The organism is Pseudomonas vlassakiae (assembly GCF_014269035.2).
In the GTDB taxonomy this organism is placed as follows: domain Bacteria; phylum Pseudomonadota; class Gammaproteobacteria; order Pseudomonadales; family Pseudomonadaceae; genus Aquipseudomonas; species Aquipseudomonas vlassakiae.
On record NZ_JABWRP020000007.1, the window covers coordinates 112805 to 167570 of the forward strand.

Genomic DNA, 54766 nt, shown 5'->3' on the forward strand with positions numbered 1-54766 from the left:
CTCCTTGCCCAGCCCTTGCGGGTGGGCGTGCAGCAGGCGGGTGAGAATTTCGCTTCGCAATGCATCGTTAGTCATGTGTGGCCTCGTGTCGTCGGGCGGTCACTTGCCGTGAGTGGCCTGAAGGGCCTTGGCCTGCTCCAGATGGTGTTCAAGCTTTGGCAGGGTTTCGCTGGCGAAGGCTTTCAGCTCGGGCTTGTCGGAAGACGCCGCTTCCTTCTTGAACAGCTCCACGGCTTTTTCGTGGGCGTCGACCTGGTTGTTGACATAGGACTTGTCGAACGACTCGTCGCGCCATTCGAGGATCATCTTCTTCACTTTATCGGTCAGCGCCGCTTCGTCCGGCACGCTGATGTCCAGCTTGCGGGCGATGTCGCCGAGCTTCTGGTTAGTCGCGGTGTGGTCGGTGACCATCTGCTGGGCAAACTTCTTGATTTCAGCGTTCTGGCTTTTTTCCAGGGCCAGGTTCCCGGTGACCACCTCGGCAATGCCGGATTCGGTGGCGGCCTCGACAAAGTCGTCGGAAGTGGCGGCCAGTGCCTGCAGCGATGCCATGCCCAGTACCAGCGACAGCCCAGCGCGTTTGATGAACAGATTGCTCATGCCTGACTCCTCATAACCGTTGGCGCGACCTCAGTGTCGCGTACGGTTGAGCAGCGATGACGGGCAAAGGTTTCGTTTTTCTCGGCGCCGGTCGACCATCGAAAGGCACCTGGGCGCTGAACTATAGTCATAACGGGCATACGCTTGAGGACAAGGACTTCCATGAGGGCGGCCAAAAAGCAGGACGAGGACGGGCTGATCACCGCCAGCGGCGAGGGACGTGCCTTGGCGTTGTTCCGCCTGGTGCTGTCGTTCATGGCGGTGATGATGCTGGCATTCGTGGTGGTCGAGGGCTGGCGTACCTGGCGCGACTACCGTCACGCATTCAGCAATGCCGAGAACATGGTCACCAACCTCGCCAGGGCCACCAGCCAGCACGCCGAGGATGCTATTCGCCAGGTGGATGCGATCACCGCAGCACTGGCCGAGCGCATCGAAGGGGACGGTTTGGCCCACCTGGACCGCCCTCGGCTGCATGCACTACTGGCTCAGCAAATGGCGATCATGCCGCAGCTGCATGGCTTGTTCGTCTTTGCTCCGGACGGTAGCTGGGTGGTGACTGATCGCGCCGCGATACCGCCCAAGGCGAACAATGGCGACCGCGACTACTTCATCTATCACCGCCTGCATACCGACCGCAGCGTGCAGATCGGCTCGGTTGTGCGCAGCCGTACCACGGGCGACCTGGTCATCCCCATCTCGCGCCGGTTGGATTACCCCGACGGCAGCTTCGCCGGAGTATTGCTCGGTACCATCAAGGTGGACTGGTTCGTGCGCTATTACGGTGATTTCAAGATCGATGAACGAGGCGCGCTGGTACTGGCCAAGCGCGATGGCACCATCCTGGTTCGCCGACCGTTCGTGGAGCAGGTGGTGGGGCGCAGCCTGGCCAACAGTGAAGTGTTCCGCAATTATCTGCCCTATGCCAACGAAGGCCTGGCCGAGGCGGTGGCTGTGATTGACGGCACCCCGCGGCTCTATGCCTACCGGGCATTGTCGAGCTACCCGCTGGTGGTCGAGGCCGGCTTGTCACGGGAGTCGATCATCGCGCCCTGGCGGTACGATGTCATCAAGTCGGTTGCGGTACTGCTACTATTGCTGGTCGGCCTGGCGGCGTTCGGCTGGGTCGTGCTGCGCCAGCTGCGCGAGCGCATTGCCATCGAACGGGCGCTGCACCAGGCGCACCAGACCCTCAAATCACTGGCCCTGACCGACAGCCTGACCGGGCTCGGCAATCGCCGGCGGCTGGATGCGGTGTTCGAGGCCGAGCTCAAGCGGGCTCACCGCCAGGGTTACCCGGTAGCGCTGGTGATGCTCGATCTGGATTACTTCAAACTGTACAACGACCGCTATGGTCACCCCGCCGGCGATCAATGCCTGCGGCGCTTTGCCGAGTTGTTGCAGCAAGTGTTGAAGCGGCCGGCAGATTTGGCGGTGCGCTATGGCGGTGAGGAATTCACCCTGTTGCTGCCCGACACTGATGCAGCAGGCGCCGAGCTGGTCGTCGATGAGGTCATGCAGTTGCTGCGCCGCCACGCAATCCCCCACGCCGGCAGCCCCTTGGGGGTGGTATCGGCCAGTGCCGGGATCGCGGTTGGCCATCCGGCACAAGACGGGTGTACGCCGGAAAGCCTGATGGCGGCGGCCGATGCGGCCTTGTACCAGGCCAAGCGGCAGGGGCGCGATGGTTATACGGTGGCAGCGGCGTTGGCCGAGAGCGGCAGATGACCGCTCAGGCCAGCGCCAGACGCATCACACATCGCCCTGACAAGCCATGCGCGCGCTCGGTTGCGAGAATGCCCTGCAGCCTCGGTTCCAGGTGCTTTTCGTCGAGCACCTCGAACCCGTACCGCGCATAGAAAGGGCCATTCCAGGCGACTTGCGCAAACGTGGACAAGGTCAGCTCCCGGGCTCCCCGATGCCGCGCCACGGCACAGGCATGGTCGAGCAACTGCCTGCCAATACCTCGCCCTTGCGCCTGCAAGCGTACCGAAAGCTCATGTATGTGCAGCGCGTGGCCCTCCAGGCTCAGGCATACGAAACCCAGGGCGATGCCCTGATCATCCTCCGCCAACCAACTGCCCTGGTGGCCAATGAAGGCCTTGTGCGCTTCTTCGTCCAGCCCCTCGGCACGGGCCAGCCAGGCCAGCTCGGGCAGCTGCAAGAACGCTTGTGCGGCTGATTGTTCGATGGCGATCAACTGGCGGGTGTCTGAGAGCAGGGCAGGGCGTATGTGCATGAAAAGTTCTCTGAGGGCTGGCACTAGTCTGCGATGAGTTGACCATGGCTTGCAATGACAGTGTTATAACGTAACATTCACCCTTTCCCAGCGACCCGAGACTGCCGTGATGACCGAAGAGGAACGGCTGCGCCAGGCGCCCGCAGCCTACATGAACGAAGTCCAACAGCAATTTTTCCGCAACCTGCTGCTTGGCCAGCGCGCCGACCTGCAAGCGCGTATCGACGAGGAATTCCAAGCCTTGCGTGAGCAGGAAGTGCTCAGCGACCCGGCCGATATCGGCAGTGCCGAGGAGGAACGGCAATGGCGGCTGCGCTCGCTGGAGCGGGAAAAGAAGCTGCTGGATAAAATCGACCAGGCCCTGGAGCGGCTGGCGCGAGGTGAATATGGCTGGTGCGAGGAAACCGGTGAGCCGATCGGCCTGCGTCGCTTGCTGCTGCGCCCCACGGCAACGCTGTGCATCGAAGCCAAGGAGCGCCAGGAACAGAAGGAGCGTCACCTGCGCGAAGAGCGTTAGTCTGTCGCCAGTGCCTGTGGCTGCAATTGCCAGCGCACCGAGCTGACGCCCTTTTCCAGGCTCACCCGACCCACCAGCCGCTCCAGTTGTGCCGGGGCCTGCGGGTTGCCGAGCAGTTCGGCACGCACTTCAAGGCGGGCAGGGTTGGCCAAGTCTTCACTGTGCAGCGATTGCAGGCGCAACTGTGGATCGCCCAGGCTGTGCAGCATCAGGCTCCGCACCTGGATCTCGTCTTCGGCGCGGCAGACGATGCGCACCTCGAAACGTTGTTCGACCTCGTTGGCTGGCAGCACCTCCTGGCGGTCCAGCCGCTGGGCGATATCGCGCAGCAGGATGTTGGCACACAGCACCATCAGGCTGCCAAGCGTTGCTTCAAGCAACAGCCCGAGGCTGCACAACACACCGACCGCGGCGGTGCACCAGAGCGTGGCGGCGGTGTTCAGGCCACGCACGTTGAAGCCGTCACGCATGATGACGCCGCCACCGAGGAACCCGATGCCCGACACCACGTAGGCGGCCACCCGCGAGGCGTCGTTGGGGGCCATGCCCGGCACCGCCTGGGTCATCAGCACGAACAGGCAGGCACCGGTGCTGACCAGCGCGTTGGTACGCAGCCCGGTCAGGCGTTGGCGCAGTTGGCGTTCGGCACCGATCAGGGCGCCGAGCAGCAGGGCAATGCTGACGCGCAGCAGAAAGACTTTCCAATCCATAGCAAACCTCTTCCACGGGCACACGCCCGCACGGTTGAATAACCAGAAAATGCGCAGGACCACGAAAGGGAAGAGGGGAAAGCCGTCAAAGGCTGGAGATTTCCACCGCCTGGCCAATGGCGAGACAGTGGCAGGAAGCTGCCGGACTAGCTCGCCGTGTGGGCCTGTCGCAAGCGACTGGGGCTACTGTCCAAAGCAGGACTCCTGTTCAGGGATGCGAAATTGCGTCGCGGACCTTACGCCGCCGCCAGCACTGGGTCAAGGGTAAAAACATGACAAGAAATCCATTCGGAAATGCCCTACAGCCGGTCACGCCTGCGTGGAAATAAACCTGGGTAATCGGTACCCTAGCGCTATTTTCCGCCATACCCCGGACCGTTACATGCTGTTCAATCTCACCGTGCTGTTCGGCACCCTGGTGGCCATGGAAGGTGTCGGCACGCTGGCTCACAAGTACATCATGCATGGCTGGGGCTGGTGGCTGCACCGTTCGCACCACGAGCCGCAGCTGGGCATGCTGGAAACCAACGACCTGTACCTGGTGGCGCTGGGCCTGATCGCCACGGCGCTGATCGCCCTGGGCAAGGCCGGCCATGCGCCATTGCAGTGGGTGGGCGCTGGCGTGGCCGGGTATGGGGTGCTGTACGTGCTTGCCCATGATGGCTTCTTTCACCGCCACTGGCCGCGCAAGCCACGGCCAGTCAACCGCTACCTCAAGCGGCTGCACCGCGCCCATCAGTTGCACCATGCCGTCAAGGGGCGCACGGGCAGCGTGTCGTTCGGTTTTTTCTATGCGCCGCCATTGAAGGTGCTCAAGCGCCAGTTGCAGGCGCGGGTGCCACGCGACCGCGGCTGACCCACCAGCCAAACCCAGCTGCGGTAAAGAACATGATCAGGCTATAGAGCGCGGCTGGCACGGCCATGGTGGCGTTGTTCAGCAACGATGGGCTCAGTGCCAGGGCGATGGCCAGGGTGCCGTTGTGGATGCCGATTTCCATGCCGATGGCAATGGCCTGGCGCTTGGGGATGCTCAGCAGCCGTGGTACCCAGTAGCCGAGCGTCAGGCTGATCAGGTTGAACAGCAGGGCCGCCAGGCCCACCACCGGGGCGTAGGCGACGACGGTCTGCCAATCCTTGGCCAACGCCAGCACGATGGTGAATGCCAGGAACAGCGCGGCCACCAGTTTCATCGGTTTTTCCATGCCTGCAGCAAAGCGCGGTGCCCAATGGCGGATCAGCATGCCCAGGGCCACCGGCAGCAGGACAATGGCAAACACCTGCATGACCTTGGCAAATTGCAACGGGATCGCTTGGTCCGATGCCATGAACCACCCCAGCGACAGGTTCACCAGCAGTGGCATGGTCAGGATCGCGATCAGTGAATTGACCGCTGTCAGGGTGATGTTCAGCGCTACGTCGCCGTGGGCCAGGTGGCTGAACAGGTTGGCAGTGGTGCCACCCGGGGAGGCTGCCAGCAGCATCAGGCCGACCGCCAGCGCCGGCTCCAGGGCAAAGCCATTGGCGATCAGGAAGCACACCAGCGGCAACAGCAGGATCTGGCAACACAGGCCAACCACCACCGGTTTCGGGTATTTCACCACGCGGGCGAAATCGGCCAGCGTCAGCGACAAGCCCAGACCGAGCATGATGATGCCCAGCGCCAGAGGGAGGAATGCAGTCAGCAAGGGAGAGGCGGTCATCGGCGGGCACTCGGGCAAAGGATGCAGGCAGTCTAGGCCGGCCTTGCGGGCTGGCTAATCGCAATGCGCCAGTACTTGGTAACCGTTTGTTACCGGATTGCCGGTGCAGCTTGCCGCACAGCGCCTGCATGCCGCGTTGCGATAGGCGCTCCGGCGCAGTAGCATTCCGCTTTTTTGCCGAGGATTAGCCTGTCATGCCGTTCCAGCAAGGTCTGCTTGCCACCCCTGTGCCGGCCCACGCCCGCCACCTGTTCTTTGCCCTGCAGTCGCCCGAGGCGTTGCCGGCCGTGCTGGATGCATTGCTGCCACAGGTGGATGGCCAGAACCTGATCCTCGGTATTGGTGCGCCATTGGTGAAAGGCTTGGGGCGTGACGTACCTGGCCTGCGCGCCTTCCCGCAGCTGGATGCCGCGGTGGAAAACCCCAGCACCCAACACGCCTTGTGGCTGTGGCTGCGGGGCAACGAGCGGGGTGATCTGCTGCTCCAGGCCCAGGCGCTGGAACAGGCGCTGGCCCCGGCACTGCGCCTGGCGGACAGCGTCGACGGCTTTTTGCACCGCGGTGGCCACGACCTGACCGGCTACCAGGACGGCACCGAGAACCCGGTGGACCTGGATGCCGTGGACGCCGCCATTCTGGCCGGCGAGCAGCCGGGGCTGGCCGGCTCCAGCTTCGCCGCCTTCCAGCTGTGGAAGCATGACCTGGACTATTTCAAGTCACTGCCCCAGGCCGACCAGGACAACATCATCGGCCGCCGCCTGAGCGACAACGAAGAACTCGACGATGCGCCGGAGTCGGCCCACGTCAAGCGCACCGCCCAGGAAAGCTTCGCGCCAGAAGCCTTCATGGTGCGCCGCTCGGTCGCCTGGGCCGACAGCCGCGGCGCAGGCCTGGCGTTCGTCGCCCTGGGTCGTAGCTTCGATGCCTTCGAAGTGCAACTGCGGCGCATGAGCGGCCTGGAAGACGGCATCATCGACGGCCTGTACCGCTTCAGCCGGCCGCTGACCGGCGGCTACTACTGGTGCCCACCCATGGCTGCGGCGGGTCTGGACCTGAGCGCGCTGCTGCAGGCCTGATTACAAAACATCCAGATACAGAATCAACTGCCGGCGCAGGATAGAGCGGCTAGCCTTGGAAGTTTCCGACTTATGACGGGAGCTTTGCCATGTACAAGCGTCGCGATGTCTTACGCGCCAGTGCGGCTTTGGCGCTGGTTGCCGCTAGCCCGTGGCTGCAGGCCGCCGGCGCTGGCGGATTGCTGACGCGCAAGGTCCCGACCACAGGCGAGGCCTTGCCGGTGATTGGTGCCGGTACCTCTGGCAGCTTTGAAGTCGAGGCCGGCTCTGCCGCGTACCAGCAGCTCAAGGTGGTACTCAAGGCGTTCTTCGACGGTGGCGGCAAGGTCATCGACACCTCGCCCAATTATGGCGGCGCCGACCGCGTGCTCGGCCAGTTGCTGGAGGAGGGGGGCTGGCACCCGCAGTGCTTCATCGCCACCAAGATCGCCGCCGATAGCCAGGCCGAAGCCCAGGCGCAATGGGCCGGCACGCTCAAGAGCCTGCGTACCGACACGGTCGATCTGTTGCAGATTCACAACCTGCGCGACTGGCAGACGCAACTGCCCTACGCACGTGAGCTCAAGCAGCAGGGCAAGACCCGTTACGTCGGTATCACTCATTACCTGAACAGTGGCCACGAAGACGTGGCGCGCATCGTCCGCAGCGAGCCGCTGGACTTCATCCAGATCAATTATTCGGTGAATGCCCCGCACGCCGCACGCGAACTGTTGCCGCTGTGTCAGGACAAGGGCGTCGCCGTGCTGGTCAACCGGGCCTTCGACGACGGCCGGCTGTTTGCCAGGGTCAAGGACCAGGCCTTGCCGGCATGGGCGGCCGAGGCCGGAATCGGCAGCTGGGCGCAGCTGTTTCTCAAGTTCGCCATCAGCCATCCGGCCGTGACGACGGTCATCCCCGCGACCGGGCGCCCTGACCGCCAGCTCGACCAGCTCAAGGCCGGGCATGAGCCCTTGCTCAGCCAGGCGCAACAGCAAGCGCTGATCAAGCAGTTCGGCTGAGACCATGGGCAACTGGTGCAAGCGCCTGGACGAGGGGCTGAGTATCCAGCCTGGCGAAGGCCCGGCAGTCATCGCTGGGCTGTTGTTGTTCTACCTGCTGTTCACCGGCTATTTCATGCTGCGCCCGGTGCGCGAGACCATGGGGGTGGCGGGTGGCGTCGACAACCTGCAATGGCTGTTCACCGGTACGTTTGTTGCCACCCTGGCCTGCCTGCCATTGTTTGGCTGGCTGGCCTCGAAGGTACGTCGCCGGCGTATTCTGCCCTGGACCTATGGTTTCTTCGCCAGCAACCTGTCGTTGTTCGCTGTGCTGTTTGCAGTAAAGCCAGAGGACTTGTGGAATGCCCGGGCGTTCTACATCTGGCTGTCCGTGTTCAACCTGCTGAGCATTTCGCTGGCCTGGAGCGTGCTCACCGACCTGTTTTCCACCGAGCAAGGCAAGCGGTTGTTCGGCCTGCTGGCCGCTGGTGCCAGCCTGGGAGGCCTGAGCGGGCCGATCCTGGGCACCCTGCTGGTGGCGCCGCTGGGGCACGCCGGGTTAGTGCTTGTGGCTGCGATGTTGCTGTTGGGCAGCGTGTTCGCCTGCCTCGTGTTGCAACGCTGGCGCGATCGCAACCCGTTGGCCGTGGCGAATGAACAGCCCTCATCGCGCCCGTTGGGCGGCAATCCCTTTGCTGGCGCGACGGCCGTGTTGCGTTCGCCTTATTTGCTGGCAATCGCCTTGTTCGTGACGCTGCTCGCCAGCGTCAGCACGTTCTTGTACTTCGAACAGGCGCGCATCGTCAGCGAAACCTTCACCGATCGTACCCGCCAGACCCAGGTGTTCGGCCTGATCGACACCGTGGTGCAAGCGCTGGCGGTCCTCACTCAGGTGTTTCTCACCAGCCGCCTGGCCAGGCGCATGGGGGTAGGGGTGTTGCTGGTGGCGGTGCCACTGGTGATGGCTGCCGGCTTTATGTGGCTGGCCCTGGCGCCAGTCTTTGCCGTGTTCGTGCTGGTCATGGTGGTGCGCCGGGCAGGTGAATATGCGCTGGTGCGGCCGGGCCGCGAGATGTTGTTCACGGTGTTGCCGGCCGAAGACAAATACAAGGCGAAGAATTTTCTCGATACCGTGGTCTATCGCGCTGGCGATGCCCTGAGTGGCTGGCTCAAACGTGGCCTGGACCTGCTGGCTGATCACCCGCAACTGGCGATGCTGATCGGCACTGCGCTGGCGCTGGGCTGGGCGTTCACCGGCGCCTGGCTGGGAAGGCGACAGCGCCAGGCAGAATCGGCTGGCGCGCCAAATAATCCATCGCCGCTTATTTAACGCCACCGGTCCGAACCCTTCGCAATAAAACGAATCCCCCGTTATGGCCGAACTCCCACCTTATGTACGGCGCAGCGCCGTGCACCTTCGAAGCCACAAGAGGTGAGAGACCATGGCCAGCAAAGAGAACAGCCGCAGCGGCAGCCAGGGTGGCAACAAGAACCCAGGCAACTTCGCCAACGACCGCGAAAAAGCATCCGAAGCAGGGCGCAAAGGCGGCCAGAGCTCTGGCGGCGGGCGCAGCAGCAGTAGCGAGTCGAGCCGCAAGGGCGGCCGTTCGTAACGGAGGGAACGCGGTGCCAGGGCAACCTGGCACCGCGATTGACCGCAATGGGAGGCCCTATGTACCTGAAGCCCCTGATCGTCTTGCTTGGCAGCCTGACGCTGCTCGGCGGCTGTTTCGACCGCGACAACAACCATCCTGGCAAGGACAACGACTCGAGCAAGGCGTCGGTGCAGATGCAGCAGCATGACGAAAAACCCGCGCCGCAACCTGCACCGGATCCAGAGCCCATGCCGCGAGATGACAAAAGCCAATGATTGCATAAGGAGCATGGCATGACGGTAATGACCCGCAACCTTGCCGCCGCCGCCGCAGCCCCGACGACGGACTGCCTGCTTAAGCGTTACCAGACCATGCTGGAAGGGTTTGATGCGTGCGCCGCCCCTTGGCTCGAAAAGCAGCTCGCACGCGCCGAGCAGTTGCAAGACGACCTGCCGGATTCGCCGGCCCAGTTGGCTCAGTGGAGTGCGCAGCATGCCGCCCAGGTGGCCAGCGATTACGCGGCCTATCTTGCCGAACGGCAGCGTGGTGCACCGCGGCGCTATTTCAGCAATCGTTCACAGGCGATGTGGTTCCTGCAGCAGGTGGCGCCGACCAAGGCCGTGGACGGCGCCTGGCTGCAGGGCACCTTGCAGCACTGGGCAGACCCGCGCTACCACGGCTTGATCCGCACCTATCTGGAAGAGCTGGGCAACGGCGATCCGCGCTGCAATCACGTGCTGATCTATCAGCGTCTGTTGAGCCGCCTCGGTTCGCATCCGCTGTTGCTGCCTGATGACCGCTATCTGCAAGGTGCGTTGCAGCTTGCCTTGGGTCAACACAGTGAGCGCTTCCTGCCCGAGGTGATCGGCTACAACCTCGGTTACGAACAGCCGCCGCTGCACCTGCTGATCACTACCTATGAACTGGCGGAACTGGGCATCGATGGCCATTATTTCCAGCTGCATGTGACCATCGACAACGCTGCCAGCGGTCATGCGCAGAAGTCGCTGGAAGCCGTGCAGCAACTGTGCCCCGCTGGTGAAGAAGCAGACTTCTATGCGCGTGTGCGTCGAGGCTATCGCCTCAATGACCTGGGCATCGACACCCCCAGCCTGATTGCCAGTTTCGACCTGCACGCGCAGCTGATGGCTGCGCTGGAGCAAAAAAGCCTGTACGGGCGCTTCATGCATGCCGACCGCTGCCGCTTGCAAAAGCGCACGATCAACCAGTGGCTGGCCGAGCCGGGCGCGATGCCTGCCTTTGTTGACGCCATGTGCGAGCAAGGATGGATCAGGCGCGGCGAAGACCCCAGCCAAAGCCGTTGGTGGAAGGTGATCGAAGGGCCGGCGGCCCCGATGTACGGCGTGTTCACGGTTTACGAAAAGCAGCTCTGGCATGACTGGATAGCGGCTGACTGGCAAGCCCCGCTGCGCCGTGTGCAACCCGGCAGTTGGGAGCCGCACTTGGACATGGACGCAGCACCAGGCCCGTTACCCGCCAATCAGGATATCCCTGCCCTGATCGAACGCATGCTAGGCAATCGCCATGCATCCCCGGACGGGCTGCTGGCCACCCGGGCCTATCTGCAAGCCACCGGTCTCGCTCAGGAGGAGCCCCGTTGATGATGCTGGAACCTCAACAAGCTCGCGCCGACGAGGCGCTGCTGCAACTGGGCAAACGCTTGCGGGCCGACGGTTACCGCTTTACCTGCGTGACGCCTGCCACCCATGGCCGCAATAACGCCCGCGCAGGTGCCGAGCGCGCGACGACCTTGCGTGACGTGTTTGGCTGGAGCCGCCCCTTTGCGCCGTCCCTGCTGTCAGCTGATGAATTGCGGCAGCTGCAGCAAGCGCAGCTACTCACCGAGGCAGAGGGGTTGCTGCGCAGCAAGGTCCGCTTCGCCAGCCTCGACGAATTGTTGCTGGTGCATTCCGCGTACCCGACCGAGGCCAGTGATGCGGTGTTCTTTGGCCCCGACAGCTACCGTTTCGCCCAGGTCATCCATGACCACCTGCAGCGCCGCCATACGCGCGTACAGCACGCCGTGGACATCGGCTGCGGCAGCGGTGTAGGCGCATTGCTCATTGCCCGGGCGGCGCAGCATGCCCAGGTCAGCGCGGTCGACATCAACCCCCTCGCCCTGCGCTACACCGCGATCAACGCGGCCTTGGCCGGGGTAAGCAATCTGTCGGTGGAACCGAGTGACGTGCTCGAGGGTATTACCGGCACCTTCGACCTGATCGTGGCAAACCCTCCCTACATGCTCGATGCCGGGCAACGGACTTATCGCCACGGTGGTGGCTCGCTGGGCGCAGAGCTGTCGCTGCGCATCGTCGAGCAGGCGTGTGAACGCCTCAGCGCCCACGGCTCGTTGTTGCTGTACACCGGGGTGGCCATCATCGACGGTCGGGATGCACTGCTGGAGGCCGTGCGCTTGCGTCTGGCCGGCCCGCAATGGTCGTGGAGCTATCGGGAAATCGACCCCGACGTGTTCGGCGAACAATTGGACGAAGCGGGGTATGAGCGGGTCGAGCGTATCGCCGCAGTCGCCCTGACCGTCACTCGCAATGGGTAACGCCATGACGCCGCCTTGTACGTTCGGCATCGAAGAAGAATACCTGTTGGTGGACCTTTCCAGTGGCCGGGTGCCGGTGACGCCGCCATTGACCGTCACCCGGCGTTGCCGTGAGGTGTTGGGCAGGCACTTCACCGAAGAGATGTTTCGCAGCCAGGTGGAGCTGGTTTCGCCGGTGCTCGCCTCAACAGGGGAAGCCCGCGAGTTCCTTACCCTGAGCCGTCAACGTCTGCAGCAAGCCTTGGCCGCAGAGGGTATTGGCCTGTATGGCGCTGCCAGTCATCCCAATGCGCCGTGGCTGAAGCACAAGCCCAGGTCCTCGGCGCATTACCGGCAGGTATTCGACGATTACCGCCACGTCGCACGCAGGTCGCTGGTCAATGGCCTGCATGTCCACGTAGGCGTGCCCGGGGGCTGCGACCGGATGCAATTGATCAACCGCGTGGTGGGCTGGTTGCCGCTGTTCCTGGCATTGAGCGCATCGTCACCGCTGTGGCAGGGGCAGGAAACCGGCTACATGAGTTATCGGCGGGTGATTTGCGGCGAGTGGCCGCACATGGGCCTGCCCGAGCCGCTGGCGGACTGGGCGGCCTACGAGCGCTATCGGGCGTTGTTGCAACGCACGGGGTCGATGGTTGTCGACGGTGACTTCTGGTGGGCGATCCGGCCCTCGCGACGCTTTCCCACCGTGGAGCTGCGTATTTGCGACGCCTGCCCCAACGTTGAAGATGCGTTGTGCATCGCCGCGTTGTTCCGCCACCTTGTTGAACATGCCCTGGCGTATCGTCAGCCCTGTGGCCCGCTGGTGCGGGAACTTCGTTGGGTTGCTCAGGAAAACTACTGGCGAGCCCTGCGTCACGGCAGGCATGCCGAATTCATTGGTATCGACGCGCAACAGCCGGTCACGGCCGAGGGCTGGCTGGCTCAGCTCGAAAGCCAGTTTCCGGTCGACACCGTGGACGCCGAACGGGGTTTCATGCACGCCCGGCAGATCCTGCGCGATGGCAACAGTGCCGACAGGCAGCTGGCCTGCCTGCGCCAAGCCCGTGACAACGGCTTGAACCCTGCCCAGGCGCAGCGCCAGGTGGTCGACCTGGTGCTGCAGCAAGGGTCATGCACAGCGGCCAGCAGCGCTGCCTGAGATCATCGGCTTGCAATCCGTCGGGTTTGGCTGACAATGGCTGCGCATTTCGCCAGCCACCCGGACCCACTCCATGACCACGCCCCTCATGCTGCATGACATCCCATTGGACGACATCCTGTTTGTCTTCGCCCTGGAAGACGAGGCGGGCAGCGCTTTCGCCGGGTGTAACGTGCTGTTCACCGGTATCGGCAAGGTTAACGCAGCGATCGCGCTGACCCAGGCACTGCAGCGCCACCGCCCGCGCCTGATCGTCAACCTTGGGTCGGCGGGCAGCCAACGTTACGGCAAGGGCCAGGTGGTCTGTTGCAACCGCTTCGTACAGCGCGACATGGACGCGACACCCCTCGGCTTCGCCCGCTATGAAACGCCGCTTTCGCAGCTGCCAATCGTGCTCGAGCATGGTCTGGTACAGCCTGGTGTGCCATTGGGCGTGTGCGGCAGCGGTGACAGCTTTGAAACCGGCCATGGCGAAGCGCCCTATGACGTGGTCGACATGGAGGCCTATGTGCTGGCCCGGATCGCCCGGGATGAGGGCATTGAGCTGCTCTGCCTGAAATACATATCCGATGACGCGGGCAGCGATGCTGCCGGCGATTGGGCGGTGCAGGTCCATCTGGCGGCCGAAGCCTTGAAACGCGTGCTGTTCAGCCAGTCGCACTGAAGCGCAACTGGAATAAACCTTCCGCGCCTCCCGTAGTCAGTTGATGAAAGGGCCCGGCATTCTGGGCAGGGAGGTGACGGATGAGCTTTATCTGCTTGCTGCGTGGTTGCCATTGGCGCGCCATGCCAGAGATCGAAAGTTCCGGGTTGCAGTGCCATTGCTGCGAGCGCTGCGGCACGCTGCGCTACTGCCAGCCCGGCCGACCGTAGGAGGCGCTCATGGCCAGGGCTATCTGGAAAGGCGCAATCAGCTTCGGCTTGGTGCATATCCCCGTTTCGCTCAACACCGCCGTGCGCACCGAGCGAGTCGATTTCGACTGGCTCGACAAGCGCAGCATGGAGCCGGTGGGCTATAAGCGGGTGAACAAGGTGACCGGCAAGGACATCGACAAGGACAACATCGTCAAGGGTGTGGAATACGAAAAAGGCCGTTATGTGGTCATCAGCGAAGACGAGATTCGCAAGGCGCGCCCCGAAGCCACCCAGACCATCGACATCTTCTCGTTCGTCGAAGCCAGCGAGATTCCGCTCCAGCACTTCGATACCCCTTACTACCTCAGCCCGGACAAACGCGGCGGCAAGGTGTACGCGCTGTTGCGCGAGACGCTGGAAAGTACCGGCAAGGTCGCCTTGGCCACGGTCGTGCTGCACACGCGTCAGCACCTGGCACTGCTGCGCCCGCTTGACGAAGCGCTGGTGATGATCACCCTGCGCTGGCCCGAGGAAGTGCGTGGGCTGGAAACGCTGGAGCTGGACAAGAGCGTGACCGACAGCAAGCTGGACAAGCGTGAACTGGACATGGCCAAGCGGCTGGTGGAGGACATGAGCGGGCCCTGGACGCCGGACGACTATCACGACGCCTTTCGCCAGACCATCATGGACCTGGTTGAAGAGAAGGCCAGCAAGGGCAAGATCGCCGTGGTCGAGAAGGGCGAGGGTGGGGCCGCCGAGAAGGGCGCCGACATCATCGACCTCACCGAGCTGCTCAAACGCAGCCTGGGCGGCAAGGCAACGAAGAAGGCAACCGCCGAGAAGAAACCCGCCAAGCGCCCGCGCAAGGCTTCCTGAATGCTGTCCCGGCCTGTTGACGGGCTCAGCCGTGAACAGGTCGGGACAGGCAGCTACAGACTCGCCAGATAGTCCCCGAAACCTTCCCGGGCCCGGCTGTCGATTCGGCTACTGGTGGCCACGCTGTGCCTGGCAGTCCAGACGATCTGTGCGCCCTCAGCCTCAAGGTCGCGCACCAGCTGCACGTCTTCATGGGCCGCCAGCGGCCGGAAGCCGCCAACCCGCTCATAGGCGCGCGCGCACACGCCCAGATTGGCGCCGTGGATGTGTCGATGGCCCTCTCGGGCCTCATAGCGGCTTAGGTACAGCTTACGCAGTGCCGCACGTTGCCAGGGCTGCCAGCGGGCGATATGCACCGTGCCGCACACCACCTCGGCCGCACACGCCAACTGCGACAGCAGCCAGTGCGCCGGCACCTGGCTATCGGCGTCGGTACAGGCCAGCCAGCTGGCGCCGCGTTCGAGCATCCAACGGGCCCCCAAGCGGCGTGCCATGCCGACACTTCCCGCCTCGACCTCCAGCGCATCCACACCATAGCGGGCGGTCACCCGGGCGCTAGCATCGACACAGCGGTCCAGCACCACGAGCACACGTACCGTATGGCCAGCCTGTTCGGCCAAGGCAACGGCGGCCGTCATCGCGGTCAGACAACGCCCCAGGCGCCGCGCTTCGTTGTGCGCGGGGATCACCACACCGATCATGGGCAGGTCTCATCCAGGTCGACCACGCTGGGCTGGCATGACCAGTACTCAAGCATGAAGTCGGCCTCTTCATGGCGATAGACCGAAAACAGCGGCAAGTGCTTGGCCAGCAACTGGTGCACTTCCCGACCATCCTGCGGGCAACCGGCGATTGGATGCTTCCAGTGACAGGCCAGCAGTCCGCCGTCATAGCTCAGGCTGGCGACCGATTGCTCGATCACCTGCAGCCAATCGGTGGGGTCCAGGTAGTACCCGACCTCGCTCAGCACGATCAGGTCGAAGCGCCCTCCAGGCCAGTCACCCGGAAGCCTGGCTCGTTCGACCGAGGCATTGGGCACCTCGGCCAGGCGTTGGCGGGCCAGTTGCACAGCGGTGGGGTCGAGGTCCTGGCACAGCAGATCGGCACAGCGCTCAGCCAGCAGCGCACTCAGTTCACCATTGGCGCAGGCAGGCTCGAACACCCGTTGATAGCATTGACGCGGCAGGCTGGCCATCACCAGTTCGCGTTTGCGCTTTTCATACCAACGGGTGCGAAATGCCCAGGGATCTTCGGTAGCCGCGTACAAATCGGCGAAATACTGCGCATCGAGGCTCATGACTACTCCGTTTACAGGAACACCAGTTCGAAAGGTTGCAGCAGGCACTCCTGCAGGTGCGCAGGCAGCACCGCAGGCTGCGGGCCGTCGGGTACCAGCTGGCTGACATGGGCGGCGAGCGCCTTGCGTTTGCGTGCCAGGCTGGCTTCGGTGAGTTGCACCCGGTGGGCGCGCGGCCAGGGCAGGCGCGGGTCATCCGGTTGCGCCCAATGCCAGGCCCAGACCGGCACTTCGATCAGCTGCGCGTTGCGCGCCAGCGCGGCCTGGGCTGCTGCTCGGCCAACCGCTTCGTGGTCACAGTGGCCATCGCCGCGCCAGGTCGCCATCAACAGGTCGTCGGCGCGCAGGCACTGGGACAGGTGGTTGGTGAGAAACGCTTCTTCACGGGGCAGGCCTCCATCTTTGAGGTTGAGCCTGCGCCACTCCAGGCGGTTGGGGTCCAGGTCAAGCTGAACCAAGGCCTGCCGGCTCTCCAGTGGCCGTTGACGGCGCAGGCGATGCTCGCTCCACTGCGCCGAGCCCGGGTGGCTGCCTTCGCCATCGGTGGCGGAAATGATCAGCAGATCAGCCTCACGGCCGCGGAAGTGGGTAAGCAGGCCGCCCGCCATGAGGATCTCATCGTCCGGGTGCGGTGCGACCAGTACCAGTCGGCGCCCAGGCGGGCAGAGCTGCTGCGGGGTCATCCAGGTGGCACGGGCCAGGTGGGCCGCGTGTTGCCAGGCAGACCACGGCGTACCGCTACTGGCCTGGATCAGGTCTTCATTCATAGTTGCCATGCTCCCGCCGGCACCTGTGCCACCTGTTGGCCCAGCGCGGCGAGGTCCCGTTCGGCATGGCTCTGACGCAGGTAGACCGGCAGGTCGGCACTGAGGCGGGCGAAATGACTGTTGCGGCAAAATGGGCTCGCGCCCAGCGCCCGGCCGACGTGGTTGATGACATGGTCGACCGCCTGCTCCACCTGGGCGCGGGTGCGGCGCACTTCGAAACTGGCATCCGCGTCGGGGTGCTGATCGATCCATTGCGCACATTCGCGCAACGCGGCGCGAGCGCCATACAAGGCGGCATCGACCGCGCCGAGGTGGGCCTGGGCGTGGACATCGGGGTGCGGGTTGCGACAGTAGGCGCGCAAATAGTCCGCCAAGGCTTCCGCTGCACCGTACCAACAGGCGGCGATACCGGCGCCGCCATGCCAGAATCCCGGGCGCGACAGGTATTGCCCGGGGCGGCCGATGGCCGTGCCAGGGGAGTTGTCGAAGGTCACTTCGATGCTGGCGGTGGTGCCCATGCCCACCGCCTGCCAGCTTTCGATGTTCAGCCCCTGGCTGGGTTGCGACAGTTCGATGGCCACCAGTTGCGGCTGGTCACCCTCGGCCCAGGCGGTAATCAACGCCCGGTCGATCTGTAATGCACCTGAACACCAGGCCTTGCGGCCGACCAACCGCACGCTGTCACCGTCACGCGCCACAATGTGCGCGCGCGCTTCGGGCGGCTCTGCAGCCCAGACGCCCCATATGCCGTCGGCGACAAGGTGGGCGGCCCCGCATTCGGCCAGTATCGCCATCGCGTCGGTATGCCCTTCGTACAACTTGGCCAAGGCCAAGTCGCACCCTGCCACCCGTGCCAGGGTCTGCCAGCGCTGCAAGGTCCTGCCCTGACCAGGCAATGGCAGCAGGTCCAGCTGATCGGCGCGTAACGCCTGAATCAGTTGCGGCAGCTGCGTGTCGAGGTTCAAGGGCTGTGGTCGCTCGCAGAAGTCGCGTAGCAGGCGGTCGAGGTTGTTCAGGTCGAAATCCTGGATGATGCTCATGCCAGCCCCATTTTCTTGCGCATGCCTGCGGTGATGGTTTGACGGGTCTTGCCCATCTGCGCCCATGGGTCGTCCACCTCGGCCAGGCGTTCGCGCAGGTTGCCGATGTGCCATTGGTTGGCGCCCTTGAGCTGGCCCAGTTCCTCACGCCAGATCGGTACCGAAACCGGCAGCCCTTCCCGCGCCCGCAAGGAGTAGGCGCAGACGGTCGTGGCACCCTTGCCGTTGCGCAGGTAGTCGATGAAGATCTTGCCGACCCGATTCCTGGGCCCCGATACGGCACTCAAGCGGTCGGGGAACAACTTGGCCAGGTAATTGACGATGGCGTGGCTGAAATCCTTGACTTCATCCCAGCCGGCACGGCGTGTCAGCGGCACCACGAGGTGCATGCCTTTACCGCCGCTGGTTTTCAGAAAGACCTTGAGCCCGAGCTCGTCAAGCAAGGTGAGCGTCAGTTGCGTGGCCTCGAGCATGGCTTTCCATGGCAGCGCCGGGTCGGGGTCGAGGTCGAGCACGAAGCGGTCAGGCTTGTCGAAGTCCTTGTCGGTACCATTCCAGGTATGCATCTCCAGCATGTTCATCTGCACGGCGCCGAGCAATGTGTCGGGGCGATTGATGACCATTGCCGCCTGGCCGGCCTCGGCCTTGTCATAACTGACCACGTTCGGGATGTGCAACTGGCCGGCGTTTTTCTGGAAGAACAGCTCGCCGCCCAAGCCATCGGGGGCGCGCACCAGGGCGACCGGGCGGCCCTTGAGCTGCGGCAGTATCCATTGGCTGACTGCCGCATAGTACTCGGCGACCTGGCGTTTGGTGGCTCCGACGGTGGGGTCAATGACGCGGTCAGGGTGGGTCAGGCGCAGTTCACCGAGGTCGTCCGGCAGCTCGGCTTGCTTGCGTTTGGGTACGCTCTTGCCAGGCATGGCGCGCTCCAGGTCGATATCGGTGGCTGGCTTGTCGTCGCGCAGCCCGTGGAACACCGAATGGCGCACCACGCCGTCGCGGGTCATCTGGGCGTAGGCAACTTCAGCCAGCAACTGTGGCTTCAGCCAATGTACGTTGCGCGCCTCGGCCCCGGCAGGCGGCTTGGGCAGGGCAGGCTTGTCGATCTCCAGGGGTTTGAGGCGGGCAAGGATGCTGTCTAGGGTGGTGGCGCTAAAGCCTGTACCGACCTTGCCGGCGTAGCGCAGCTCGCCGCTGTCGTTGTCATGCAGCGCCAGCAACAACGCGCCGAAGCCGGTGCGGCTGCCCTTGGGGTCGGTGTAGCCGATAATCACGAACTCCTGGCGTTGCTTGCACTTGAGCTTGACCCAGTCGGCACTGCGCCGGCCGACATAGGGGCTGTCGGCGCGCTTGCCGATGAGGCCTTCGAGTTCCAGCCGACAAGCGCTGTCGAGCAACGAGTCGACAGGCTGGTCGAAATCCTCCGAGTACCTGAGCAGCTCCGATTCACTGTGCTCGAGCAAGCGGCGCAAGGCCTCCCGCCGTTCCTGCAAGGGCAGCTTGCGCAGGTCCTGATTGCCTAGATACGGCAGGTCGAAAACGTAGTAGCAGATCTGTTCGTCACGCTCGGTATCGAAGGCATTCTGCAGGGCCTGGAAGTCGGCCTTGCCGTTTTCGTCGTTGACCACCATCTCGCCATCGAGCCAGGCGCGATCCACCCCCAATGCCCGCAGCGCCGCTACTTGCCCAGGCATCTTGGCCGTCCAGTCGTGGCCATTGCGGGTGAACAGGCGGACATCGTCACCGTCGATCCGGGCAAGTATGCGATAACCGTCGAATTTCACTTCATAGTGCCAGTCACCCGCTGGCGGCGAGTCGACCAGGGTTGCCAGCTGGGGCTGCAGTCGATCGGGCAACGCCGCCTTGACCGCGCTGCCTGCGCGCTTTTTGGCCGGCTTTGCAGGCGCAGCACGCGGATGCAACGTGCGATCACTGATGACGCTGTCCGGCTGCGCCTCGACGATGCTGTAGTCGTCTTCGCTGCGGGCCTCGCCATCGTGGGACTTGACCAGCATCCATTGCTCTTTCTTGCCCGCCAGGTGGGTGCGAAAGAGGTTCCATACGCCCGCCAGCTTCTCACCCTGCAAGCGAAAGCGCAGCTTGCCCTTGGCATAGGCCTGCCGAGGATCGCCTTCGGGCTCCCATACCCCCCGATCCCAGACGATGACATCGCCGGCACCGTAGTGTCCCTCCGGGATATGCCCCTCGAAGTCGGCGTAGTCCAGCGGGTGATCCTCGACGTGAACCGCCAGGCGCCGCACCTTTGGATCGAGCGAAGGGCCTTTGGGTATCGCCCAGCTCTTCAGCGTGCCGTCCAGTTCCAGGCGGAAGTCGTAGTGCAGGTGGCTGGCATCATGCTTTTGTATGCAGAACTGCAGTGCGTGAGCGCGTTTGGCTCGGCCTCCCTTGCCGCTGGGCTCGGGCGTGGCGTTGAAGTCGCGCTTGCGCTCGTATTCTTCGAGAGGTTTGGCCATGGCGGGCTCCGGATCATCCGCTGTCTGTAGGTTGGGAGATGGCCAGTCGCCCGGTAGTTCAAAAAAACTCTGAATCATCCGCAGCTTGGCGCAGTCGACCGCAGGTAAGCCACAGAAGGAGAGCCGATATGTCCGGACCAGATGACCCCAAGCCATACACCCCGACAGAGATCGATGACACTGAAGACCGCATGGGCAGTGTCCATGAGCTGGACTTCAGTGACCGCAACGATGACCGCGTGGGCCGGGTGGGTGACGAGCGGCCTGCACAGGAAGTCGACCAGGAGTTCCCCCCCAGGCGGGTTGCCGAAAGTGGCATGAGCGGAGGCGAAGCGTTGAGCGACAGCTTGCACGAAGACAATGTCACCTATGACGATCTGAGCCCTGACACCCTGCTGGACGAAACCGGTGCCCGCGACCCCCATGAACCGGGCGATGGCAGTGGGCCCGCGGACAAGACCCTGCGTCATGTGGATGCCGAGGAGATCGGCGGTGGCATCGGCCTCGACGAAGCGGAGCTGGCGCGCTCTGCGCCGTTGGACGGCGAGCCGTGGACAGACGACGTCATAGACGATGAACAGGGGAAAACACCATGAACGAGCAACGTTGTGCCTGTAACCATTGCAGTTGCACTGTCGACGCCAACGCCGTGCAGCAGGGCGGCAAAGCCTACTGCTGCGAAGCCTGTGCCAGCGGCCACCGCAATGGCGAGCCCTGCCGAATGGCCGATTGCAAGTGTGGCGACATGGAGCAGCCGAAGGAGAGCAACGTCGACAATGCCCTGGATGAGACCTTTCCAGCCAGCGACCCGATCTCACCCTGACAGGCGGGGTCGTCAATGGGTTTGCCAGATGCCTTCGTTACGCTCGCAATCGGCCCGGGCCTGGCCAAGGCTCGGGGTGTCGTAATAGTAGGTAATCACCCTGGCATCCCTGGACAGGGCCGGCCTTGACGAAGGCTGGTCCTGCCCGGCTGCTTTGGGGTTGGCCAGGGTCTCCTGGGTCAACGGCGCGATGCAGCTGCCCACGCTGCCATCGGCGCAACGAGCCACCTTGTGTTTTTCCGTGCTGAGCATGTCCTTGCTCTCGTTGCTGCACGACCAGTTGATGGCTTCAGCGGGCATGTTGCTGAAGCTGTAGCAAGTGTGCCGCTCGACCGGCTTCACCGCCTCGCTGGAGGAGCGGGTCAGCACATCGCAAGCCTCTGCGAAGGCTTCGCCGCTGGCCAGGCTGGCGAGCATCAGCATCATTGCAGGAGCGCGCATCATTACCTCCAGGCCCTCTAGGCCGGTTTGTCGCGCTGGCGCATGGCCTTGGCGCGTTTTTCCAGGATCAGGTAAGTGAGTACGGCGGCCACCAGCGGTATCAGGTAATACAACGTCCGATAGCCCAGCAGCGCCGCCACCAGCGTGCCTTGGCCAAGCTGCCCGTGCAGCAGTGCCAGGAACACCGTTTCGAGCACCCCAAGGCCGGCGGGAATGTGGGCGACCACCCCGGCTACGCAGCTGATCAGCAGGATGCCGAGGATCGATGGGTAGAACGCCTCGCCAGGCAGCAGCCAGAAAATCAGCAAGGCCATCATCGCCCAGTTGCTGGCGCCCAACGCAACCTGGCCCAGGGCCAGACGCAGCGAGGGCAGGGTGACTTCATGCTCACGCCAGCGCCAGGTGCGCTTTTTCGCCAGCCCGCACGCCAGCAAGTAGCCGATCGCGATCGCCAACAGCAGCACGCCGATCAACCGCAGGCCGCCGGCCCCGACCGCCCAGTTAGCCGGCAGCTTGACCAGGCCCAGGGCGAATACAGTCCCAGCCAGCAGCATGTAGCCCATCCAGTTGGTCAGCAGGCCCAGGGTGAGGATGCGGGTAATGGTGGGCGTGTCCAGGCCCAGGCGGCTGTACAGGCGGTAACGCAGGGCCACACCGCCGACCCAGGTGGTGAAGTTCAGGTTGAAGGCATAGCACACGAAGGCTATCGGCAGCACCTGGCGGGCGGGCAACGAGTGGCCGGTGTAGGCCCGGGCCAGCAGGTCGTAGCTGGCGAAGATCAGGTAACTGCACAGCGCCAGGGCCAGGCCGATGGCCAGCGTGCTCGGCTTGTACGCCAGCAGTGACTGGCGCACCTCGTTCCAGTCAAGGTTGCGCGCAAGCACGTACAGCAGCACCGGTATCAGGATCAGGAACGCCACGGTAAACAACCGCTTGCCCCAGATTTGCCAGGTTTTTTGCGCCATCAGGTGTTGCCCTCATGCAGATCGCCCTCGGCCTCGACTTCCGGCTGCAGTGAACGCAGGCGCTGGCGGTGGGCGGGGAACCAGCCAGCGATCCGCGGAAAATGCCGGATAACGTGGAAACACACGAAGATCAACGGTGCGCGCCACCAGTAGCCACGGATCATGCGCTCCAGCGTCACCGGCTTGCATTGCTCGTCTGCCAGTGCCTGCAGGTGCTCGTACAATTGCTGGTTGAATGCCGGGTCGCGGATGAACAGGTTGGCCTCGAGGTTGAACGACAGGCTCAGGGGGTCGAGGTTACTGGAGCCGACCGTGGCCCACTCGTGGTCGACCAGCGCCACTTTGCCATGCAAGGGTCGCTGGCAGTATTCGCGGATGCGTACGCCGTCGCGCAGCAGGTAGTTGTAGAGCAGGCGCGACAACGCGCGTACCCAGCGCATGTCGGGCTGGCCCTGAAGGATCAAGGTGACGTCGACACCACGGCGGGCAGCGTTGCGCAGTTCTCGCATCAGGCGGTAGCCCGGGAAGAAATAGGCATTGGCCACCACCACCCGCTGGCGCGCCGAGCGCAGGGCTTGCAGGTAGTGGGCTTCGATATCGGTGCGGCGCAGGCGATTGTCGCGTTCCACCAGCACCGCCTTGCTCGAGCCTGTCGGTGCCGTCTGCGGCCGTACCTCGCTGGGCGGCTCCAGCACTGGAGCCATCAGCCTGCGGCTGGCGGCATGCACTTGCGCCACCACCGGCCCGGTCACCTCCACGGCATAGTCCTGCTTGGCCATGGGGCCAAAATCGCCCAAATGGTCAGCGCTGTAGTTGATCCCGCCGATAAAGGCCCGCGCACCATCGATCACCACGATCTTGCGGTGCAGGCGCCGGAACAGGTTGGTGCGCATGCCGGCGACCCTGGGTTGCGGGTCGAAGGCGTGGAAATTGACACCGGCATCGGTCAGCGCTGCGACGAAACTGTCAGGCAGGTCGGCGGTGCCGTAGCCGTCCACCGCGACCTCGACCCGTACCCCGCGCCGGGCTGCATCGATCAGCACGCCCTGCAATTGCTGGCCGACCTTGTCATCGAAGATGATGAAGGTTTCCAGCAGGATCTCTTCCTGTGCCTGGGCCATTGCCTCGAATACACGGGGGTAATACTGCTCGCCGTTGATCAGCAGTTCGATACGGTTGCCATCGAGCCAAGGTCGGTTCACAGGTTGATCTCCGCAGCCAGTGGAGCATGGTCGGACAGATGCGACCAGGGATACATGGACAGCACCTGAGCCTTGGTCGGCATGGCATTGCGCAAGTAGATGCGGTCCAGGCGCAGTAACGGCAGGCGCGCCGGGAAGCTGCGGGCAGGGCTGCCGAAGTGTTCGCCAAACGCCTCCACCAACCGCCGGGAGAGCACCGCGTCGGCCTTGAGCCGCCAGTCATTGAAGTCACCGGCGATGATCACCGGCGCTTGTGCCGGCAGCCGCTCGAGCAGCTGCAGCAACAGCTGCACCTGGCTTTGCCGGTGCGCTTCGCGCAGCCCCAGGTGCACGCAGATCGCGTGCACCTGCTCATGCCCCGGTACCTCCAGGCGGCAATGCAGCAGGCCGCGCTGTTCGTTGCCCTGGATCGACACGTCGAGGTTTTCATGGTGGGTGATCGGGAATTTCGACAGCAGGGCATTGCCATGGTCACCCTCGGGGTACACCGCGTTGCGGCCGTAGGCGAATTGCGGCCACATGCTGTCGGCGAGAAATTCATACTGCGGCGTCTCTGGCCACGCCGGGTGGCGCATGGCGTGCTGCTGATGGCTGCCATGGACTTCCTGGAGAAACACCAGGTCGGCATGGGTGGCGCGCACGGCTTCGCGCAACTCGGGGAGAATGAAGCGCCGGTTGAACAAGGTGAAGCCCTTGTGCACGTTGATGGTCAGCACGTTCAGCCGGTGCACGGCGGTGACCTTGTCGATGATGCAGCGCGGCGAGGGCAGGGTGTTGTTCACAGCGGCACCTCCGGCTCCACGCCCGGCTCGGTGAGCAGGTGGTAATCGAGCTTGAGCTTTTCCAGCAGGCGCCGCGCATCGTAGGGCGCATGAACTTTCTGATCGTTGTCGAAGTAGCAGTAGACATCGCGCGACGCCCGTTTTGGCGGCGCCTTGGCCACGACCAGTTGCGCATCTTCCACCTGGCCGCCTGCGGCCCAGGCCTGGATGCGCTGCTTCCAGCGTTTCAGGGCACGCGCCGTGTAGCCACTGCTGTAGAGTTCGACGTCGCCGTGCAGGCGCATGTAGACGAAATCGGCGGTCACATCCTCGACATAGGGCCACTTGCCTGCGCTGTCCGCCACGACCAGGGCGACGCGGTGCTTGCGCAGCAGTTTGATGAAGCGCTCGCAGAGAAAGCTCTCATGGCGGATCTCCACGGCGTGGCGCAACCGCGCATTGCCCTTAATCGCGGTGCCACCGTTATCCTTCAGGCGCTCGGCACAGCCTTCAGCGCAGGCGCGAGCAGCCTTGCGATCCTTGGGCAGCAACTCGAAGAAATGGCTGAAGCGTGCTTCGTCGAACTTCATGTTGGGCGGGAATTGCCACAGGAACGGCCCCAGTTTGTCCCCCAGCAGCAGCGGGCCTGACGCGTAAAAATTGGCGATAGCCTCTTCGACCTCCTTCAGCCGCCGCACATGGGTGATATAGCGCGGGCCCTTGACCGAAAAAACGAAGTCCTCCGGCGTTTCGTCACGCCAGTTCACATAGCGTTCAGGGGTTTGCAGGCTGTAGAACGAGCCATTGATCTCGATGCTGTTCACGGCTCGCGACGCAAACGCCAGCTCGCTGTCCTGGCGCAGGCCCTTGGGGTAGAAGTCCTTGCGCCAGGGGCCGTAGCGCCATCCGGAAATACCGATGCGGATATCGCTCACGCTGTTCTCCTCATAGCCTGCTCCATTGCACGTCACTTGAATGTGCGACCGGGGCAGCGCGGCAAGGGTTCAGCGCAGATGATCGAAGGCAAGCCGGGCGCCCGGAGTTGAACTTTGCCGGCCTGAGCGATTCCACCGCATAGCAGATCTGCAGCACGGGAGTCCGTCGGTATGAAATTCGACCGTTTCTGTCAGGGGCTGGCCAACTGGACCGGCCGACCGCTGACGTTTGCCATCGCTTTTCTGATGATTCTGGTGTGGGGCATCACCGGGCCGCTGTTCCACTTCAACGACACCTGGCAACTGGTGATCAATACCTCGACCACCATCATCACCTTCCTGATGGTGTTCCTGATCCAGAACACCCAGAACCGCGACAATGACGAACTCCATATCAAGATCGACGAATTGCTGCGCACCACCCAGAAGGCGCACATGGCATTGCTCGACCTGGAACACATGGACCCGGCCGAACTGCATGCCTTGCGCAAACACTACCAACAGATGGCGGAGCGCGACGACGAAGGGCAGAGCCCCAAGGAATGACCTGCCAGAAGCGGAGGCAAGCATGGCCAGACATATCATTCACTTTACCGGTCCGATCAATTCATCCACTTGCGGCAACCTGATCAATACCTGTTCGCGGGCGATGCAGCAGGGTGCCGACGTGCTGCAGCTGAACATTGCCACCATGGGCGGCGAGTGCAGCTACGGCTTTACCCTGTACAATTTCCTGCGCGCCCTGCCGATCAGCGTGCACACCCACAACCTCGGCACCGTCGAGTCCATGGGCAATATCCTGTTTCTGGCGGGCGACCACCGCACAGCGTGCAGCTACAGCAAGTTCCTGTTCCACCCGTTTCACTGGACGCTGCATGGCTCGGTGGATCACTCACGCATGGCCGAGTACGCCATGAGCCTGGATTACGACCTGCGCCTGTATGCGCAGATCGTTGCCGAGCGTACGGAGGGCAGCAGCGAAGTGCTGGATGTGCCGCGCTACCTCATGGCCTACCCGCGTATCCTGGGGCCCAGGGAGGCGCTGGAGAGTGGCATGATCCACGCCATCGACGAAATGCCGATTGCGAGCGAGGCCTGCCAGTGGAGTGTGCACGCCTGAAGCCGGGCATGCTCAGCGTAGCGACGCGGCGACCGTGCGGTCGCACGCCAGCAGAGAGCGGATCACTGTCTTGATCTCGGCGTTGATGGCCGACATCTGGTCCAGGTGCTGAAAGCAACAGTCGGCGATCTCGTGATCGGCGGTCGGCTTCGGCGCGTGGGTGAAGTCGGCCTCGAACACATAGTGCATGCGCTCACCGGTTTCAAAGCGCATGAGCAAGGTCAAGGTATCGGCCTGCAAGCCAGTCTCTTCCCGTAATTCCCGCTCGGCCGCCTGCACCGGCGTCTCTCCCGGCTCGATCTTGCCGCCGGGCAAGGTCCACGGTGCCTTGGGTTTTCTCACCCACAGCCATTTCTGCGATTGCTTGCCATGCCGGCAAATGATGGTGGCGCGGTGCTTGACTGGCTTCATGCAGCCTCCTGCGGCAAATCCCTGGTTCATATGGGTTTGTCCGCAGGCGCGCAATGAACGTTCTGTTTAACTGGCTAACGGTTCAGCAGGGCACCGAGCCGCTGAGCGCCTCGATGGTCTCGACCAGCTCGTCATAGCCCACTGGCTTGTTCAGGTGACGATCGAAGCCGGACTGGCGCGATTTGTACTGATCGGCACTGGCACCGTAGCCGGTGAGGGCGATCGCTGGCGTCTGACGCAGGTGGGCGAGGCCGCGCAGCGCCTTGATCAATGCGTGACCGTCCATGCCTGGCATACCGATGTCCGAGATGATGACGTCATAGTCGCCACTGGCTGCGTCCTCCAGCGCCTTCAACGGATCGCTGTACGCCGCTACCTGGGCGCTTTCCATCTCCAGCAACGTCTGCATCACCTCCAGCACTTCGGGTGAGTCGTCGACCAGCAAGATCGTCGTGCCCTGCAGCCGTCCCTCGCTGACAGGCTCTGCGGCGTCTGAACGCAGTTGCACACCGGGGTCGCACAACGGCAGGCGCACGGTAAAGGTGCAGCCCTTGCCGAGCCCCGCCGAGCTGGCTTCGACACTGCCGCCATGGGCCTCGGTCAGCTGGCGTACGAGTGAGAGGCCGATGCCGAGGCCTTCACGGCCATGGCTGGCCACCTGCGGGGCTGCCTGGCTGAACAGGTCGAAGATATGCTCCAGGTTATCGTGGCTCAAGCCCACGCCCTGGTCGATCACCTGCAGGCGCGCCTGCGTTTCGTCGCGGCTCAGCACCAGGCGAATGTCATTGCCCGCCGGGCTGAACTTGAGCGCGTTGTTCAGCAGGTTCCAGATGATCTGCTCCAGGCGCGTCACGTCGCCCTCGATCATCAGCGGCGGGTCGTCGGCTGGCATTTCCAAGCGTACCGGGCAAGGGTGCTGTTCGCTCAGTACGACCGCATGGATGCCCCGGACAATGGCGCCCAGGTCCACGGGTTCGGTCTTGAGCTTGAGTTTGCCGGTGCGAATGCGCGCCACATCGAGCAGGTCATCGATGATCCGGGCCTGGCTGGACACCGCTTCGCAGATGGTGCCCACGGCCTTGCTGGCGGCGCCGATGCTCTTGATCGTCGGCAGCCGGCGAAGGATTTCGGCATTGAGCTGGATCAGGTTGAGCGGGTGTTTGAGTTCATGGGACATCACCGCGAAAAACTCGTCCTTCATGTGGCTGGAGGTCTGCGATTCGGCCAGTTGCTTGCTCAGGCGCTCTTCACCCAGGCGCACGCGCTCTTCGGCGGCGTGGCTCTTGCTGATGTCGATGAAGGTGAGCACGGTGCCGTCGATCTCCTGCTCGCTGGAGCGATACGGCAGCAAGCGCGCCAGGTACCAGTGGTTGTCCTGCGCGCCGATCTCGCGCTCGATGATGGTTTCACCCTTGGCCACGGCGCGGGCGTCATCGGCCAGTGCCGGGTAATCGAGGCGGTGGGTGATGTCCAGCAGCGAGCGGCCGGTGTCCACCGGCAGCATGCTGAACAAGTCGGTGGCGCGTGGGGTGAACCAGCGAATGCACAGGTTGCGGTCGACGAACACCGTGGCGATGTCGGTCGAGGCGATCAGGTTGCTCAGGTAGTCGTTGACCTTGTCGGTTTCCTCGACCTTGTTCTTGAGCTCGTAGTTGACGGTGAGCAACTCCTCGTTGATCGATTGCAGCTCTTCCTTGCTGGTTTCCAGCTCCTCGCTGGCCGAACGCAGTTCCTCGTTGATGGCCTGCATTTCTTCGTTGGAAGCGGTCAGCGCTTCGCTGGAAACCTCCGACTGTTCGATGGTTTCCTGCAGTTGCTGGCGGGTACGCTGCAGTTCGCGCTCCAGGTTGTTCAGCACCATGCTGTCGGTCTGGCGGATGACCCCGGGCAGCGGCAAGGACGGGTCGGGCGCACGCTCTTCGAACACCACCAGCAGGCACTCGCCGGTGCTGAGTTCGTCCTTGAAGGGCTGCACGGTGATCTCGGCTTGCTGCTTGTCTTCACCTTCGCCAAGGTCGACCGGCCGCGAGGTGACGGCCTCGGTGCCCTGGCGGGCCTGGAACAGGGTACTGCGCAAGGCCAGGCGCAGGCTCGGCAGCACCAGGTTGAGCAGGTTACGGCTCGGCTCGCCCCCTGCCAGCTGCAGGTAGCGCCCGACGCCGTCGCTCATGTGCAGGATATTGCCGTCGCCATCGATGATCAGGCTTGGCGGCATGCGCCGGGCCAGGGCACGCTGGTGCATCTCGGCATAGGACGGCTTGCGTCCGGGCTTGGCCTTGGCCTGAAGGTCCTGGGCGATGCTGGTCATGTTCGCCCCGGGCAGCTGCCGGCCTGAGCGGCGGCCGGCCGGGCTGACGTCACGGGCGCGGAAGATGCGGTTGCGCTTGTCTACCGGGGCGAACAGTTCACCGGCCACATCGGCCGATTCGGAGGTGCCGAGGAACAGGTAGCCGCCGCTGCGCAGGGCATAGTGGAACATCTGCAGGATGTCGTGCTGGACTTCGCGGTCGAGGTAGATCAGCAGGTTGCGGCAGACGATCAGGTCGATCTGCGAGAACGGCGGGTCGGACAGCAGGTTGTGGCGGGCGAACAGCACCTTCTCCCGCACCTCCTTGCGCACCCGGTAATGCTGGTCTTCCTTGACGAAGAACTGGCGTAGCCGGGTGGGCGGCACGTCGGTCACGATCGCCTCGGGATAGGAACCCGCGCGGGCGATACTGATGGCGCGTTCGTCGAGATCGCTGGCGAACACCTGGAGCTTGCGTGCGCGTTGTTCCAGGGCCAGTTGCTCACACACCAGCATGGCCAGGCTGTAAGCCTCTTCGCCGGTGGAGCAGCCCGCTGACCAGATGCGGATCTCGCGGTTGTCCTCGCCTTCGCTGGCCAATTGCGGCAGCACGTGACGCTCCAGCGATTCAAAGGCCTCGCGGTCGCGGAAGAAATTGGTCACACCGATGAGCATGTCGCCCAGCAAGGCAGTCGCTTCGCTGCCGTGTTGCTCCAGATAGTTCAGGTAGCTGCCCAGGTCGGTCTGCCCGGTGACATGCAGGCGGCGCTCGATCCGCCGTAGCACGGTGGCGCGCTTGTAATGCTGGAAATCATGGCCGGTGGCGGCGCGCAGTTGCAGCAGGATTTCTTCGAGCAATGGCTCGGCGTCCTGGGCATCGCCGGCCCGAGTGCCCAACGGCGGCGGCAGGGTATCGTCTTCGATCTCCGGCAATTTCACCTGCCGCGCCGTACGCCACAGTTCCGTCAGCTTCTGCGGCATCTCGGCAGCCGGCAGCACCAGGTCGACCATACCGGTCTCGATGGCGGCGCGCGGCATGCTGTCGTACTGGGCGTCGTCCGGGGTCTGCGCCAGGGTCACGCCGCCTTGTTCCTTGATCCGCGACAGACCCACCGCGCCGTCGGCACCGGTGCCCGACAACACCACGCAGAAGGCGTGGTCCTTGTGCACGTCGGCCAGATCACGGAAGAACAGGTCGATCGCCACATGGTCGCCGCGTCGGCGGTTGGCCGGGGTGACGCGCAGGTAGCCGTCATTGGTGGAAAGACGGTTGGCCGGCGAAATCACGTAGACATGGTTGCGTTCGATCGGCACCGGCTCGGTGACTTGGCGCACCGGCATCGGCGTGGCTTCCTGGATGATCCTGTCGGCCACGCTCTGGTGGTCGGGCGACAGGTGCAACACCACCACGAAGGCGGCACCGCAATCGCCGGGCATCTGCTGGAAGAAGGTGCGGATGGCCTCCAGCCCTCCAGCCGACGCACCGATACCGACCACCGGGAAATCCAGGTGGCTTGGGCTTAGCGCGGGGTTTTGCGGCGACGCGGGTTGCTCAGTCATGAAGATGCCTTGTGCAGACCTTGAGGACGGCCCATTGAAGCATCGCCGGGCAGATGAGCGAGCATTATAGGCCGCTCGTCGGCTCTGCTGCGAGGCTTGGCAGTGTGAGGCCGTTTGCAGTTGTGACCCTGAAGCTGTGACCCTTGAGCACGAGAAAAATTGCCGTCCAAAACCAATTGCGCATGCATTTGCCACGGGGGCCTTTGGTGCCGCCGGTCGGCCACCTGCAATCCGATTGAGCAGAGCCTGTCATCGCCTGTTCGGAACCAGAGCAGGGCACCGTTTCATGCGCCCAACCCATCCGCATCGCAAGGAGAAAGGACATGGCTGTTGATCAACAACGGACCGGACAACGTGGCGGCACAAAGGAGACCAACCCAGGCAACTTCGCCAATGACCGCGAACGCGCCTCCCGGGCTGGTCACAAAGGTGGCCAGGCGTCGGGCGGTAACTTCGCCAACGACCGGCAGCGGGCATCGGAAGCCGGCCGCAAGGGCGGGCAGAACAGCCACGGAGGTGGCCGCCAGCAGCAATGACGAGGGCTCGCTGAGGCCCGCCGGCATCAGGGTTCCTGGCAAGGACCCTGATGCATCCCTTTGAATTGTTCGACAATCTTTTTGAATCTTTCGCGGACGGCATCACTCAATGAATAGTCATCCATGGAGAAGAGGAGGGCCGCGTGATGCCTAGTCCCCAGCTGTACATTATCGATTACCTGCTGCACGGCCAGCCGCGCAGCTTCATTATCCGGCTCGAGAAAATCGATAACGCCGAGGCTTGGCACTGGGCCAGTTGTGATGCAGGGATCGGCATCATCCCGAAGTTTGGCCGAGAGAGGATCAAGAAAGTGAGCCGGCCAATGGCCGAGCGTTACGGCATCACCGCAGTGACCTGGCGGCCGTCAGGCAGCAAGCCCAGCCAGACGGTCAGCGACTCAAGTGTGACCAGCTGACCCTTCATGCACCGGATTCGGGGTCGCTTGCAGGCACTCCGGGCCGGTTCTGCTCATCCTCTGTCAGGTTGGGATCGGCGTCCGGGTCAGCTGCCCGGTCGTTGCGTTCTTCTGGGTCCAGTTCGGGCCAATCGTCCTGGGCGCTACCTCCGCCCATTTGCAGTATCCGGGTCATGATGGCGCCCTCGCTTGCGAAAAAGGCCCACCCGAGGGTGGGCCAAGCACAGGAGTGATGAGCGGTGATGATTGACCAGCGCTCATGGATTGAGAGTGCCGGGCGCCCCCGCATGATCACTTGCATTGCCATCGGCACCGACCGACGGTATCAGGTACCGCTGTACTTGACGGCCGCGGCCGTGCGCGAGGTGACATTCAGCGCCTTGAGCAACGATGACACGTGTATACGGACGGTGAACGGCGAGATGTCCAGGGCGCGGGCAATTTCCTTGTTGGTCTTGCCTTGGGCGATCAGGCGCAGCACCTCGTGCTGACGGTGAGTGAGTTGTTCCAGCTCGTTGGCGCTGCCCAGGTTCGGCAACAGGCCTGAAGGGCTGTACTTGACCAGCACCTCGCCATCCCGGATCGCCAGGATCGCCGCGCCCAGTTCATCAGGGGCGACGCTTTTACCAATGAAGCCATCCACGCCGCTGGCCATGACGTGTTCGATCAGCGCCGGCTCGTCGACCATCGACACGATGATCAGGGTGGTACGGCGTAACAGCTGACGCAGTTCGGTCAGGCGTTCGATGCAATCGAGCCCAGGGAAGCGCAGGTCGAGAATCAGTGTGTCCGGCACCTCGCCCTGGCGGGCAAGCGCCAGCACCTGCTGCAGGTCGCCGGCCTCTTCCAGTTGTGCGTGCGGCAGTACCCGCTGCACGGTACGGACCATGGCTTCCCTGAACAGCGGATGGTCGTCCGCCACGATGATGCGGCACGTCACGATCTGGCACTCCCTGTGAACGGCGTTGTCGCCACCATGCTAACTTAGCAGCCTGTTGCCGCAAACGCCCGCAAGCGCTGCGCCAAGAAGGCGCCCAGGCGGCCCCGTGCACAAGGACGTTTACCATGGACTACAACAAGAACAACGAGCTCGACCAGGCCAACCTGCGTGTCATCGTCGCCAGTTGCGCGCTGGTCTACATCACCGTGCTGGGTTTCCTGCCGGGTGAATCGATCGCCAGCTACCTGCCGGTGATCTACTACATCATCAGTTTCATCCTGCTGTCGATCGGCCTGCGCCAGGCCATCGCCCGCTGGCCTGGGCACTACCCATGGCGTCGGGTGCTGGGCATCGTGCATGACTACACCGGTACCTGTTTCGGCCTGGTGCTGGGCGGCGAAGCGGCGCTGCCGCTGTACGCGGTGATGGTCTGGGTGAACCTCGGCAACGGCATGCGCTTCGGTACCCGCTACCTGGCCATCGCCACGGTACTGGCGCTGACCGCGCTGGTCGCGGTGTACCAGCTCAACCCGTACTGGCAGGCCAACCCGTTCATGGTGCTGATGCTGCTCACCACCAGTACGGTCATCCCGCTCTACGCCCACATGCTGCTTGAGCGCACGCGCAAGGCCTCGGAACTGGCAATGGCGGCCACCCGGGAAAAATCGCGTTTCCTGGCCCAGGCCAGCCATGACCTGCGCCAGCCGATCCACTCCATCGGCCTGTTCACCGCCTGCCTGCGCGAGGCGCCGCTGGCCGAGCAGGAACGGCGCCTGGTGGACAGCATCGACCGCTCGCTGCTCAACGTATCGCAGCTGTTCCGCTCGATCCTCGACCTGTACACGTTGGACAACGGCAGGGTGCAACCGAAATACGAGGCCTTCGCGTTGCACGAGTTTCTCGCCGAACTGCTGCGGCAGAACGCCGAGGCGGCGCGCTGGGCTGGCGTCGAGATGCGCTTGCGCCCATGCGCCTACTGGACCCGCGCCGACCGCGGCATGCTCGCGACCATGGTGCAGAACGTACTGTCCAACAGCTTCAAGTACGCAGCCCAGCGGCCGCTGCTGATCGGCGTGCGGCGTCAGGGCCAGGCGCTGGCCATCGTGGTCTATGACCAGGGGCGCGGGATCGATGAGGTGCACCTGGGTTTGGTCTTTGAAGAGTTCTATCGGGTACGCCAGGTGCGTGACAAGGATGTCGAAGGTGTTGGTCTGGGCCTCTCGATCGTCAAGCGCCTGGGGCATCTGATGGGCATGCAGGTTCAGCTGAGGTCGCAACTGGGGCGCGGTACGGCGGTGAGCCTGCAAGGCTTGCCGCGCCTGGCGGCGCAACCGGTTGCCCGGAGCAGTGAACAGCAGGTGTTGCAAGGTGCCATGTTCGGCGGCCTGAAGGTGTGCCTGGTGGAAGACGATCACAACGTCCTGCGCGCCACCTCGGCGCTGCTGCAGCGCTGGGGCTGCGAAGTTGAAGCGCATGGTTCCCCCTTGGGGCTGGTCAGCGAATGTGACGTGATCGTTGCCGACTACGACCTGGGCCAGGAGGCCACCGGCGTCGATTGCATCGAGCGTTTGCGCGCTCAGCGGGGCTGGGAGGTGCCGGCGTTGATCATGACCGGGCATGACCTGGAGAAGATCCAGGCAATCGTCCAGGGGCGCAATATCGCGCTGTTGTCCAAGCCGGTGCGCCCGGCGGAGTTGCGTGCAGCCCTGCGGGAACTGCGCGAGCTGCCGGCGGCGCCGGGAACAGAGGGCGGCGCCGAGGGCAGAGGCGGCATCATTGCAGGATGATTGCCTGGCCTTCCTTCAGGCAGGACGGGGTCGGCTCATACAGGCCCATGCTGCCCACGGCGACGATGGCGCCGCTGGGCATCTGGCAGTTGTACTCGCCTTTGGCGGTGGTGGCGGTGTAGTAGGTGATGGTGCTGTCGCTACGGACGTTGGCGACCTTGCTGACCGGGGTATTGAGAGCGAACTCGGCGCGTTCCTTGAGGGTCTGCTCGGAGGGTTTGATGGTCTGGCAACCGGCGACGGTGAACAGGACGGCGGCGCTCAGCAGGAGCTTGGCGGGTTTCATGAGGGTGGGCTTCCTTGGCGTGGGTGTGGCGAATGGCCGGACTATAGCGCCGGGAAGCGGGCAGGGCATTAGGGCGGATGTACGAGGTGGCCATGTGCCTTAATTTGGCACCGGCACTGGCGCCACCGGACGCTCAGTTTCGCCTTGCCAGCCTGTGCGCCATGAACTGGTGCGCAGGCGAAAATAGCCGGTTGAAGGTCATCAGCACGGCGCACACCGTGCCCAGTGCCGACGCGGCGGCAATCAGGAACATGATGACGATCTGGTAACGCACTGCATCCCCAGGCTGCTGCCCGGCCAGGATCTGCCCGGTCATCATGCCCGGCAGGCTGACAATGCCCACCACCGACATCTGGTTCAGGGTCGGCATCATGCCTGCCTTCAGTGCCTGGCTTGCCGCTGCGCGCGCCGCCTCCCAGCGTGTACCGCCCAGCGACAGAATCATGTCCACCACAGGCCGCTGGGCGCTTAGCTCACGGGTCATGCGGTCGATGCCCAGGGCTACGGCGGTCAGGGTGTTGCCGAGGATCATGCCAAGAATGGGAATGGCGTATTGCGGCTCGTACCAAGGGCGCACGCGCAGCACCACGAACAGGCCGATGGCCGTGACCAGCCAGGCGCTCAGACCGACCGACAACACGCTGTCGGCCAACTGCCCTCGATGGCGAAGCTGGCCTCTGCCCGCTGCCGAAAACCCGGCAATCAGCGTCATGCTGAGCATCAGCGGCAGCACGATGTACCACTGGGCATGCTGGAACACCCAGCCAAGGATGTAGCCGATGGCCAACAGCTGGGTGATGGTGCGCAGCGACGCAATGAGCAACTGGCGCTCCAGCTGCAGCTTCAGCAGCAGCGACAGCAGGCCGTTGACCAGGATCAGCGCGGCGGCAAGCGCTACGTCGGTGTAGGCAAGGTTGTGGTAGTTCATTTCAACAGGGTGCCCTGGTCCATCGTCAAGGTGCGCGTACTGACGCGTCGGGCTTGAGCATGATCGTGGGTGATCCACAGGAAGGCCCGGGCATCAGGTGACTCGTCGAGCCAGTTCATGACCAGCGTTTCAACGGCGGCCACCGACTGTGGGTCGAGCGCCGAGGTCGGTTCGTCGAGCAACAGCACCTGTGGCGCCAGCAGCAGGGCCCGCACCAGCGCGACCAACTGCGCCTCGCCACCGGACAGGTCGCTGCCAGCCTTGTCGAGAAAGCTGCGCGGCTTGCCAGCGAGTTCCAGCAGGCGCGCCGCCGTGGCGGCGTCGAAGCGGTTGTGACGGTTGTGCTTGAGCGTGAAGGGCAGCCGCAGGTTTCCCATGACACTGCCTTCCACCAGCGCGGCACGTTGGGGCAGGTAACAGGCGCGTGAGCGAAACTGGGGTATCAGTGTCGCTGTCACCGGTTCGCCCAGCCACAGCACTTCACCTGAGCTCGGCGCATCCAGCAGCGCCAGGGCACGCAACAAGACACTTTTGCCCGAACCTGACGCGCCGATGAGCGCTGTGCGCTCGCCAGCGAGCAGTGAAAAATCGGTTGGCGCCAGCAGCGCGGCCTGGGTCTGCAAATCGACACGGCCTAGCTGCCTGGCCTCGAGCAACACGGCTTCGGCGTGGGAGTTCTGCGGGCCTTTCAATGGTGAAGTTCCTTGACGCCGATAGAAAAAGATATTTTAAGCAGTCCCGTCGCAAGGTCATGTTTTTTTGACAGAACTTTCACTCTGAATGGCTTAAATCAGCGCTAACGCAACACGCATATTGAGCAGGGCTGCCCATCATGCATACATCGATGTTTGGTCATCACTTATTGTTTCTGGCGTTGTTCATTGCCTCTGTCGTGAGCTGGCTTTACCTGTGGCTGGTAGGCTTTCTGCATCCTTCGGTGGCCAGCAGCGACTGCCCGGTACTCAAACCGGATGCCTTGACGGTGGTCGGGCTGTTGCTGACCCTGGGCTGCGCGGTGCTGGAATTCTTCAGCCCGTTCGAGGGGTTCACGTTGTTGATCGTGCTGCTGGTGATCGGCCTGATCATGCCCTGGGGCGGCGCATTGGGCGGCCGCTACCACGAGCGCTTGCGCGCTCGCAGATCCTGATCTTCAGCGCCCGAGATACACCAGCACATAGTCGTTGTTGTCGAAGCGCCCGCTCAGTTGCGGCCGCAGGGCCTGCAGCGGTGTGCCTTGCAGGGCCTGGAAGTCGTGCCGATCCATCATCAGCCACGCCGGACCCTGCACGGCCTGCAGTTGCGCGGGAGTCTCGGTGAACTGCGGCCGCAGGTCGTAGTCAAGGTTGACCATGAACTTGATGGCCTTGGCATCCTGGCCCAGGCGGTGCAACACCAGCGGTGCAGGTTGCTGCGCGAGCTGGGTGACCACGGCCTGGGTAAAGCTGCGGGTGTCATACAGGCGGCGCTCCACCGGCTCGAACACCGCGACATACACCAGCCACAACGCCATCACCGCACAGCCGGCAGTCACCTCGGCACGCCAGCGTGACTGCACCAGGCGCGACAGCGCCCACAACTGCAACGCTGCCAGCACCACCATCAGTACCGTGATGGAGCCGGTTTCCTCGGGAAAACGGCGCTGAGCCATCAGCAAGGCAATCATCATCAGCCCCGGCATCAGCAGCCATAGCCCCTGAATCACACCGCGCAGCCAGGCGAACAGCCGCCCCTGTGCGACCTGGAACGGGTAGGCGGCAATGATCGCCACCATGGGCAGCATCGGCAGCAGGTAACGGGCCTTCTTGGCCAGGGGAATCGACAGCCCGACCATGACCAGCAGTGCGGCAGCCGCGCAATGGCCGACCAGGCGCAACGCCGGCCCCTGCAGCTGCGCACGGCCCAGCCAGGCGGCAACCAGGGCCAGCAACGCCAGAGGGTAGGCCAGCGCATAGTTGCCCAGCGCGCTGGTGAAGTAGTACAGCGCGCTGCTGGCACCTTCGCTGCCGTCCATGCGCCCCATGAACTGCATGCGAATCACGTCATCCAGAAACGCCTGGCCACCGCTGGCCTTGGCCAGCCACAGCAGCAGGCCGACACTGGCGACCAGCAGCAGGCTGGCCAGCACACCAAACCGCCACATCCGCCGCCATTGGCCGCTCAGCAGGTAATAGCTGCACAGCATGCCGGTCGGCACCACCAGGCCGATCGGCCCGCGAATGCCGAAGCCCAACAGCAACAAGGCGAACACCAGCGGCCAGCGCCGCCCGGCAGCCCGCTGGTCGTGGGCGTAACCCAGGTAGAACACGCTGAAGGCGACGGCCGCCAGCATGAGGTCCTGCGACACCGCGCGGACTTCGCTGACAAAGGTGGCCGTCAGCAGCAGCAGGGCAATGCTGCTCCACGCCCAGCGCAGCGAGAACGGCGCCAGCAGCCGGTACATCAGGGTCACGATCACCGCGCCAGCGATGGCACTGGGTAACCAGGCGCTGAGGCCGTTGACCGCCCCGAACGGCAGTGACGCCAGCCAGATGAACAGTGTCGAGAGCGACGTGTAGTCGGCATAGGGCTGCCCGTAGGTGGTCGGGAACACCGTTGGCCCATGGCGCAGCATCTCCTGGGCGAACAGCACGAAGCGCGAGTCGAAACCGATCGGCGCTTGCCCGTACACCCCGGCGCAGAACAGCAGCAGTGCCAGCAGCCCTGCAACCAGGGACTGCCGGCGAACGGTGACGGACAGTGCCTTCACGCCGCTTTCGAACCCTGGCGGGGCAGTTGCGGGGAGACCGGCAACTGGCACGAGTCGCCACGGCCGATCGGGAAGTACTTGAACCCTTTACGCGACAGGCGCTCGGCATCATAAAGGTTGCGCCCGTCGAAAATCACCGGCGCTTTCAGGCGTTGCTGGATCAGGTCGAAATCCGGGGCCTTGAACTGCTGCCACTCGGTACAGATGATCAATGCATCGGCGCCGGACAGCACCGATTCCGGGGTACCCATCAACATCAGTTTGTCTTCATCCGGATACAGGTGCTGGGTTTCCTGCATGGCTTCGGGGTCAAAAGCACGCACGCTGGCGCCGGCAGCAAACAGCGACTCAAGCAGCACGCGGCTGGGGGCATCGCGCATGTCGTCGGTGTTCGGTTTGAACGCCAGGCCCCACACGGCAAAGGTCTTGCCGGCCAGGTTGCCGTTGTAGAACGCATTGATGCGTTCGAACAGTTTGTGCTTCTGGCGTTCGTTGATCGCCTCGACCGCCTGCAGCAGGTCGCTGGAGCAATGCACCTGTTCGGCGCTGTGGATCAGCGCACGCATGTCCTTGGGGAAGCATGAGCCGCCATAGCCGCAGCCTGGGTAGATGAAGTGGTAGCCGATGCGGGTATCGGCCCCGATGCCCTGGCGCACCGATTCGATATCGGCGCCCAGGTGCTCCGCCAGCTCGGCGATCTGGTTGATGAAGCTGATCTTGGTGGCGAGCATGCAGTTGGCGGCGTACTTGGTCAGCTCGGCGCTGCGCAAGTCCATGAACATGATGCGGTCATGGTTGCGGTTGAACGGGGCGTAGAGGTCGCGCATGACATCGCGCACGTCTTCCCCCTCGCACCCGATGACGATACGGTCCGGCCGGCGGCAATCGGCAACCGCCGAACCTTCCTTGAGGAATTCCGGGTTGGAGACGATATCGACGCGCAGTTCACGGCCCGCGAGCGCGGTATTGATGTGGGCCCGCAGGGTGTCACCGGTGCCGACCGGCACCGTCGATTTCTCGACCAGGATCAGCGGTTGTTGGCGATGGCGAGCGACCGCATCGCCGACCGACAGCACATACCTGAGGTCTGCCGAACCATCCGGGCAAGAAGGGGTGCCAACGGCGATGAAGGCGACCCGGCCATGTTCGACGGCAAGCTTTTCATCGGTGGTGAACTGCAGGCGGCCGCCATCCAGGCCTTCGCGCACCAGGCTGGAAAGGCCCGGTTCGAAGATGCTGACATGGCCTTGGCACAGCAGCTCGACCTTCTTCTCGTCGACATCCATGCACACCACATCATGGCCGACCTCGGCCAGTACCGCGGCTTGCACCAGGCCGACGTACCCGCTACCAAACACTGTAATTTTCATGGAGCACTCCTTAATGCGGGCGAACGGGCCGGACGCGTGTTGATCGTAATGACGCCGAGCATGACCAGTGCCACGCCCAGTGATTTGCTCAAACTGAAGGATTCGTCGAACAGCGGCAGGCTGGCCGCCAACAGGTAAACCAGGGCGTAGCTGAGACTCAGCAGCGAGTAGGCGCGGCCCAACGGCAGGTCACGCAGGGCCAGCAGCCAGCAGAGCATCGACAGGCCATAGGCGGCGATCGCAGCCAGCACCACGGCCGCGGCGATGGCATCCACGCCCTGGCCGCTCAGCGCCGTCAGCCACTGGCCGGGCTGCGGCAAGCGGGTCATGCTCCAGCGCATGGCCAGTTGGGCAGTGCTGACCAGCAGCACGCTGCCCAGGGCAAAGCTGATACCCAGGCGCTGGTTCATGCTTGCTGCCCCAGCAGGGCGACACCGGCGATGACCAGGGCCACCCCCAGCCAGTGACGGCGATCGACCGGTTCACGGAAGCCGAAGCGGGCGATCAGGGTGATCACCACGAAGTTCAGGCTGAGCATCGGATAAGCGACGCCCACCTCCATGCGCTGCAGTAGCAGCAGCCACACCAGCAAACCACTGCCGAGCGCGAGGAGGGCCAGCCACAGCCAGGGCGAACGCAACTTGTCGGTCCACGGCCCCGCTTGCCCGCGCCAGCCTTCCACGGCGAACTTCTGCGCCACCTGGCCCAGGCAAGTCAGCAGGCAGGCCGCGACCAACAGCAGCCAGCTCATGGCGATACCCGAGGGAGAATGAGGATCACCATCTTGCCTTGGTGATAACGGGTGCCATCTTCGGGCAGCAAGGCCAGTTCACGTTGCTCATCCTCACCCTTTACCCGCATCACCACGGCGACCGTGCCACTGCGGCGGGCATCATCGACCCATTGGCGGACGTTCTTGTCGTTCAGCCGACGACCTTGGCCTTCCGGGGTCGCCAGGCCGTACTTCAGCTCGCCAACGGTGTTGTAGAACGCCACGTTCGGTTGTTTGAGGCGCCAGGCCAGTGCCGACGCCGCGCCGAGGTCGTTGCTCATCAGGTGCGTGGCACCTGCCAGTTCGTCGAGGTGCTGCAGGATGAACTGGTCGGGCATCTTGTTGCCTTCCACCGACTTGGGCAGTGCCGCCGGCAGCAGGGCCATCAGCAACAGGCTGGCCAGCACCGGGGCGGCCCAACGACGCATCGGCGACAGGGCCTGTGCCAGGCTGGCGAGCGTCCAGCCCGTCAGTGCCACGCACATCAGCAGCAGGCCGGAGGGTTCGTGGTCGTACACGGGCTTCTTCAATTGCAGCCAGGCCAGTGCGATCAGGGCAAGCGCGCCCATGACCACATTGAGCCAGCCGTTGACGCGCAGCGCGCGGCCTTGATGCAGGCGCAGGCGCTCTTCCACTGCATGGCCGATCAGCAGGGCCAATGGCAGCAGGCAGGGGAAAATGTAGGTTGGCAACTTGCCCTTGCTCAGGCTGAAGAACAGCAACGGCATCAGCAGCCACAGCAGCAGGAACACGACCTTGGCCTGGGCACGGCGCTGCCAGGCCTGTTTCAGCGCCAGCGGCAGCAGGGCGATCCAGGGCAGGCTGTAAGCCACCAGCAGCGGCAGGTAGTACCAGAAGGGCGCGCTGTGCTGGGCATCGTCACCGGCAAACCGGCGAATGTGCTCATGCCAGAAGAAGAACCGCCAGTAGTCCGGTTCCTGCACATGCACTGCCAGCACCCAAGGCAGGCTGACGACGATCGCCACCACCACGGCCACTGGCCCGTACACCAGCAGTTCACGCCAGCGCTTCTGCCAGAGCATCCACGGCAGCGCGACCAGTACCGGCAGCAGCCAGGCGAGAAAGCCCTTGGTCATGAAGCCCATGGCGCAGGCCAGCCCCAGTACCGCCCAGGCTGCAAGGCGCTGGCCCTTGCTGTGGCTGTCGATGGCGAACCAAAGGGCCACCAGGCTGAGGTTGACCCACAAGGTGAACTGCGGGTCGAGGTTGGCATAGACGGCCTGGCCCACCATGACGCAGAAGCTCATGTAGACCAAGGTGCAGACCAGGCTCTTGCGCGGGTCGTTCCACAGCCGGCGTGCCACCAGGTAGCAGAGGATCAGGCTCAGGCCGACGCTCAGCGCCGAGGCAAAGCGTACGCCGAACAGGTTCTGCCCGAACAACCCCTGGCTGAGGGCGATCATCCAGTAGCCGGCAGCGGGTTTTTCGAAGTAGCGCAGCCCCATGAAATGCGGCGAGACCCAGTTGCCGGTCAGCAGCATCTCCTGGCTGACCTGGGCGTAGCGGGTTTCGTCGGGGATCCACAAGCCATGCCCGCCCAGTGGCAGCAGGAAGGCCAGCACGAACAGGCCGAGCAGCAGCGGTAGCGTCCAGCGTCTGCTCATGAGCCTTGCACTCCCAGCCAGCCCTCACGGCCTTGCAGGGTGCCGCGCTGCACACGGGCAACGGGCAGGGTGTCGAGCGAGGCGGGGAGCAACTCGCCCAACGGTTTGAACACAATCTCGCGCTGGCGTGCATCGGCCAGCAATTGACGGAAGCCCTGGGCCATCAGAATCCCTTCTACCTCTGCATGGATGGTGTAGACGTTGAGTGCCTGAGGGCGGAATTGCCCCAGGATGAATGCGTTGAACTGCGCGGCAGCCACCTGAGGGCCGACGACCTCGTCGAAGGTCGGCATGTCCACCGGAATCTGCGGCGTCCCTGGCGAACCGTCAGCCAGCCGGGGGCGGAACAGGTTGCTACCCCGGCAATCGCTGTTGTAGCGGAAGCCGAAGGCCTGCTTGGCCTCGACCACCCGTTCGTCGGCACGCCAACCGGCGACTGCCGAGCAGTCGACCGGGGCACCGAGGATGTCACTGAGGGTGTCGACGCCCCGACGGATCTGCTCGGTCAGTTGCGCCATGCTCCAGCGCCCGGCATTGGCTTGCCAGCCGTGGTGATCCCAGGCATGCAGGCCGACCTCGTGGCCGGCGGCGCGGGCCTGACGCATGAGGTGCCCGAGGTCGCGGCCAATCGGTTTGCCGGGCCAGGCGGTGCCGGCCAGGAGGATGTCCCAGCCGTACAGCCCGGCGGCATTGGAGCGCAGCATCTTCCACAGGAACTGCGGGCGGATCAGGCGCCACAAGTGGCGCCCCATGTTGTCCGGCCCGACACTGAAGAAGAACGTCGCCTTGACCTGCGCCTCGTCGAGCAACTCCAACAGGCGCGGCACACCTTCGCGGGTGCCGCGGTAGGTATCGACATCGATGCGCAACCCTGCCTGCATCAGCGTGCTTCTTCTGCCGGACGGGCCTCGATCTCGCGCATCGCTTCACGCAGGAAGAAGTCCAGGGTGTTGCCGATGGTTTCGCGCATCTCCACGGTCGGCTCCCAGTTCAGCAGGCGTTTGGCGTTGGCAATGCTTGGCTTGCGGTGGGATACGTCCTGGTAGCCGCCGCCATAGAACGCCTTGCTCTCGACGTCGCGGAAGCCGGCGAACGGCGGGAAGTGGCTGCGCAGCGGGTGAGCTTCGAACTGGCGCAGCAGTTCTTCGCCAAGCTGGCGGATGCTGGCTTCGTTGTCGGGGTTACCGATGTTGATGATCTGGCCGTTGCAGGCATCGTTGTCGTTGTCGATGATCCGTGCCAGGGCCTCGACGCCGTCGGCGATGTCGGTGAAGCAACGCTTCTGCGCGCCACCGTCGAACAGGCGGATCGGCGTGCCTTCCACCAGGTTCAGGATCAGCTGGGTGATGGCCCGGGAGCTGCCGATGCGCGCCGAGTCCAGGCGGTCCAGGCGTGGGCCCATCCAGTTGAATGGGCGGAACAGGGTGAAGTTCAGGCCTTTCTGGCCATAAGCCCAGATGACCCGGTCGAGCAGCTGCTTGGACACCGAGTAGATCCAGCGCTGCTTGTTGATCGGCCCGACCACCAGGTTGGAGGTGTCTTCGTCGAAGTTGGGGTCCTGGCACATGCCGTAGACTTCCGAGGTCGACGGGAAGATCACCCGCTTGTTGTATTTGACGCAGTAGCGCACCAGCCGCAGGTTTTCTTCGAAGTCCAGCTCGAACACGCGCAACGGGTTGCGGGTGTATTCGATCGGCGTGGCGATGGCTACCAATGGCAGCACCACGTCGCACTTCTTGATGTGGTACTCGATCCACTCGGAGTGAATGCTGATGTCGCCTTCGACGAAGTGGAAGCGCGGGTGGCTGCGCAGGCGCTCGATGGCGTCGGAACCGATGTCCAGGCCGTAGACCTCATAGCGCTCGTCGCTGAGCAGGCGCTCGGACAGGTGGTTACCGATGAAACCGTTGACACCGAGGATCAATACCCGGGTACGGCGAGTGGCGCGGCGGGCATCGGCGCCGCGCAGCAGCGAGCCTTCGACCAGGCCCAGTTCGTTGGCCAGTTGCGGGCCGCTGAGGTACAGGCCGTTGTCGTTGCGCTGGCCGGCGCTGATCAGCAGCGAGTCCTCGCCACAGGCGATGCGCAGTGGGTCGGTGCTGATCACCCGTCCTGGGGCCAGGCCGTCGTTGCCCTTGACCACATCGGCGCTCCAGACGATCAGCTTGTGCTCACCGACCTGGCAGAAGGCGCCAGGGTAGGGCTGGGTCACCGCACGCACCAGGTTGAACAGGGTTTCGGCAGGCTGTTGCCAGTCCAGGCGGCCGTCGGCTGCGGTGCGGCGGCCGAACACCGTGGCCTTGGCTTCATCCTGCGAGGTTTCACTGATCTTGCCTTGGCGCAGGTCCGGCAGGGTGTCACGCAGCAAGTCGGCGGCGGCAGCGCGCAGCTTGCCATGCAGGCTCAGCGCAGTATCGCTACGTTCGATGGCCACGCGCAGCTGGGCGACGATGGCGCCGGCATCGGCGCGCTTGACCATGCGATGCAGGGTCACCCCGGTTTCGGTTTCGCCGTTGACCAGCACCCAGTTGGCCGGTGCGCGGCCGCGGTAACGCGGCAGCAGCGAGCCGTGCAGGTTGAACGCGCCTTTGCGGCCGGTGGCCAGCAGCGGTTCGCTCAGCAGGTTGCGGTAGTAGAACGAGAACAGGTAGTCGGGGTCGAGCTGGCTGATGCGCTCGACCCACAGCGGATGGTTGACGTCCTCCGGCGCATGCACCGGGATGCCCTTGCGGGCACACAACTGGGCCACCGAGGCGTAAAAGGTGTTTTCCTTGGGATCGTCGGCATGAGTGAACACCGCTGCGATGTCATAGCCGCTGTCGAGCAGGGCTTCAATGCCGGCGCAGCCGATGTCGTGGTACGCGAAGACAACTGTTTTTGCACTCATGAGTGAACCTGACCAGAAGTAGAGGAAGTGAAACCATCAACGGTGACGCTTTGTGCCGGCACAGGAGGCGGACCGCTGCGCAGCACTCTTTCGATGAAGAACCGCGGGCGGGCGCGCACATCGCTGTACATCCGGCCCAGGTACTCGCCGAGCAAGCCCATGCCGATGAACTGGCCACCGGTGAACACGAACAGCACGGCAAACAGCACGAACAGCCCGTTACCGGCCCAGCCCGGGCCAAACGCCAGGCGCAGCACGACCAGCCCGAAGGCGAACAGCACGCCGAGTGCGGCCATGCTGAAACCGACGATGCTCAGCAGGCGCAATGGCGTGGTGGTCATGCAGGTGATCAGGTCGAACATCAGGCTGATCAGGCGCATCGGGCTGTATTTCGAATCGCCGTGCTCTCGCTCGGCGTGGGTCACCAGGATCTCGGTGGTGTGGCGGGCGAAGCTGTTGGCCAGAATCGGGATGAACGTGCTGCGCTCGCGGCAGGCGAGCATCGCGTCGATCACCGTGCGTCGGTAGGCACGCAGCATGCAGCCGTAGTCGCTCATGGCGACACCGGTGGAGCGCTTGACTGCGTAGTTGATCATCTTCGACGGCCAGCGGCGCAGGGCCGAGTCCTGGCGGTTGCTGCGTACCGTGCCGACCACGTCGAAGCCACGTTCGGCTTCGGCAACCAGTCGCGGGATTTCTTCCGGCGGGTTCTGCAGGTCGGCGTCGAGGGTAATGACCACGTCGCCCTTGCACTGCTCGAAACCGGCCATGATCGCCGCGTGTTGGCCGTAGTTGCGGTTGAGGATGACTGCCACGAACGGGCTGTTCTCGGCTTGGGCGGCGGCCTCCAGGATGTGCGCGGAGTCGTCGCGGCTGCCGTCGTCGACCAGCACGATTTCATAGGGGTGACGCAGTTGCTCGCAGGCTGCGCCAGTACGACGCAGCAGCTCGGGCAGGCTTTCCTGCTCGTTATAGACCGGGATGACGATGGACACGCAATGGATCGGGTAAGGTCTCACGAGCGATTTCCCACAAGCTGTTCTATGGCGGTGACGACGCGGTCGAGGTCCTGGTTGGTCATGTCGGGGAACAACGGAATGGAGCACAGCCGCGCTGAGTTCCATTCGGTGTTCGGCAGCGACAGCTGCGGATCACGCTGGCGGTACCAGGTGTGCAGGTGGGTGGCGATGAAGTGGATGCCGGTGCCGATGCCGCGTTCCTGCAGGCCTTTCATGAAGGCTTCGCGGTCCAGGCCGCAACGTTCGCTGTCGATGCGCAGGATGTACAGGTGCCAGGCGTGCTGCTGTGGGTAGTCCGGCACGGCCAGGGGCTGCACCGGCAGGCCAGACAGGCGCTGCTGGTAGCGCGCGGCCAGTTCGGTGCGACGGGCGTTGATCGCATCCAGGCGTTGCAGTTGAACCAGGGCGATGGCGGCGTTGATGTCGGCGAGGTTGTACTTGAAGCCAGGCTCGATGACCTGGGCCTGAGGCTTGCGACCGTGGGTCATGCGGTCATAGGCATCGACACCCAGGCCATGGAATTTGAGCATGCGCACGCGGCTGGCCAGGGCTTCGTCGTCGCTGACGAACATCGCACCTTCGGCGCAGGTCATGTTCTTGATCGCATGGAACGAGAAAATCGCCGTGCCTCGAGCCCCGACGTGTCGGCCCTTGTAGCGGGTACCGGCGGCATGGGCGGCATCTTCGATGACGGCGATGCCATGCTTGTCGGCCAGTGCGTACAACGGGTCGAGGTCAAAGGCTGCGCCGGCGTAGTGCACCGGAATGATGGCCTTGGTCCGCGGGGTGATGGCGGCTTCGATGCGTGCCGCGTCGGTCATCAGGGTGTCCCGATCAACATCGACAAACACCGGTGTGGCGCCGAGCAGCGAGATCATGTTGGCCGTGGACACCCAGGTCTGCGATGGGGTGATGACTTCATCCCCCGGGCCGATGCCCAGTGCCAGCAAGGCAATATGCATACCGCCAGTGGCCGATGACAAAGCTACCGCATGGCGGCAACCGACGTACTGCGCGAACTGCTCTTCCAGTGCCTGGTTCTGTGGCCCGGTCGTGATCCAGCCCGAACGCAGGACTTTTTCAACAGCCGCTATTTCTTCTTCGCCCATACTCGGACGTGAGAAGGGGAGAAACGCCTCACTCATGAGCACCTCGGTGATACAGGAAAAGTGACAGAACCCATTGATTTCATTGGTTCAATTGCCAGCGTAGACGCAAAGAATTTTTTTGCATCCCGTGCACAAGCTAAAAGTTGCTGTGTTGCGCTAAGTCAAAGTTTTCTGCGGGGCTCAGTCATCCATGGCGTAGTGATGGTCAAGGGCTTATCCAGCCAAGGGTATGCTCGATTTTGTGAAAGAAGTATAAAAAAAGGGTCGCGTTATCATTACATTGCACCGGCAGACAGCTGCGGTTCAGGTTGCCGGCCAAGTGTGAAGCTAACAAGAAATTTAATACGCATAAACATCCATTCGAATGGCTGTAAAACTGAGCGTTTAGTTGCCGGTTTAGAAGCTGTTAGTTGACGCTTGGCAGCGCTGCAAGGGGCGTGCCTAGGCCTTGGGAATATAAGCCACGCTTTGATCATCACGGGTGTGTAGCCACTGCTCGCCACGGCTGGGCTGGGTGGTGACCACTTGGTGGTCGTATTCCAGGTAGCCAAGGGGGGGCGTCTCGCCATGGCGGTAATGCGCGACGATGATCGTGCGCTGCGGGTCCCAGTGCTTGCCGCTGGTGCGCTCCAGCCAGGCCATCAACGTCGCGGTGTTGCCACTGCGGGGGTAATGCTCGGTCTGCGCCACATAGTAGAAGGGGGCACCACCCGTTTGGAGGTACATTGGCACCTTGTTGTCCACCTCGACCATGACCAGCTGCCATTGCGCCAAGGGGGCCTGACGGCTCGCCTGTTCGCGTACCGCCTCACCGAAGCGGATCACGCCGCCGCCACCATTGCTCCACGGCACGAGGATACCCAGCACTGCCAGCAGCAACACGGCAGTCACCGCGAAACCGGCCTGCAGACGACGCCCGGTGTCTTCGCGCACGGCCATGCGCCGGGTAATCCACCAGGCACCGAGCAGCTGCGCGAACGGCACCAGCGGCAGCACATAGTAGCTGCGCCGGCTGCCGCTGGCGGTGAAGAACAGCATCAGCAGGCCAAGCCCTTGTACCAGCCAGCGGCTATTGGGCTCGATCCGCCGCCAGTGGCGCAGGGCAACCCACACGGCGATGATCCAGCAGGGTGCCCAGGGTAGGGTATAGATCGGCAGGTACACCAGGTAGGTGTAGATTGGCCCGAGGTTGTCGAATGGCTGGAAGAACCGCACCACATTCTCGCGCAGCACCAACCCCAGGCCGCTTTCGCCGTAATCAGGCGCGCCGTACAGGTGCGAGAGCAGAAACGGCAACATGTACAGCATGCCTGCCAGCAGCAGCGCAGCCAGCAGGCGCAGGTTCAGGTGGCGGCGCCAGCGGCCTTCGCCCAGCAGGTGCGGCAGCAACACCAGGCCAGGCAGGATGAAGCCGATCAAGCCCTTGAACAACGACGTCAGCGCCAGTAGCCCGAAGAACCCGACGTAGCGCCAGAAGCGGGTATCGTCCGGCCCGCGGCAATACCACCAGACCGCTGCCAGTACGCCGCACACGGTGAGGATGTCGGCAGTGGCCACCCGTGCCCAGAACACGAAGTAGAAGGTCGTGGCCAGCATCCAGCCGGCGACCAGGCCGGTGCCCTTGCGGAACAGGCGCTCGCCCAGCAGGTAGGTCAGCCAGACACTCAACCATGCCGCGACCACCGAGGACAGGCGCAGCGACCAAGGCCCCAGGCCACCGGTCAGCCAGGCGCTGGCTGTGATCAGCCAGTAGGACAGCAGGGGTTTGTCGTAATAGGCGCCGCCTTTCAGGTAGGGGTCAAAATAGTCTCCGCTTTGTAACATCTGCAGGGAAATGTTGGCCCAGCGGGTTTCTGCTCCCCATAACTCGCGACTGCCCAAGCCCAGCGTCAATAACAAGGCGGTGACGGCCAGCAGTAACAGCAAGGCGCGTTGCTCGGAAGTTCTGAAATTCATGACTGACTCTGCGGGTGGGCAAACTGTCGGCGAATCCTAGGCGGAGAAAAGTGCGGGAGGAGTGAAGGATTGGTGAAAAAGTTGGTGTTTGTGGTGCACAACCATATAACTACACTAAATGGTTATTTAGTGTAGTTATAAAAGAAGTGCATAACTATTAACAGAAGCGGCGGGCGATCCATACCGTCTGGCCGCCACACTCAGGGTCTTCGACGATATGGTCCAATACCACGAAGCCGTGTTCACCCAGTTGTGCGGTGTATTCCTCAGGATCCAGGCTCGCGTGATACAAGGTTTCGCCCTGGAAATTACCCAAAGCTTCACCCAGCGAGGTACCGCTGGTGAACATCAGAATGGCACCGGGTGCCGCATGACGCTGGAACACAGGGAACATTCTGCGCTGATCATCGGGCCTGAGATGGAAAAAGCTGTTCCAGGCGAGGATCCCGTCGAACTGGAGATCGAGCGACAGCCTACGCATGTCTGCATGAATCCATGAAGATCTTTCCAGTAATCGTACAGTCGCTCCAGGTAGTGAACAAACAGCGCCACCAAGGCTTACATGCCGGTTTTCCAAGCGACATTCCAGAGCAGAGGCTTATCTGGGAAGCGATTGATGAAGGGTAGCATATCGGCAACGAGGACCGACTTGCCTAGCACCATAGAGGCGATCAGCACCGATGCCGAAACAGGCAGTTCGACCCCCGAACCTTTGATCATGAGTGTGCGAATCAGCGCCACGATGTGCAGGATCACGAAGAAGAACAGGGTCGGGGGCAGCACCTTTAGGAATTCATGTTTGATCTTCAGCATTATGGGTTTCATTAAAGCCTCCTTCTGATATTCAAGCGTCTGGCAATGACCACCCGATTTTTTTCAAGCGCAGCATTCAGGTATTCAGGTCCGGGCGACACTGTGCGTTCCCATACGATTGTCAGAGTAGGCCATCTCTTACCGAATGCTGGCTGAACATCAAGCTAAGTCCCAGCCGGGTCAGTGCAATGGGAGTACCAGAGATAATTTCGGGCTTGACCACCCGCATTTGCTCTATTCACTGATCTACTTGCATGTCTTGGCTGGCGAGCCCGTCGGGACTGAAGATCCGCAGCTGCAAGCGGTCGAATACTACTCTCAGAAATGATGAACTGGCGAAGCCAATAAGCGCTGCTAGATTTAGCGCATACCAACGCGGCCAGGGAGCAATAGAGTGAGCATACGCGAGGATATTGCGGTGCTAACGGGGACGTGTCGCCGAGCAACTGACGGGACAGGCCGATTCTATTGGGTATGTGCTGCTGGGTTTACTGACAAGCGGGCATGTCCTGTTCGAGCGACTGGGGGGCTGGCCAAGACCTGACCGGTCGTGTCTCTGGCGATGCACCGGGTCGCGTAAATACGGCGTATGCAGTTCACCCCGGACCTCCCTTGGACTTTACCGGCTAAGAACAATAGAGCAGGCGGATGGCGCGAACCCATACTGCTGGTTCTTCGCGGGCGGGCAGTGGTTTCTTCCAGAGGAGTTGATCGCATCATGGCATCCCGACGCTCAGCTGTCCGCAAGCATACAGACGACAGCGTACCCAACCCGATTTTTCGCGCGCGCGAGGAGCGCGTCGCCGATGGCAAGCGCTTGCGCGACAAGGTGCCGCGCGAGAGCCATGGCAAATGGAAGCCTGCGCCCAAGCGCGACGTCATCGCCCTGCTGGAAAAGTCCAACCGCGACCGCCTGCAGGACCTGGTGCCGATCCGCTATGGGCGCATGCTGCGCAGCCCATTCACCTTCCTGCGTGGCTCGGCAGCGCTGATGGCCTACGACCTGGCCCAGATCCCGAACATCGGGGTAAACGTGCAGGCCTGCGGCGATTGCCACTTACTCAACTTTGGCCTGTTCGCCACCCCCGAGCGCAACCTCGTGTTCGACCTCAACGACTTCGACGAAACCCTGCCGGCGCCTTGGGAATGGGACATCAAGCGGCTGGTCGCCAGCTTTGCCGTGGCGGCCCGCGACAATGGCGCAGTCGACGCGCAAGCGCACAGAGCCGCGGTCGCCTGTGCCCGGGCTTACCGTGAACACCTGCGGCGTTTCTCGAAGATGAAGCCGCTGGAGGTCTGGTACTCGCGGCTGGACGCGCAGACGTTGATGGACACCGCGTCGGACGCCAAGGCCCGCAAGTTCCGCAAGCAACTGTTCGACCGCGCCCGCGAACGAGTAATGGAGAGCGTGTTTCCGAAGATCGCCGGGCAAGTGGGCGGTCAACCCCGCATCGTCGATCAGCCACCAGTCATCCAGCATGTCGATGAGCCGGACTTCATCGAGCGCGTGCGCAGTGGGCTGGAGGCCTATCGGGCGAGCCTGTCGGACGAGCGCCGGGTGCTGCTGGACCGCTATCGCCTTGTGGATGCCGCGCTCAAGGTGGTCGGTATCGGCAGTGTGGGCACGCGCTGCTATATAGGGCTGTTGTTCTCCGAGGAAAACCACCCGTTGATCCTGCAGTTCAAGGAATCCTGCCGCTCGGTGCTGGAACCCTATGCTGGCAAGAGCCAGTACGACAACCAGGGGCAGCGGGTGGTGATGGGCCAGCGGTTGATGCAGTCGTCCAGCGACATCTTCCTCGGCTGGGTCAGGGGCCCGGCCGGTTACGACTTCTTCGTCCGGCAATTGCGCGACATGAAGATGTCGGTGCCGCTGGAGCACATTAGCATCACGCAGCTGGAGCGCTATGCCGACTTCTGCGGCATGACCCTGGCGCGCGCCCACGCTAAGTCCGGCGATGCCGCGACCATCACCGGTTACCTGGGCAAGAGCGACGTGTTCGACCAGGCCCTCGGCGACTTTGCCCTGCTGTATGCCGACCAGACCGAGCGCGACCATGAGCGGTTGGTCAAGGCCGCACGCTCCGGTCGGGTGAAAGTGATCAACGAAGAGGAATGACGGTGCGATGACAGGCCTGCGCAAATGGCTATTGCTGGTCGTAATCCTGTTCGCGTGGGGGGCGATCGCCAGCGAACCACCGGGCAGTGCAACCGACGGTGTCCCCGGGGTGCCGGCCGACCTGCGGGTGGCCAACCGCACGATTATCACCTTGCAGGCGACCCTGCTCGGCGAAACCCCGGCGGGCAGGGTGCAGCGGGCAACGGCGGTAATCGATGAGGCACTGCAAGGCACCGATGAGCCGCAGGTGCGCATCGATCCGATCCTCAACAGCCAATTGGTCATCCTGAATGGCCGGCGCGCCTTTATCGTTGCGCCACAGGACCTGGGCGTGGACGGCGGTGATACCCGTGTGGCAGCCGAGCGCGCCGTGGCGAATCTGCAGTTGGTGATCGACGAGACCCGGCAGGCGCGCAGCCTGCGCTTTCTGCTGACGGCTACCGGCTTGTCGTTGCTGGCCACGCTGGTCTATCTGGTGCTGATCAAGGGCGCGAACTTCGCCCGCCTCAAGCTGCGGGCCTTGCTGCCTGCGTTGATGCGCAGCCGGGCGAGGGAGATCAAGGTCGGGCAGCTGTCGCTGTTCGACATGCAGTACGTGTACTTCTTCATCGACCGCCTGCTGCGCCTGCTGTACTGGGGAGTGGTGCTGCTGTTCAGCTACGAATGGCTGAGCTACGTGCTGTCGCGCTTCCCCTATACCCGGCCGTGGGGTGAAAGCCTCAACATCTACCTGATCGACATGCTCAAGTTGTTGATGAATGGCGTTATAAACGCCATCCCCGGGATTGCCGTGGCCGTGATGATCTTTTTCATTGCCCGTGGCGTCAGCGGGTTCAGCCGGCGCCTGCTCGAGCGCCTGTCACGGCCGGGCACGCTCAAATGGCTGACCGCGGAAACCCTGCATCCGACCACCCGGCTGACCTCGCTGGCCATCTGGCTGTTCGCGCTGGTCATGGCCTACCCGTACTTGCCGGGCGCTGGCACGGACGCATTCAAGGGCCTCTCGGTGTTGCTCGGCCTGATGATCTCGCTGGGCGCCTCCAGCGTGGTGGGGCAGGCGGCCGCCGGGCTGATCCTGACCTATTCGCACACCCTGAAGGCGGGCGAGTATGTGCGCGTGGGCGAGCACGAGGGCACGGTCACCGAGGTGGGCATGTTCAACACCACCATTCGCACGGGGCTTGGCGAAGTGCTGACACTGCCGAACTCGATGATCACCGGGTCGGTGACCAAGAACTACTCACGGGTCGGCCAAGGGAGCGGCTATGTTGTCGACACCGTGGTGACGATCGGCTACGACACGCCCTGGCGCCAGGTAGAGGCGATCCTGATCGAGGCGGCAGAGCGTACCGAGGGCATCCTGAGCACACCCAGGCCCCAGGTGTTCCAGACCGGGTTATCCGACTTCTACCCGGAATACCGCCTGGTCGCCCGGGCGACGCCGGAGCAGCCGAAACCGCGGGCGGAGCTGCTGAGCATGCTGCATGCGAACATCCAGGACGGGTTCAACGCCTACGGCATCCAGATCATGTCGCCGCACTACCAGGAAGACCCGTCCAAGGACAAATGGGTACCGCCGGAGAAATGGTATTCGGCCCCGGCCCGCCCGCCAGTGGACGGGCCGGACGACCGGACATCGACCTAGACCTACTGGGCATCGGAGTAAGGCCGCCTCCCGCTGATACCGCGACAGCAGCAGACGCCCTTCGGCGCGGATCAGTTCCAGCTCGCTACCCAATGCCGCGCTCCGCGACGATTGTGCGTAGTCGAGCAGGCTGCGGTCGATGCGCAGGCTCTCGTCGGCAAACTCGACCTCCTGGCGCGCCAGCTGGTAGCGCAGCAGGCCGACACGGACCTGGGTGAGGATGGCCATGGACAAGGCGCCATGGCTGGTGAAACGGCTTCTACCGCAGTGGGTGGCGGCATTGGTGGCGCCTTGGGCAGTGTCGTTGGCCAGGCAATGGGCGGCAGTACCGGTGCGGCCATCGGTGCCGGGGTCGGTGGCGCCACAGGTGGCGCGGTCAGCGCCAAGCATGGCAAGAAGACCGAGGCGGCCATAGGTGGCGGCCTCGGCGCGGCAGGCGGGCAGATCACCGGGCAAAGCCTGGGTGGCACCACCAGCGGGACCGTGGGAGCAGGCCTGGGTGGCGCTGCGGGTAGCGCAGTCGGCAATAACCTGGCGGGCAGTGACGACCAACATTCTTCAGGCAAGCACAAGCATCATCATTGATGGCTGCTCGTGACGCATCTTTTGTTTCAGTCGACGTTAATTTGCGTAATGAAGGGTTCGCCAAAGGCTATGCGGTGCTCCAATGGCGTCATGTCAAACCAGCGCTGATGAGCCCGGCAGAACGACGTAGGGCGTTTGTAGCCCAGTTCGCTTGATATCTGATTGATGTTCAAGCTGGTCTTACGCAGCATGTGTTCGGCCTGATTACGGCGAATGCCATCCAGAAACGCCTCGAACTCCACCCCGTCCTGGGCAAGATGCCGCTGCAGTGTTCTGGGGT

General features: G+C 63.4%; 58 protein-coding genes and 2 pseudogenes (2 of these 60 cut by a window edge). 25 read left to right on the forward strand and 35 right to left on the reverse strand.

What is annotated here, in order from left to right; translation table 11 throughout:
* Both HU738_RS11375 and HU738_RS11380 read right to left on the reverse strand, forming a co-directional pair.
* Window positions 1-75, reverse strand: partial view of a hypothetical protein gene (locus HU738_RS11375; RefSeq protein WP_176506275.1) — the start only. Its footprint begins 177 nt before the window's first position; 75 of the gene's 252 nt are visible here — the first part of the coding sequence; its start codon is at window positions 73-75; its stop codon lies off the left edge, out of view.
* A gap of 24 nt (window positions 76-99) precedes the next feature.
* Window positions 100-600 (reverse strand): DUF4142 domain-containing protein, encoded by a 501-nt coding sequence (locus HU738_RS11380; RefSeq protein WP_186602350.1) that lies wholly within the window; start codon window positions 598-600, stop codon window positions 100-102.
* Window positions 601-762: 162 nt separating this feature from the next.
* On the opposite strand from HU738_RS11380, the gene HU738_RS11385 reads away from it, so the two are divergent.
* The gene (locus HU738_RS11385; protein ID WP_186602352.1) at window positions 763-2328 is read left to right on the forward strand and encodes a sensor domain-containing diguanylate cyclase; all 1566 of its coding nucleotides are present in this window, start codon (window positions 763-765) and stop codon (window positions 2326-2328) included.
* A gap of 4 nt (window positions 2329-2332) precedes the next feature.
* Here the strand turns inward: HU738_RS11385 and HU738_RS11390 are convergent, their stop codons facing one another.
* Window positions 2333-2839, reverse strand: coding sequence for a GNAT family N-acetyltransferase (locus HU738_RS11390; RefSeq protein ID WP_186602354.1), 507 nt, complete (start codon window positions 2837-2839; stop codon window positions 2333-2335).
* A 109-nt stretch (window positions 2840-2948) separates the two neighbouring features.
* Between HU738_RS11390 and dksA the strand changes: the two genes are divergently transcribed.
* Complete coding sequence (gene dksA, locus HU738_RS11395) at window positions 2949-3356, forward strand: RNA polymerase-binding protein DksA (protein ID WP_186602356.1); 408 nt, start codon at window positions 2949-2951, stop codon at window positions 3354-3356.
* On the opposite strand, the gene HU738_RS11400 is transcribed toward dksA, so the two are convergent.
* Window positions 3353-4066 (reverse strand): MgtC/SapB family protein, encoded by a 714-nt coding sequence (locus tag HU738_RS11400; protein ID WP_176506270.1) that lies wholly within the window; start codon window positions 4064-4066, stop codon window positions 3353-3355. The genes dksA and HU738_RS11400 overlap by 4 nt on opposite strands.
* A 382-nt stretch (window positions 4067-4448) precedes the next feature.
* On the opposite strand from HU738_RS11400, the gene HU738_RS11405 reads away from it, so the two are divergent.
* Complete coding sequence (locus HU738_RS11405; RefSeq protein WP_186602358.1) at window positions 4449-4922, forward strand: sterol desaturase family protein; 474 nt, start codon at window positions 4449-4451, stop codon at window positions 4920-4922.
* Here HU738_RS11405 and HU738_RS11410 read toward each other — a convergent pair.
* The gene (locus HU738_RS11410) at window positions 4879-5766 is read right to left on the reverse strand and encodes a bile acid:sodium symporter family protein (RefSeq protein ID WP_176506268.1); all 888 of its coding nucleotides are present in this window, start codon (window positions 5764-5766) and stop codon (window positions 4879-4881) included. The genes HU738_RS11405 and HU738_RS11410 overlap by 44 nt on opposite strands.
* A 194-nt stretch (window positions 5767-5960) precedes the next feature.
* Between HU738_RS11410 and HU738_RS11415 the strand changes: the two genes are divergently transcribed.
* The 11 genes and pseudogenes from HU738_RS11415 to ku all read left to right on the forward strand — a co-directional run bounded on the left by HU738_RS11415 (window position 5961) and on the right by ku (window position 14861).
* Window positions 5961-6842: a Dyp-type peroxidase gene (locus HU738_RS11415; protein ID WP_186602360.1), complete on the forward strand. Its 882-nt coding sequence runs from the start codon at window positions 5961-5963 to the stop codon at window positions 6840-6842.
* 89 nt (window positions 6843-6931) lie between these two features.
* Complete coding sequence (locus tag HU738_RS11420) at window positions 6932-7840, forward strand: aldo/keto reductase (protein ID WP_186602362.1); 909 nt, start codon at window positions 6932-6934, stop codon at window positions 7838-7840.
* 4 nt (window positions 7841-7844) lie between these two features.
* Complete coding sequence (locus HU738_RS11425; protein ID WP_186602364.1) at window positions 7845-9149, forward strand: NTP/NDP exchange transporter; 1305 nt, start codon at window positions 7845-7847, stop codon at window positions 9147-9149.
* A gap of 157 nt (window positions 9150-9306) precedes the next feature.
* Window positions 9307-9432: pseudogene (locus HU738_RS11430) on the forward strand (KGG domain-containing protein); the annotation flags it as partial.
* A gap of 59 nt (window positions 9433-9491) precedes the next feature.
* Window positions 9492-9689, forward strand: coding sequence for a hypothetical protein (locus tag HU738_RS11435; protein ID WP_176506263.1), 198 nt, complete (start codon window positions 9492-9494; stop codon window positions 9687-9689).
* Window positions 9690-9707: 18 nt separating this feature from the next.
* Window positions 9708-11036: an iron-containing redox enzyme family protein gene (locus HU738_RS11440; RefSeq protein ID WP_186602367.1), complete on the forward strand. Its 1329-nt coding sequence runs from the start codon at window positions 9708-9710 to the stop codon at window positions 11034-11036.
* Window positions 11036-11989 carry a methyltransferase gene (locus HU738_RS11445; RefSeq protein ID WP_186602368.1) on the forward strand — a complete coding sequence of 318 codons (954 nt, stop codon included), beginning with the start codon at window positions 11036-11038 and terminating at the stop codon, window positions 11987-11989. Before HU738_RS11440 ends, HU738_RS11445 begins: the two co-directional genes overlap by 1 nt.
* A gap of 4 nt (window positions 11990-11993) precedes the next feature.
* On the forward strand, window positions 11994-13130 hold the full coding sequence (locus tag HU738_RS11450; RefSeq protein WP_186602370.1) for a carboxylate-amine ligase: 1137 nt from the start codon (window positions 11994-11996) through the stop codon (window positions 13128-13130).
* 73 nt (window positions 13131-13203) lie between these two features.
* Window positions 13204-13794, forward strand: coding sequence for a phosphorylase family protein (locus HU738_RS11455; RefSeq protein ID WP_186602371.1), 591 nt, complete (start codon window positions 13204-13206; stop codon window positions 13792-13794).
* Between the two features lie 80 nt (window positions 13795-13874).
* Window positions 13875-14003: a PSPA7_2676 family Cys-rich small protein gene (locus HU738_RS26155; RefSeq protein WP_302468940.1), complete on the forward strand. Its 129-nt coding sequence runs from the start codon at window positions 13875-13877 to the stop codon at window positions 14001-14003.
* A 9-nt stretch (window positions 14004-14012) separates the two neighbouring features.
* Complete coding sequence (ku, locus tag HU738_RS11460) at window positions 14013-14861, forward strand: non-homologous end joining protein Ku (protein WP_186602372.1); 849 nt, start codon at window positions 14013-14015, stop codon at window positions 14859-14861.
* Window positions 14862-14914: 53 nt separating this feature from the next.
* Here the strand turns inward: ku and HU738_RS11465 are convergent, their stop codons facing one another.
* Genes HU738_RS11465 through ligD form a run of 5 tightly spaced genes read right to left on the reverse strand, consistent with a single transcriptional unit; the run spans window position 14915 to window position 20442 of the window.
* Window positions 14915-15562 (reverse strand): glycosyltransferase family 2 protein, encoded by a 648-nt coding sequence (locus tag HU738_RS11465; RefSeq protein WP_186602373.1) that lies wholly within the window; start codon window positions 15560-15562, stop codon window positions 14915-14917.
* The gene (locus HU738_RS11470) at window positions 15559-16158 is read right to left on the reverse strand and encodes a class I SAM-dependent methyltransferase (RefSeq protein WP_186602374.1); all 600 of its coding nucleotides are present in this window, start codon (window positions 16156-16158) and stop codon (window positions 15559-15561) included. Before HU738_RS11470 ends, HU738_RS11465 begins: the two co-directional genes overlap by 4 nt.
* An 11-nt stretch (window positions 16159-16169) precedes the next feature.
* The gene (locus tag HU738_RS11475; protein ID WP_186602508.1) at window positions 16170-16925 is read right to left on the reverse strand and encodes a PIG-L deacetylase family protein; all 756 of its coding nucleotides are present in this window, start codon (window positions 16923-16925) and stop codon (window positions 16170-16172) included.
* The gene (locus HU738_RS11480) at window positions 16922-17965 is read right to left on the reverse strand and encodes an acyl-CoA dehydrogenase family protein (RefSeq protein WP_186602375.1); all 1044 of its coding nucleotides are present in this window, start codon (window positions 17963-17965) and stop codon (window positions 16922-16924) included. The genes HU738_RS11475 and HU738_RS11480 overlap by 4 nt, the downstream gene beginning before the upstream one ends.
* On the reverse strand, window positions 17962-20442 hold the full coding sequence (gene ligD / locus HU738_RS11485; protein ID WP_186602376.1) for a DNA ligase D: 2481 nt from the start codon (window positions 20440-20442) through the stop codon (window positions 17962-17964). Before ligD ends, HU738_RS11480 begins: the two co-directional genes overlap by 4 nt.
* Window positions 20443-20570: 128 nt before the next feature.
* Between ligD and HU738_RS11490 the strand changes: the two genes are divergently transcribed.
* Window positions 20571-21038: a phosphotransferase system, HPr-related protein gene (locus HU738_RS11490; RefSeq protein WP_176506253.1), complete on the forward strand. Its 468-nt coding sequence runs from the start codon at window positions 20571-20573 to the stop codon at window positions 21036-21038.
* Window positions 21035-21265: a metallothionein gene (locus tag HU738_RS11495; RefSeq protein ID WP_176506252.1), complete on the forward strand. Its 231-nt coding sequence runs from the start codon at window positions 21035-21037 to the stop codon at window positions 21263-21265. The genes HU738_RS11490 and HU738_RS11495 overlap by 4 nt, the downstream gene beginning before the upstream one ends.
* Window positions 21266-21277: 12 nt before the next feature.
* Here HU738_RS11495 and HU738_RS11500 read toward each other — a convergent pair whose 3' ends face one another.
* The 5 genes from HU738_RS11500 to HU738_RS11520 are packed head-to-tail and all read right to left on the reverse strand — an operon-like array spanning window position 21278 to window position 25569.
* Window positions 21278-21706 carry a hypothetical protein gene (locus tag HU738_RS11500; protein WP_186602377.1) on the reverse strand — a complete coding sequence of 143 codons (429 nt, stop codon included), beginning with the start codon at window positions 21704-21706 and terminating at the stop codon, window positions 21278-21280.
* A gap of 17 nt (window positions 21707-21723) precedes the next feature.
* Window positions 21724-22671: a lysylphosphatidylglycerol synthase domain-containing protein gene (locus HU738_RS11505; protein ID WP_176506250.1), complete on the reverse strand. Its 948-nt coding sequence runs from the start codon at window positions 22669-22671 to the stop codon at window positions 21724-21726.
* On the reverse strand, window positions 22671-23873 hold the full coding sequence (gene clsB, locus HU738_RS11510; protein WP_186602378.1) for a cardiolipin synthase ClsB: 1203 nt from the start codon (window positions 23871-23873) through the stop codon (window positions 22671-22673). The genes HU738_RS11505 and clsB overlap by 1 nt, the downstream gene beginning before the upstream one ends.
* Window positions 23870-24655 (reverse strand): endonuclease/exonuclease/phosphatase family protein, encoded by a 786-nt coding sequence (locus HU738_RS11515; protein WP_186602379.1) that lies wholly within the window; start codon window positions 24653-24655, stop codon window positions 23870-23872. The genes clsB and HU738_RS11515 overlap by 4 nt, the downstream gene beginning before the upstream one ends.
* The gene (locus HU738_RS11520; protein ID WP_176506247.1) at window positions 24652-25569 is read right to left on the reverse strand and encodes a DUF72 domain-containing protein; all 918 of its coding nucleotides are present in this window, start codon (window positions 25567-25569) and stop codon (window positions 24652-24654) included. Before HU738_RS11520 ends, HU738_RS11515 begins: the two co-directional genes overlap by 4 nt.
* Before the next feature lie 171 nt (window positions 25570-25740).
* On the opposite strand from HU738_RS11520, the gene HU738_RS11525 reads away from it, so the two are divergent.
* Both HU738_RS11525 and HU738_RS11530 read left to right on the forward strand, forming a co-directional pair.
* Window positions 25741-26115 carry a low affinity iron permease family protein gene (locus HU738_RS11525; protein WP_176506246.1) on the forward strand — a complete coding sequence of 125 codons (375 nt, stop codon included), beginning with the start codon at window positions 25741-25743 and terminating at the stop codon, window positions 26113-26115.
* Between the two features lie 22 nt (window positions 26116-26137).
* Window positions 26138-26689 (forward strand): ATP-dependent Clp protease proteolytic subunit, encoded by a 552-nt coding sequence (locus HU738_RS11530; protein ID WP_186602381.1) that lies wholly within the window; start codon window positions 26138-26140, stop codon window positions 26687-26689.
* A 12-nt stretch (window positions 26690-26701) separates the two neighbouring features.
* On the opposite strand, the gene HU738_RS11535 is transcribed toward HU738_RS11530, so the two are convergent.
* Entirely contained in the window at window positions 26702-27100 is a 399-nt protein-coding gene (locus HU738_RS11535; protein WP_186602382.1) for an NUDIX hydrolase, read from the reverse strand.
* 82 nt (window positions 27101-27182) lie between these two features.
* Complete coding sequence (locus tag HU738_RS11540) at window positions 27183-30947, reverse strand: CheR family methyltransferase (RefSeq protein WP_186602383.1); 3765 nt, start codon at window positions 30945-30947, stop codon at window positions 27183-27185.
* Window positions 30948-31270: 323 nt separating this feature from the next.
* On the opposite strand from HU738_RS11540, the gene HU738_RS11545 reads away from it, so the two are divergent.
* Entirely contained in the window at window positions 31271-31483 is a 213-nt protein-coding gene (locus tag HU738_RS11545) for a con-10 family general stress protein (protein WP_176506242.1), read from the forward strand.
* A gap of 146 nt (window positions 31484-31629) precedes the next feature.
* Window positions 31630-31899, forward strand: coding sequence for a DUF6555 family protein (locus tag HU738_RS11550; protein ID WP_176506241.1), 270 nt, complete (start codon window positions 31630-31632; stop codon window positions 31897-31899).
* Window positions 31900-32224: 325 nt separating this feature from the next.
* Here HU738_RS11550 and HU738_RS11555 read toward each other — a convergent pair whose 3' ends face one another.
* A complete protein-coding gene (locus HU738_RS11555; RefSeq protein WP_176506239.1) occupies window positions 32225-32839 on the reverse strand; it encodes a LuxR C-terminal-related transcriptional regulator in 615 nt (204 codons plus the stop codon).
* Window positions 32840-32964: 125 nt separating this feature from the next.
* Between HU738_RS11555 and HU738_RS11560 the strand changes: the two genes are divergently transcribed.
* On the forward strand, window positions 32965-34626 hold the full coding sequence (locus HU738_RS11560) for an ATP-binding response regulator (protein ID WP_186602384.1): 1662 nt from the start codon (window positions 32965-32967) through the stop codon (window positions 34624-34626).
* Here the strand turns inward: HU738_RS11560 and HU738_RS11565 are convergent.
* The 3 genes from HU738_RS11565 to HU738_RS11575 form a co-directional block, all read right to left on the reverse strand.
* Window positions 34613-34912: a hypothetical protein gene (locus HU738_RS11565; RefSeq protein ID WP_054884491.1), complete on the reverse strand. Its 300-nt coding sequence runs from the start codon at window positions 34910-34912 to the stop codon at window positions 34613-34615. The two genes, HU738_RS11560 and HU738_RS11565, sit on opposite strands and share 14 nt — an antisense overlap.
* Before the next feature lie 133 nt (window positions 34913-35045).
* Window positions 35046-35840 (reverse strand): ABC transporter permease, encoded by a 795-nt coding sequence (locus tag HU738_RS11570; protein ID WP_186602385.1) that lies wholly within the window; start codon window positions 35838-35840, stop codon window positions 35046-35048.
* Entirely contained in the window at window positions 35837-36532 is a 696-nt protein-coding gene (locus HU738_RS11575; protein ID WP_189660572.1) for an ABC transporter ATP-binding protein, read from the reverse strand. The genes HU738_RS11570 and HU738_RS11575 overlap by 4 nt, the downstream gene beginning before the upstream one ends.
* 140 nt (window positions 36533-36672) lie before the next feature.
* Between HU738_RS11575 and HU738_RS11580 the strand changes: the two genes are divergently transcribed.
* A complete protein-coding gene (locus tag HU738_RS11580; RefSeq protein WP_186602386.1) occupies window positions 36673-36987 on the forward strand; it encodes a hypothetical protein in 315 nt (104 codons plus the stop codon).
* A 3-nt stretch (window positions 36988-36990) separates the two neighbouring features.
* Here the strand turns inward: HU738_RS11580 and HU738_RS11585 are convergent, their stop codons facing one another.
* From HU738_RS11585 to HU738_RS11640, 12 genes are all read right to left on the reverse strand, one after another.
* The gene (locus tag HU738_RS11585) at window positions 36991-38586 is read right to left on the reverse strand and encodes an ArnT family glycosyltransferase (protein WP_367616162.1); all 1596 of its coding nucleotides are present in this window, start codon (window positions 38584-38586) and stop codon (window positions 36991-36993) included.
* On the reverse strand, window positions 38583-39956 hold the full coding sequence (locus tag HU738_RS11590; protein ID WP_186602387.1) for a UDP-glucose dehydrogenase family protein: 1374 nt from the start codon (window positions 39954-39956) through the stop codon (window positions 38583-38585). The genes HU738_RS11585 and HU738_RS11590 overlap by 4 nt, the downstream gene beginning before the upstream one ends.
* Window positions 39953-40366: a 4-amino-4-deoxy-L-arabinose-phosphoundecaprenol flippase subunit ArnF gene (gene arnF, locus HU738_RS11595; RefSeq protein ID WP_186602389.1), complete on the reverse strand. Its 414-nt coding sequence runs from the start codon at window positions 40364-40366 to the stop codon at window positions 39953-39955. Before arnF ends, HU738_RS11590 begins: the two co-directional genes overlap by 4 nt.
* Window positions 40363-40707, reverse strand: coding sequence for a 4-amino-4-deoxy-L-arabinose-phosphoundecaprenol flippase subunit ArnE (arnE, locus tag HU738_RS11600; RefSeq protein WP_186602391.1), 345 nt, complete (start codon window positions 40705-40707; stop codon window positions 40363-40365). Before arnE ends, arnF begins: the two co-directional genes overlap by 4 nt.
* A complete protein-coding gene (arnT, locus tag HU738_RS11605; protein WP_186602392.1) occupies window positions 40704-42353 on the reverse strand; it encodes a lipid IV(A) 4-amino-4-deoxy-L-arabinosyltransferase in 1650 nt (549 codons plus the stop codon). Before arnT ends, arnE begins: the two co-directional genes overlap by 4 nt.
* Entirely contained in the window at window positions 42350-43234 is an 885-nt protein-coding gene (gene arnD, locus HU738_RS11610; RefSeq protein WP_186602393.1) for a 4-deoxy-4-formamido-L-arabinose-phosphoundecaprenol deformylase, read from the reverse strand. The genes arnT and arnD overlap by 4 nt, the downstream gene beginning before the upstream one ends.
* Window positions 43234-45240 carry a bifunctional UDP-4-amino-4-deoxy-L-arabinose formyltransferase/UDP-glucuronic acid oxidase ArnA gene (gene arnA, locus HU738_RS11615; RefSeq protein WP_186602394.1) on the reverse strand — a complete coding sequence of 669 codons (2007 nt, stop codon included), beginning with the start codon at window positions 45238-45240 and terminating at the stop codon, window positions 43234-43236. The genes arnD and arnA overlap by 1 nt, the downstream gene beginning before the upstream one ends.
* On the reverse strand, window positions 45237-46259 hold the full coding sequence (gene arnC / locus HU738_RS11620; RefSeq protein ID WP_186602395.1) for an undecaprenyl-phosphate 4-deoxy-4-formamido-L-arabinose transferase: 1023 nt from the start codon (window positions 46257-46259) through the stop codon (window positions 45237-45239). Before arnC ends, arnA begins: the two co-directional genes overlap by 4 nt.
* Window positions 46256-47404 (reverse strand): UDP-4-amino-4-deoxy-L-arabinose aminotransferase, encoded by a 1149-nt coding sequence (gene arnB / locus HU738_RS11625; protein ID WP_176506228.1) that lies wholly within the window; start codon window positions 47402-47404, stop codon window positions 46256-46258. Before arnB ends, arnC begins: the two co-directional genes overlap by 4 nt.
* 405 nt (window positions 47405-47809) lie before the next feature.
* Window positions 47810-49324 (reverse strand): ArnT family glycosyltransferase, encoded by a 1515-nt coding sequence (locus HU738_RS11630; protein ID WP_186602396.1) that lies wholly within the window; start codon window positions 49322-49324, stop codon window positions 47810-47812.
* A 157-nt stretch (window positions 49325-49481) separates the two neighbouring features.
* On the reverse strand, window positions 49482-49805 hold the full coding sequence (locus HU738_RS11635; protein ID WP_186602397.1) for a class I SAM-dependent methyltransferase: 324 nt from the start codon (window positions 49803-49805) through the stop codon (window positions 49482-49484).
* Between the two features lie 77 nt (window positions 49806-49882).
* Entirely contained in the window at window positions 49883-50137 is a 255-nt protein-coding gene (locus HU738_RS11640; protein WP_225923434.1) for a hypothetical protein, read from the reverse strand.
* Between the two features lie 718 nt (window positions 50138-50855).
* Between HU738_RS11640 and HU738_RS11645 the strand changes: the two genes are divergently transcribed.
* Together HU738_RS11645 and HU738_RS11650 are read left to right on the forward strand one after the other, a co-directional pair.
* Window positions 50856-52256 carry a DUF2252 domain-containing protein gene (locus HU738_RS11645; protein ID WP_186602399.1) on the forward strand — a complete coding sequence of 467 codons (1401 nt, stop codon included), beginning with the start codon at window positions 50856-50858 and terminating at the stop codon, window positions 52254-52256.
* Window positions 52257-52263: 7 nt separating this feature from the next.
* Window positions 52264-53901, forward strand: a complete 1638-nt coding sequence (locus HU738_RS11650) for a mechanosensitive ion channel family protein (protein WP_186602400.1) — start codon at window positions 52264-52266, stop codon at window positions 53899-53901.
* Between the two features lie 5 nt (window positions 53902-53906).
* On the opposite strand, the pseudogene HU738_RS25970 reads toward HU738_RS11650, so the two are convergent.
* Window positions 53907-54138 (reverse strand): annotated as a pseudogene (locus HU738_RS25970) (TolC family protein); the annotation flags it as partial.
* A gap of 3 nt (window positions 54139-54141) precedes the next feature.
* Here HU738_RS25970 and HU738_RS11655 point away from each other — a divergent pair.
* Window positions 54142-54486, forward strand: a complete 345-nt coding sequence (locus HU738_RS11655; protein WP_186602402.1) for a glycine zipper domain-containing protein — start codon at window positions 54142-54144, stop codon at window positions 54484-54486.
* A gap of 26 nt (window positions 54487-54512) precedes the next feature.
* Here the strand turns inward: HU738_RS11655 and HU738_RS11660 are convergent, their stop codons facing one another.
* Window positions 54513-54766, reverse strand: partial view of an AraC family transcriptional regulator gene (locus HU738_RS11660; RefSeq protein ID WP_186602403.1) — the end only. The gene runs 757 nt beyond the window's last position; the window shows 254 of its 1011 coding nt (coding positions 758-1011); the start codon falls outside the window, past its right edge; the stop codon is at window positions 54513-54515.

Coding starts and splice junctions, on each gene's coding strand:
- HU738_RS11380 (WP_186602350.1), bottom strand. CDS start 600: ATGAGCAATCTGTTCATCAAACGCGCTGGGCTGTCGCTGGTACTGGGC.
- HU738_RS11385 (WP_186602352.1), top strand. CDS start 763: ATGAGGGCGGCCAAAAAGCAGGACGAGGACGGGCTGATCACCGCCAGC.
- HU738_RS11390 (WP_186602354.1), bottom strand. CDS start 2,839: ATGCACATACGCCCTGCCCTGCTCTCAGACACCCGCCAGTTGATCGCC.
- dksA (WP_186602356.1), top strand. CDS start 2,949: ATGACCGAAGAGGAACGGCTGCGCCAGGCGCCCGCAGCCTACATGAAC.
- HU738_RS11400 (WP_176506270.1), bottom strand. CDS start 4,066: ATGGATTGGAAAGTCTTTCTGCTGCGCGTCAGCATTGCCCTGCTGCTC.
- HU738_RS11405 (WP_186602358.1), top strand. CDS start 4,449: ATGCTGTTCAATCTCACCGTGCTGTTCGGCACCCTGGTGGCCATGGAA.
- HU738_RS11410 (WP_176506268.1), bottom strand. CDS start 5,766: ATGACCGCCTCTCCCTTGCTGACTGCATTCCTCCCTCTGGCGCTGGGC.
- HU738_RS11415 (WP_186602360.1), top strand. CDS start 5,961: ATGCCGTTCCAGCAAGGTCTGCTTGCCACCCCTGTGCCGGCCCACGCC.
- HU738_RS11420 (WP_186602362.1), top strand. CDS start 6,932: ATGTACAAGCGTCGCGATGTCTTACGCGCCAGTGCGGCTTTGGCGCTG.
- HU738_RS11425 (WP_186602364.1), top strand. CDS start 7,845: ATGGGCAACTGGTGCAAGCGCCTGGACGAGGGGCTGAGTATCCAGCCT.
- HU738_RS11435 (WP_176506263.1), top strand. CDS start 9,492: ATGTACCTGAAGCCCCTGATCGTCTTGCTTGGCAGCCTGACGCTGCTC.
- HU738_RS11440 (WP_186602367.1), top strand. CDS start 9,708: ATGACGGTAATGACCCGCAACCTTGCCGCCGCCGCCGCAGCCCCGACG.
- HU738_RS11445 (WP_186602368.1), top strand. CDS start 11,036: ATGATGCTGGAACCTCAACAAGCTCGCGCCGACGAGGCGCTGCTGCAA.
- HU738_RS11450 (WP_186602370.1), top strand. CDS start 11,994: ATGACGCCGCCTTGTACGTTCGGCATCGAAGAAGAATACCTGTTGGTG.
- HU738_RS11455 (WP_186602371.1), top strand. CDS start 13,204: ATGACCACGCCCCTCATGCTGCATGACATCCCATTGGACGACATCCTG.
- HU738_RS26155 (WP_302468940.1), top strand. CDS start 13,875: ATGAGCTTTATCTGCTTGCTGCGTGGTTGCCATTGGCGCGCCATGCCA.
- ku (WP_186602372.1), top strand. CDS start 14,013: ATGGCCAGGGCTATCTGGAAAGGCGCAATCAGCTTCGGCTTGGTGCAT.
- HU738_RS11465 (WP_186602373.1), bottom strand. CDS start 15,562: ATGATCGGTGTGGTGATCCCCGCGCACAACGAAGCGCGGCGCCTGGGG.
- HU738_RS11470 (WP_186602374.1), bottom strand. CDS start 16,158: ATGAGCCTCGATGCGCAGTATTTCGCCGATTTGTACGCGGCTACCGAA.
- HU738_RS11475 (WP_186602508.1), bottom strand. CDS start 16,925: ATGAATGAAGACCTGATCCAGGCCAGTAGCGGTACGCCGTGGTCTGCC.
- HU738_RS11480 (WP_186602375.1), bottom strand. CDS start 17,965: ATGAGCATCATCCAGGATTTCGACCTGAACAACCTCGACCGCCTGCTA.
- ligD (WP_186602376.1), bottom strand. CDS start 20,442: ATGGCCAAACCTCTCGAAGAATACGAGCGCAAGCGCGACTTCAACGCC.
- HU738_RS11490 (WP_176506253.1), top strand. CDS start 20,571: ATGTCCGGACCAGATGACCCCAAGCCATACACCCCGACAGAGATCGAT.
- HU738_RS11495 (WP_176506252.1), top strand. CDS start 21,035: ATGAACGAGCAACGTTGTGCCTGTAACCATTGCAGTTGCACTGTCGAC.
- HU738_RS11500 (WP_186602377.1), bottom strand. CDS start 21,706: ATGCGCGCTCCTGCAATGATGCTGATGCTCGCCAGCCTGGCCAGCGGC.
- HU738_RS11505 (WP_176506250.1), bottom strand. CDS start 22,671: ATGGCGCAAAAAACCTGGCAAATCTGGGGCAAGCGGTTGTTTACCGTG.
- HU738_RS11525 (WP_176506246.1), top strand. CDS start 25,741: ATGAAATTCGACCGTTTCTGTCAGGGGCTGGCCAACTGGACCGGCCGA.
- HU738_RS11530 (WP_186602381.1), top strand. CDS start 26,138: ATGGCCAGACATATCATTCACTTTACCGGTCCGATCAATTCATCCACT.
- HU738_RS11535 (WP_186602382.1), bottom strand. CDS start 27,100: ATGAAGCCAGTCAAGCACCGCGCCACCATCATTTGCCGGCATGGCAAG.
- HU738_RS11540 (WP_186602383.1), bottom strand. CDS start 30,947: ATGACTGAGCAACCCGCGTCGCCGCAAAACCCCGCGCTAAGCCCAAGC.
- HU738_RS11545 (WP_176506242.1), top strand. CDS start 31,271: ATGGCTGTTGATCAACAACGGACCGGACAACGTGGCGGCACAAAGGAG.
- HU738_RS11550 (WP_176506241.1), top strand. CDS start 31,630: ATGCCTAGTCCCCAGCTGTACATTATCGATTACCTGCTGCACGGCCAG.
- HU738_RS11560 (WP_186602384.1), top strand. CDS start 32,965: ATGGACTACAACAAGAACAACGAGCTCGACCAGGCCAACCTGCGTGTC.
- HU738_RS11565 (WP_054884491.1), bottom strand. CDS start 34,912: ATGAAACCCGCCAAGCTCCTGCTGAGCGCCGCCGTCCTGTTCACCGTC.
- HU738_RS11570 (WP_186602385.1), bottom strand. CDS start 35,840: ATGAACTACCACAACCTTGCCTACACCGACGTAGCGCTTGCCGCCGCG.
- HU738_RS11580 (WP_186602386.1), top strand. CDS start 36,673: ATGCATACATCGATGTTTGGTCATCACTTATTGTTTCTGGCGTTGTTC.
- HU738_RS11590 (WP_186602387.1), bottom strand. CDS start 39,956: ATGAAAATTACAGTGTTTGGTAGCGGGTACGTCGGCCTGGTGCAAGCC.
- arnF (WP_186602389.1), bottom strand. CDS start 40,366: ATGAACCAGCGCCTGGGTATCAGCTTTGCCCTGGGCAGCGTGCTGCTG.
- arnE (WP_186602391.1), bottom strand. CDS start 40,707: ATGAGCTGGCTGCTGTTGGTCGCGGCCTGCCTGCTGACTTGCCTGGGC.
- arnT (WP_186602392.1), bottom strand. CDS start 42,353: ATGAGCAGACGCTGGACGCTACCGCTGCTGCTCGGCCTGTTCGTGCTG.
- arnD (WP_186602393.1), bottom strand. CDS start 43,234: ATGCAGGCAGGGTTGCGCATCGATGTCGATACCTACCGCGGCACCCGC.
- arnA (WP_186602394.1), bottom strand. CDS start 45,240: ATGAGTGCAAAAACAGTTGTCTTCGCGTACCACGACATCGGCTGCGCC.
- arnB (WP_176506228.1), bottom strand. CDS start 47,404: ATGAGTGAGGCGTTTCTCCCCTTCTCACGTCCGAGTATGGGCGAAGAA.
- HU738_RS11630 (WP_186602396.1), bottom strand. CDS start 49,324: ATGAATTTCAGAACTTCCGAGCAACGCGCCTTGCTGTTACTGCTGGCC.
- HU738_RS11635 (WP_186602397.1), bottom strand. CDS start 49,805: ATGCGTAGGCTGTCGCTCGATCTCCAGTTCGACGGGATCCTCGCCTGG.
- HU738_RS11640 (WP_225923434.1), bottom strand. CDS start 50,137: ATGCTGAAGATCAAACATGAATTCCTAAAGGTGCTGCCCCCGACCCTG.
- HU738_RS11645 (WP_186602399.1), top strand. CDS start 50,856: ATGGCATCCCGACGCTCAGCTGTCCGCAAGCATACAGACGACAGCGTA.
- HU738_RS11650 (WP_186602400.1), top strand. CDS start 52,264: ATGACAGGCCTGCGCAAATGGCTATTGCTGGTCGTAATCCTGTTCGCG.
- HU738_RS11655 (WP_186602402.1), top strand. CDS start 54,142: ATGGCTGGTGAAACGGCTTCTACCGCAGTGGGTGGCGGCATTGGTGGC.